We start from the raw sequence: 57,267 nt of genomic DNA on the forward strand, positions 1-57,267 counted from the left end.
GGGAACAGCGCAGTGTGACCGGGCCGGATGGGGCAACGCAGGTCAGCGAAAACAATCCCGTGCGCAAAACCGTGCGCAACTGGGCTCAAAGTGGCGATGCAACGCCGCTCATCATCGGCATGAGCGAAGTCAAGACCAATAACTTTGGCAAGCCGGAATGGAGCAAAACGCTGGATGCAGCGGGTAATACCCTCAGCCAGAAGGATTACACCTACGACGGCCTGGGGCGCTGCATACAGGAAATCGACCGGATGCGGCGCAGCACGCTGTTCAGCTATGACGCTTGGTCGAGGCTTATCAAGACCACCCTGCCCGACCTTACCGTGGTCGAGAAAGATTACGCCGGGCACAGCAGCGATGCCTTGCCGATCAGCATCCGGGTCAAGGCCGCCGGTGCGTCCGTTGCGACCTTGCTCGGGGAGCAAAGCTTTGACGGCCTGGATCGTCAGACCCAAATCAAAGTCGGCCCGCGAACCACACAATATCTCTATATAGGCGGCCAGATGCAGATCGATGAATGCATCACGCCCGGCAATCGCTCGATCAAATACGAGTACCGGCTAGGCCTGACCGATCAACCGGTGCGCACCGTCGTCGACGACGAACAGGCCGATTTCACCTACGACGCCCGCACTGCGTCGATGACCAGCTCGCAAAACGGCCGCAGCCGACGCGAGTTCGACTACGATTTGACTGGCCAGCTTAAAAGCGAGCGCCGGACTGAAGGCGGCCAGACCTGGGAGTCGCTCTACCTCCATTCCGTTGGCGGCCGCCAACTGCATAGACTGGATACCAGTGGGTTAGATACTGGCTATGAATATGACCCGCAAGGCCGGGTCAAGTCGGTGAAACAAGGCCAATTGCAAGCCGACTTCGAGTATTCCAGCCTCGGCCAGCTACACAGGACCATCACCACGGACCTGACTACTGGCCGCACGCTGCAAACCACTTTGACCTACGACGATCAAGGCCAGGAAACCGAAAGAACCCTTGAAATGCAGGGTCACGAAACTCATCGCATCAGCCAGACCTGGCGCGAAGACGGCAAGCTGCTTACCCGGCACCTGCAGGCCGAAGCACGCTCGCTGCTTGATGAACGCTTTGAATACGACACGCGGGGCCGGTTGAATGTGCACACCTGCGACGGAGAACGTGTGCCGCAGGATCGCTACGGCAATCCGATCCGCGAACAACGTTTTGACTTCGATGCACTGGACAACATCATCCAGGTCATCAGCACTTTTGCCGACGGCAGTACCGATCAGGCCACATTTGGTTTTGCGGCGGATGATCCAACGCAGCTGGTCAGCATTCAGCACACTCACGGCGATTATCCCGCCAGTATCAGCCTGGACTACGACGCTGCCGGTAATCTGGTCCATGACGAAAACGCTCAACAGCTGGTTTACGATAGCCAGAGCCGCCTGCTTAGCGTAACCACAGTCGAGGACAGTCTGGCCGGGCAATACCGTTATGACGCCCATAACCATCTGGTCGCCGTGCAAAACGGCCTACAGGCCGAAACGCTGCGTTTTTATCAGGGCGACCGTTTGGCGACGCTGGTGCAGGGCAGCGAAACGGTCAGTTTCCTGTATGACGGCGCGCAACCCCTGGGCCAGCAGACCGTTGGCGATGCTCAACAGACCACGCTGTTCATGAGTGACGCCAAGCAAAGCATTCTCGGCGAAGGCCAGCAGGCCGACCTGCGCACCGCCGTGTACAACGCTTACGGCGAACGCAGCCCGGACAGCGACCTGCGCAGCCTGCTGGGTTTCAACGGCGAAGTGCGGGATGAAATCAGCGGCTGGTATTTGCTGGGACGCGGCTATCGCGCTTACAACCCGACCCTGATGCGCTTCCATAGTCCGGACAGCCTCAGCCCATTTGGCGCCGGCGGGCTCAATCCATATGTCTATTGCCTGGGCGACCCCATCGGGTTGATTGATCCGACCGGGCATATGTCACGCGGTTTGTTCCTTGGGCTGAACATTGCCGGGCTGGTACTGGGAATCATCGGCACAGTCGCCACCGGGGGCTTGATCGCGCCAGCATTGAGCGCCCAGTTCGCGCTGTTTGCAACCGCCCAGGCAGCAGGCGTTGCGGCAGTTGTGACGGGGGGCATTGGTCTCTATACACCGGATCAACAGGCCAAGAAAGTACTGGGCATAACGAGTACAGTGCTGGGGGTCGTGTCGTTGCTGGCCGGGATGACGACGATTGCGACGGGGAGTTCGAAGTGGTTTGGAAAGGGAGCAAATATGGCGGGATCTGATGATTTGATGACTCCCCCCCTCCCTGAAGAGTACTTCACTGATTTTTCTATTCCGAGGGTACATAGCGCCCCCAACTCCTCACCCGTTCATAAATCTGGAGGCCTTATAGCGTCAGACCCGACTGATGCGGCAGTCGATCTAGGGAAAACTTTCTCTACCCGAGCGACACAAACGGATTCTCTTCAACCAAGCATTGAATCCATTACAAGCGGGAAACCGCAGCCGCCTAACGCGCTCCTCGATCAAATTAAAAGTGGGGTTAATTTGAGAAAGACCTCAACTACCTCCTCCAGCCAGCCAGTAGGGCCAAAAGGCGAAATAGCGGCATTATTCTCAGGCATTAAGCCCGAAGAAGGAGCCAAATTTTCCGTGAAGGAATTATTGAAGAAAACTCAAGGAGTCCGCGCACAGCAAAAATCTCTAATCGGTGAGAAACCAAAAGTAACCGGAGCGCAGTCGTTTTTCTAAAAAAAACAAGCTGGTGAGCCCCGCGATTGGCAGGGCTCTCGGGCTCACTCCACCAACAAAACATTCTCCCGTCGAAAATTCAGGTAGCTCTCCCCCTCGTCAAAACTCACTTCAATATCCACCCAGAACTGTTCATTCACTTTCAGTTGCTCCAGAAATGATCGAACCAACACTGCACTGACGCCGCCGCTCTCTTCGCCCGGGGTCAACGGCCGCTCAACGAAGACATCGATAGGCAAATCGACCCCGGACTTGTCGACGCCTTCGGCCCACATGTGCATTTTCTGCCCTGCCTTGACGTACACCCAGGGCGTGATACTGAAATCGGCGCCGGCGGGAACCGATGACAAACTCAGCGTCGGCAGGCCGGTGCCTATAGCCTGGTCGCACTTCAGTTTTGGGAACCTGCCGTCGGCAATGGGCAGGATCGTCAGTGAGTATTTCTCAGAGGTTTCGACCTTGCCTCCCGTTCTGGTGACGGTGTAATACACCTCCACCTGCCTGTCCGTGCCGATATTGCCGGGTATCGCAGTGGACGGTATCGCAAACTTCAAATCGCCCGCCTCGATAGGTGTGCTGGTTTCGTGACTGGCGCTGGCGACAAAACCTGACCAGTAAACCGTGACCACGTCAGTGGGCTGGAGATCGATTTCCTCCGGCACCACCACAACGGCACCGTCCGTGACGAGCAATGGATCAAGCGTGCCGGTCCCGCCCCCGGCAGGTAAGGATTTTTCGACCGAAGGCATGACCAGCGGCACCGGTTGGGCATCGACAGTTAACTCAGCATAATCAGACAACTCGCTAAGGTTGCCGGCGCGGTCCTGCACCCTGTACGTTGCATAACGCTTTCCATCGCCGTGGCCCACGATCATGTCGCCGTCGAATTCGATATCCAGGATCATATCCGCCTGGGTCAAGGTTTTCTCGCTCGCCGATAAGGAGCCCACCGGCAGCGTCTCCCAATACAGGAAAATCGTATCCCCCGGCTTTGGCAGATCGTAGGTCGGCACTGTCGCAGGCAGTTTGTTGCCATGATCTTCAAGGTAGCGAGCCGTGACCCTGTTGCCGATCAGATCGTTCGGAAATATGAGTGGATCTTTGCTGCCGGCTAATACCGGTGGGGTTTTGTCGATGGTGACGGTGATGGGCGGGTCCGAACTATTTTCATTACCACTGGAAAATATGACTGTATAAAATAACCCGTGGGAACCTTCGGTAAGTTCCGCCATGGGAATATGCGCAAATAATTCACTGACATCAATCGGTGTGGAGAACGATTTGCGCACAACCTCTTTGTTATCCCACATTAACAGGACTGTATCAGTCCCCCCTGGTAAGGGGCTACTTCCATCCCATAACGGAAAGGTCACCTCCAGGTCGGCCTGCAATGCATCTTTGGGCAACAGATTGGTATCGCCCCCAGGAATATCGTCCAAGGCTTTGGTGACGAGGGGAGCCAGTAACGGTAGATCCTGTTTTCTTGTGTTATCCATAACAAAATCCTTCTTCATGATCGACACCAAAAAGCCCAAAACCGCTCAGACTGCATTTCAGCGATGTGAAATGCAGCTTGGTCGTTGGTTAACACTTCATGGTTTAGGCGGCGGAACTTCACAGGTGATACCACCAGGACGCACTAAGTCGACGTACTGTTTTGCCGGTAGAGGATCGGCGGGAATGGGAGTTCCTCCCCCCGCTGGCGTAACGGTATAGGTCACGTCCGCATAACCTTGGCCGATAGGCAGAATATGAGCGGCGTAAGGCTCGACCAGGAATGTAAAACCGTTGGCCACTTCTTCCGCACTCAGAGCGCCGTGATCATGGGTGAATCGCGTAGCAGGAATTTCCGTCGTCTCGTCAAACTCATATCCCTGCCACACAGCCACCAAGGTATCGCCAACCTTGAGATCCGTATCGCCAGGCACCCGCACCCTGAAGCCGAATTTTGCCAGTGGATCGTTATAATCTTCAGAATATAAAGACGCACAAGACAAAAACTTATTACCTCCGGCATCCTCGTAAAGATCAGGGAAACTGACCGGATCAAAGCCCACAACCAGCACAGCCACATCAACGGGCGTATTTTTGGAGTGCTGTGGATTATTCCCCGCAGCGCTGTTGATTGTGTAGTACATAGGCAAGGCAGAGTTATTGCCCTGGGCTTCAATGTCAGTCCAAGGGATAGTGAAGCTGATCGTATCGCCAGCCGACTCGCCAACAACAGTGAACTCGTCGACAGGCGTGACTTGAGTCCCCCAAAATAGCTGCAAAATTTGACCTGCCTGGACGGGATCATACAGTTCCACCGTCGCCGGGACATCTTTATCCTTATCCGCAGGCGTCAGCTTGTCCACCCCACCAGAGGCACCGGTGAGATGTACTTCTGGCAGATCGGGATTGACCGGATCGGGCTCATCCGGATTTGGCGGGCCGATCACCGAGAAATCGACAGTGACATCTACGGTCAGCGGTCCACTGGGAGGAAATAGCAGCGATCCGCGTTTGACCTGATAACTTGCCTGAACCGGTTGTTCGCCAGGCCCTCCTGTGTATTCAGTCTTCAGGACGGACCAGGGAACAGGGATATACACGTCGACAGGATCAGATCCAGGATCTCTGGGGCTCAAATCCGTGCCCCCCCAAACTGCCTGAATCGTAGAGCCTTTAGGATTGGTGTACGCCGGTATCTTTATTACGACACCCAGATGGGCGTCGGCCAGATCAACCAAGGGTCCTAATGGGACTTCGGGGTTCTTCAGGTCGTCAGGTAGAGCACCCAGCTGCACATCTACCTGCACAGGTGTGGACACACTGCTCACATTGCCAGCCTTGTCGGTCAGAAAGTACACCGCGAAGGTCGGGCCATTGGGTCTGCTTTCGATGATGGTTTTGGGGATCGGGATTTTCAAGTCAGCAGGCACAGCCACGGGGCCAAAGGCCGGATCCGGGTCGTTGATATTCTCAGGCAGGCCAGGCCCCCAGAATACGACAATATAATCCTCGCCTGTACGGCCGGTGTACTCAGGCAATGTGCACACAAACTCGGTCACACCCCCGCCGAATGTTGCGTCGGTAATGACCGTCGCCGGGACGCCTAGCGCGACCGGGAACGCGAGCGCTGGATCAACGTTGTAATAGGGGGCAGTCCTGTCGATGGTGATTGTAAAAGGGTCAGAATCATTGTTGTTTCCCGTATTGCTTTCGACGAGGTAGTCGATGGTGTACGTACCTTCGTGTGGAATATTGTCCTTTGCAATATTCTGCGCTAACGGAAAATCGCCAGATACAAGAGGGCCGTTATTACGTTTTTTATCGGAAAAAACAACATTACCGCTGGCGTCTTTTATCCGCATAGTGACATCAGCGTAAAAGTTAGCCGGTATCAAGAAATTCCAATACGGGATTTTCACATCCAGATCTGCTCCTAGCTTCGATACGTGCAGCAGGCCTTGGGGTAATCCAGGTAGAACCTCTACTATGACAGGATCCAGCTTTGGATCTTGCGAAGCATCCGGCGCATGCACCGCTGCAACCTTTGAGCGCAGGTATGCGCGACGGCGTTCAATACCGTCTTTGATTTTTTCGAAACTGTTCATTTTTTAACTCCATGCTAATTGATCGACTGGCTCCATAAAAAAGTCCGGCAATCAGAATCCACCTAGAGAACCACATCCGAAAATGCCGTGACTTGCAAGTAACTTAGCGCTTATTCAAACCTGCCGATACTGTCATAACTAACAGGTAGCAACGTGCCATATAATCGATATACATCCCTTAATAGCAAAAAGGAGGCTTTCGCCTCCCTCAAGATTAATTACTAATAATCACCAGCTATAACGCAACCCCACATTGGCCCCCCAAGGTTGTTCAATCTTGTCGCCATTGCTGTACTCGAAATCCGCATGCAGTTGCAGCCGATCCGACATTGACATCGCGACACCGGCACCCAGCTCGCCACGGGAACCGGACAGGTCGTTGTTGAAAACGTTGTTGTTGACCTCGACGTCGTTGTTCTTGGCGAACTCATGCACGTAGGCGGCTCTTACATAGGGCTGCACCACTTTACCTTCGCCCAGATCAAAATTGCGCCCCGCCGTTGTGCCCAGTTTACCCAGCAGTGAACGGGTGCGGTCGCCTTCGGCCTGCATGCCATTGTCCAGATCATAATCCTTGCCCTGGATGACCACGCCCGATAGCTGTGTGTAGGGTTCCACGAAGTAACCGTTATCCAGTTTGATGTGCTTGCCGAACTCCAGGGAAGCACCCACCCCGCTATTGTCGTAGTCGCCCTTGGATTCTGTGCCGTCGCTCAAGCTGACATCGGCTTCGTTACGGAATCGGTTGAACTTCAGCACACCATCGAAGTAATAGCCGCTGTCCTGATCCAGCCAGGTGGTATATGCGCCGAGGTAGTAGCTACTCACTTTGCCGGAAGTGCCGCGATCCAGATCAAGGTCCGACTTGCTGTAGCCGCCCAGCAAACCCACCAGCCACTGGCCATCGCCCACCGGCAGCGGCGCATCGGCACCAAAGGAAATGCCCTGTTGAGTCTGTTGATAACCGACACCTGACGCGGCCTTGGCATCGAACTTGTTGCCGTACGTGCGGATCCAGCCGCCCGGTTGAGCACCGTTGATGCGCAGTTCACCCATGCGGCTGCGCAAGGTCGACAATTCGCCATACCAGACCGTCGGAGCGGTATTGAACAGTGCCAGCACGGCACTGGTGCCTGCGCTGACTTTCCCGGTATTGATCAGGTACCAGTCATTGCCATTTTGCTGGCTGAGCTCGTAGGAATAAGTGCCCATATCCACCGGCCCGTTCAGCAAGGAAAACTTCGCGTCCCCTGCGGCGGTGTGCACCACATGCAGGCTTGAATCGGCAACCGGATCTGCGCCGGTTGCGCCAACCAGCAATGAGTGGTTGCCGGACGCCGTCCCGGTTACATCGAGAAAATCAACCTTGCCCTGTGAGAAATCGGCGTCCATGACGAAGGTGCCGTTACCCGACAGATTCTCCACCGACAACTTATAAAAAGCGTCCGGCGCGCCCATCTTGATCGCGCCGCCATTCATGTTCAGGTTGGCGACACTGGAGTCCTCGACCATCACCCATTGCGCCGCACTGTTTACGGCCAGGCTGTTGACGTTCTCCAGGCGACCGGTAAACACCGACTGATTGTTCAGTGCCACGTTGACGGTACTACCCGCCTCGGCGCTGATATCACCGGTCAACCGACTTTGGTTCAAATCAAGGTCCATAGCGCCACTGTCGCGAACCTGAATATTGCCTGTGAGTGCACTGTTACTCACATTCATCTTTCCCTTGGCACCGTTTACTTCCAGGACAGTGCCGTTGCCTCCAACCAGGGTCGAACCGTTGTTCACGTTGATCTGGGTAAAGTTGGCTTCCCCAATAGGTGCGTTCACAACAATGGCAGATCCGGTTTGTCCCTCTACCCGACTGTTGTCGAGGTCGATGGTCGGCGTTTCACCAAAAAGCCCCTGGCTGACAGTAATGCCATTTTGCGTCCCTTGAATAACTGTACCCTCGGTAGCCCGTACGATACCGCCAAACATATGAAGGCCGACGCCTGTCGGCCCCGTTCCGTTGACCTGACTTCCCACCAATGTGAGATCAGGGTTAGTTCCCGCGCTCGTGCCGGTGCGCAGATCGATACCGAAATCAGTTCCAGTGACTGTACTCCCGGTTATCACGGTCTTGCCGCCCGCGATACGCATTCCGGTTTCGCCGCCGGTGATACTGCTGCCAACTATCGTTGCATTACTGAACAGCAGGGATATGCCTACACCCGAGCCGTTGATGCCGTTAACCGTGGTGCCCGTCAGATTCAGGTTACTTCTGCTGACATCTATGTAGCCGGTACGCGCGCCCGTGGCGTTCAACGTGCCACCCTCCGACACCGCCCAATTATTGGTCATGGTCGACCCGTCGATGTTCCTTGTTTCACCGATGACAGTTTCTTCAAAAGCCGCTTGAGCCTGGCAGCAAACCAGCATCAGCGGTGCATAGGGCAACAATCTCAACGCCTTTGTCAGCGGAGTTAACAGATAACTGTTAGTGAAATTCATTGTGATTTCCATTGAGTAAAATAGGGTAGTCATTCGCACCGGCTGTACGAATGGCGGCGAAGACTAGCAATATAAAACCTATGGTGCTGTAGGACTATTCCTAAGCAATTGTAGTATCTGGCTGATACCTACAGATTGTGATTGCTGCACAAGTCCAATCAGTTCGAAAGAATAAGAGTCGCTTTTATCGCGAACCAGAATAAACATGGATCAATATGCAAGCAGAACCAGTTTAATAAAATAACGGCAACTTCTTGTTTAAAAGCATTCGAAGTAAAAGTGTTTTTTATTATTTCGAAGCGGGTTTCATTCGGGGTTGCTCTGATCGGTGGGTAGCCCTGTGCTTTTCCGCGATTGCAGGCAATATCCCCCCTAGGAGGCTGCGGCGCGCAGGACTACAATCGCCGACCTCACACTGAGACTGACTTGCGCGAATGCCGACCTGCTCGCTCCACCCATTGCCTTATTCAGCAAACCCAGCCAACGACTTCGCCAGAATCCGTCACGCCCCCGGCGCCATCCTGCTGGACAGCGGTCGCCCGAGCGCCGAGCGAGGCAGGTTTGACGTGTTCAGCGCCTGGCCGCTGGAGCAACTGGAAGCGCAACCTCAGGAAAGCGGCGACGGTTTTTTTCAGCGTCTGCGCGACAGCCTTGCGCGACTGGGCCCGGCGCAATTACCGGCGGGCAGTGAATTGCCTTTTGCTGGCGGGCTGCTGGGTTACCTCGGGTATGACTTCGGTCGCCGTCTGGAGCCGCAACCCGAGCATGCGGTCGATGATCTGCAATTGCCCGACGCCCGCCTTGGGCTGTATGCCTGGGCGGTCATCACCGACCATCAGGCGCGGACCACCCAACTGATGTGCCATCCCTCGCTGGCCCCCGCTGAAGAGCAGCGATTGCTGGAATTGTTCAGGCAACCCATCAATCTGGATACAGCGCAATTCCAACTGACGACAGCGTTCAAGGCCAATCTCGACGCTGACGATTACCGCGCCGCTTTCGCGCGCATTCAGGCATATATCCAGGCTGGCGATTGTTATCAGGTCAACTTCGCCCAGCGCTTTCAGGCCACTTGCCAGGGCGACCCGTGGGCGGCGTATTGCGCATTGCGTGCGGCGTGCCCGACGCCGTTTTCCGGGTTTATTGCTTTACCGGATGGCGAGGCGATCCTGAGTTTGTCCCCGGAGCGCTTCGTCAAGGTCAGTGAGCGTCAGGTCGAGACCCGACCTATCAAAGGCACGCGCCCACGCGGTCGTGATGCGGCCGAGGACGAGGCCTATGCCGCAGAGCTGTTGGCGAGCCCCAAGGACCGCGCGGAAAACCTGATGATTGTCGATCTGCTGCGCAACGATCTGGGCCGCAGTTGCCGGATTGGCTCGGTGAAAGTGCCTGAATTGTTCAGCCTGGAAAGCTACCCGAACGTGCATCATCTGGTCAGCAGCGTGACCGGCGAACTGGCGCAGGATCATGACCCGCTGGACTTGATTGCCGGGAGTTTCCCTGGCGGCTCGATCACCGGCGCACCGAAGATTCGCGCCATGCAGATCATCGACGAACTGGAGCCCACGCGGCGTGCCTTGTACTGCGGATCGCTGCTGTACCTGGATGTGCGCGGCGAAATGGACAGCTCCATCGCCATTCGCAGCTTGCTGGTCAAGGACGACAAGGTTTCCTGCTGGGGCGGCGGCGGCATCGTGGCCGACTCCGATTGCGAAGCCGAATATCAGGAATCGATTACCAAGGTGCGCGTGTTGCTGGAGACGCTGGAAGGGCTTTGATACCCCTGAACCGCCTCGGCCTTTTCGGGGACAAGTCCCCTCCTACCTCAAATCTGTTACTCGGTAGGACCGGACTTGTCCAGGAAGGCGGCGGGTCGGCCGAAGAAGATCTTCAGCGTTCACACCGGCCTATTCGGGGACAAGTCCCCTCCTACCTCAAATCCCGATTCGAGGCCTTGATGAATTCCTTTTTCAGGTCTTCAAAGGTGTGCACTGCCGGGAACTGCGGGAATTCGCGGATCACGTTTTCCGGGGCGTGGAACAGAATGCCCGCATCGGCCTCGCCGAGCATCGTGGTGTCGTTGTAGGAGTCCCCGGCAGCGATTACCCGGTAATACAGGGTTTTGAAAGCCAGTACCGATTGACGCTTCGGATCTTTCTGACGCAGTTGATAGCTGACGACCCGGTCGGTCTCGTCGGTAATCAGCCGATGACAGAGCAAGGTCGGGAAGCCCAGCTGACGCATCAGCGGCTGGGAAAATTCATAGAAGGTATCCGACAGAATCACCACCTGAAACCGCTCGCGCAGCCAGTTGACGAACTCGACGGCGCCGTCCAGCGGTTTCAGGGTGCCGATCACTTCCTGAATATCCGACAGTTTCAGGCCGTGCTCGTCAAGAATGCGCAGGCGCTGCTTCATCAGCACGTCGTAGTCGGGAATATCCCGGGTGGTGGCGCGCAACGATTCGATACCGGTTTTTTCAGCAAAGGCGATCCAGATTTCCGGGACCAGCACGCCTTCCAGGTCCAGACAGGCAATTTCCACAGGACACTCCTCGAGGGACATCATCGTCAAAAAGAACCGGCACTTTAGGGGCTGTTGCTGTTTCAGCGCAACATAAGCGCAACAACTGTAAACCGGCCAACTCGGCGAAAGATTTTGTTAACATTCGCGTCATTACGAGCGCCTAAGCGCCAAATTTAGGAAACCGCCTGATGAGCCAACCCTTCGACGTCGTGGGTCTCGCCGCGACTTACGCCAACAAGTCCCCACAGGACATCCTGAAACTGGCTTTTGAGCATTTCGGTGATGATCTGTGGATTTCCTTCAGCGGTGCCGAGGATGTGGTGCTGGTGGACATGGCCTGGAAACTGAACAAGAACGTCAAGGTCTTCAGCCTCGACACTGGCCGCCTGCACCCGGAAACCTATCGTTTCATCGAGCAAGTGCGCGAGCACTACAAGATCGACATCGAGATCATGACCCCGGACCAGCAGAAGCTCGAACCCTTCGTCAAGGAAAAGGGCTTGTTCAGCTTCTATCGCGACGGTCATGGCGAGTGCTGCGGCATCCGCAAGATCGAACCGCTGCGGCGCAAGCTGGCCGGCGTCACCGCCTGGGCCACCGGGCAACGTCGCGACCAGAGCCCCGGCACCCGCAGCCACGTCGCGGCACTGGAAATCGACACGGCTTTTTCGACACCGGAACGCACCCTGTATAAATTCAATCCGCTGGCGCAGATGACCAGCGAGGAAGTCTGGGGCTACATCCGCATGCTGGAGCTGCCGTACAACAGCCTGCACGAACGCGGTTTCATCAGCATCGGTTGCGAACCCTGCACGCGGCCCGTGCTGCCCAATCAGCACGAGCGCGAAGGCCGCTGGTGGTGGGAAGAAGCCACGCAGAAGGAATGTGGCTTGCATTCGGGGAATTTGATCGCGAAGGTTTGAGTGCCACCGATTCCGTTGGAGCGCCGCTCGCTCCAACGGAATCTATGCATCAATGCACCGGCAATTCCACGCCGTCGAACAACTCTTCGAGCTCTTGCTTGTTGTGGCACGCGATCGCCTTGGCCATGACTTCACGGGTCAGGTGCGGGGCGAACTTCTCGATGAAGTCGCACATGAAGCCACGCAGGAAGGTGCCGCGACGGAAGCCGATGCGGGTAATGCTGGCCTCGAACAGGTCACTGGCGTCGAGCATCACCAGATCGCTGTCGAGTTTGGCATCCACGGCCATTTTCGCCACGATGCCGACACCCAGGCCCAGGCGCACGTAAGTCTTGATCACGTCAGCGTCGGCGGCGGTAAACACGACTTTCGGGGTCAGGCCGCGATGGCTGAAAGCCTCGTCGAGCTTGGAACGCCCCGTGAAACCGAACACGTAAGTCACGATCGGGTACTCAGCCAGCACCTCCAGCGTCAGCTTCGGCACCTTGGCCAACGGGTGGCCTTGAGGCACGACGACGCAACGGTTCCAGCGATAGCACGGCATCATCACCAGGTCGCCGAACAATTCCAGTGCTTCGGTGGCAATGGCGAAATCGACAGTGCCATCAGCCGCCATTTCCGCGATCTGCATCGGCGAACCCTGGTGCATGTGCAGCGCCACGTCGGGATATTGCTTGATGAAATTGCTGATCACCGGCGGCAACGCATAACGCGCCTGGGTATGCGTGGTCGCAATCGACAGGGTGCCTTTCTTCTCGTTGGAGAACTCCTGAGCAATCTGCTTGATGCTCTCCACCTTGCGCAGGATTTCGCCGGCGGTGGTGATGATGCGCTCACCGGCGGGGGTGACGCGGGTCAGATGCTTGCCGCTGCGGGCGAACACTTCGACACCCAGTTCGTCTTCCAGCAGACGAATCTGCTTACTGATACCGGGCTGAGAGGTATACAGACTCTGAGCCGTCGCTGAAACGTTGAGGTCGTGGTGCGCCACTTCCCAGATGTAGCGCAATTGTTGAAGCTTCATATGTGTCCCTCAAAGCAGGAAGACGCCCAAGGCATCAGCGACGCTATATAACTGGATTAATGGTAAGAGCAAGACAGCTAGAACTTTTTATCACTTTTAAGCGGCAAAGGCACGCTCGATTTTTTGTCTGAGCCTCATCTCACCGACGCGCGCCCTTGCCGCAGCCCGGCACCATGTAAACCGGAACCTCCGACAGTTGCAGAACCCGGGCTGCCGTGCGGCCAATCGGTGCAGTGGTTTCCGTGCCGTGGCTATGACTGCCCACTACCAGCAGGTCGACTTCAAGCTGTTGCGCCTGCTCCAGAATCACGTTGCATGGATCGCCCTGCACCACGCGCACGGTGCGGATCAAGGCCAGATCCTGATGCCCGTCCCCCAGCTCTTCGCGAAATCCGTCCAGCACCCGCTGCTCGATCCCCTCCAGCACCGTGTTGAGCCCCTGGCGGTGCAGTTCCTTCAGCGCGTCTTCACTCAGATAACTTTGTAGTACAGATTCAGCAAACAACCCCATCGGCTCAACCACATGGATCACATAAAGCTCGGCGTTAAAGGTTCGAGCCAGTGCCAGCGCGTGCTGCATGACGTAGGGCGCATACAGACTCAGGTCAGTGGCATACAGCATCGAACGAATCATATGACCTCCCGAACAGCCAGAATGGCGGAGATGGATTCAGCTTAGCAGCGCGCCAAAAAGTGCGACGGCGATTACCCGTTCACGCGGCAAACGTTCAAATTTTTATTTCGTTGCTGATGCCGTGGGGGACGTGGCCGGTGGCGACCACATCGCGGGCTTTTTCACAGTGGCCGGGTTGATCATCGAAGAACACGTCGGCTGCGAAGGCTTCGAGAAACGCGGATTTTTCCAGGCCGCCAAGGAACAGCGACTCGTCCAGGCGGATGTCCCATTCGCGCAGTGTACGAATCACCCGCTCATGAGCCGGCGCCGAGCGCGCCGTGACCAATGCAGTGCGAATCGGACAGGCTTCCTCGGGAAACTCGCGCTGCAACAGATTGAGCGCCGCCAGGAACGGTTTGAACGGGCCGCCGCGCAATGGCTCGCGGGCCGACTGGCGCTCACTGGCTTGAAAGGCTTCAAGACCGCCCGATTGGTAAACGCGCTCCGATTCGTCAGAAAACAGCACGGCATCGCCATCAAACGCAATGCGCAGTTCGGCGCTGGCGGCACGTCGCGCCCCGCCCGAGAGAATGGTCGCTGCCGCGAAACCGGCATCCAGGGCACTGCGCACATCCTCGGCGTGCGTGGAAAGAAACAGATGGCAGCCGAAGGCTGCCAGATAAGGATAAGGGCTGCGACCGCCGACGAATGCCGCGCGGGAAATGTCCAGGCCGTAATGCTGAATCGAGTTGAACACCCGCAAGCCCGTGTCGGCGCTGTTGCGGGAAACCAGGATGACCTCGACCCGCGCCTTGCTCATGCTCGCATTGAGGCTCAACAGCTTCTGCACCAACAGAAACGCATCGCCGGGCTCAAGGATCTCGTCTTCATGAGCGATCTGATATTTGCGGTACGCCGCGACGCCGTCCGCCATGTAGATCGCGTGACTGTCACGCAGGTCGAACAAGGCGCGGGAGGAAATCGCCAGGACCAGCTTGTTGCCTTGATCGTTTGCCATGAGTCCGCCTTGCAGCCTGATCAGCTGTTTCGTGTATTGATAAAAGCCAGCACCTGATACAGCATGCGCACACGCGGCATGTCACAGCCCGCCTGCGCGGCCGCCGCCAGTGGCACAGCGTAGATAGCCTCAAGTTCGAGGGGACGCCGCTCGTGAAAATCGTGATACATGCTGGGTCGATAGTCCGGCATTTTCTCGGTGACGGCGAACAGATGGTCGGCGAAACCGTCGGGCAACACGTGGCCGCATGCCTGGGCGCCCTGCACCACCTCGGCCATCAGCGCCTGGATCAGCTCGCGACTTTGCGGATCCGTCATCAGCGGCGTGGTGCTGGCTTGCAGCAACGCCGACAACCCGTTGTAGGGGATGTTCCAGACCAGCTTCTGCCAGCGCGCCAGTTGCAGGTTGGGCATGGCATGCGCGTCGAGGCCGGTGGAGCGGAGCAGGTTCGCGCCCTCTTCCACCCACGCAAGTTGGCCGGCCGCATCGTTTGCCGGACCGCTGTGATAACCCAGGCTCACGGCGCCAAACGCCTGATGCGCGACGATGCCGGGTGCCGTGCGGTGCGCGCAGACGAAACATAGGCCGCCCAACAGGTGCAGCGAATCAGGTAGCCGGCTGCGCAGGCTGTCTTCGACACCAAGGCCATTTTGCAGAACCAGCACCTTGGCCCCAGGTGCAGCGGCCTGCGCAATGGCCGGTGCCAGTTCGGCGTTGCTGGTGGCTTTGGCGCCTACCAGCAGCCAATCGCACAGGGGCATGTCTGCGGCGCAGGAATACGCCTGTACCGGATTCAGCGTCAGTTCGCCAAACACCGCGCTGTCCACGCGCAAGCCGTGTTGCGTCACCGCGGCAAATTCACTGCGCAGCAAAAAATGCACATCGAAACCGGCGCGTGCCAGCATCACGCCATAAAAACCGCCGATGGCGCCGGTGCCGATAATTCCGATTCGGGGTCGCGTCACGTCATGGCTCATGCCGATCTCCTTGCTTGTTGATGGCCGGGCTCAGGGCAGTTCATCGGGTTCACGGATCAATCCCAGGTTCAAGGCGGCGCGGATTGCGCTCTCGGTGAGCGGCGCACGCAGCGCGCCGAAAAACTCGCCGTCGCGCACGATGAACAATGCCGGCAGATGAAACACTTCATAGCGCTCTACCGCGCCGCCGTTTTCCTCGGCATCGATCCAGCACAATCGCTGCACCGGTAAACCCAGTCGGGGCAGCTGTTGCCGGGCATAACGGCAGCTTGCACAACCGACGCTGGTGAAGATCAGCAGCGAGATGCCAGGCAATTGCAGCAGTTGTTGGTCGACATCAAAGTCGCTCAGTTCAAGCTGATCCAAGAAAACGCCTCCTGTAAGGCAGCACACTATCCGTTTCCCCGCGGGTGCTTGCAAATATCCTTGTAACGCCCGCAGACCAAAAAACCTGCATTAACAGTGACCATCCAGCCTTTACCAAGGGATAAAGCGGTGTTTGCCCATTGTCGAACAACGGCCTAACGCGCTAAGGTTCCGCTCCCCGCTGCGCTCCAATCATGCTGGCTTCGCCGCACGGGCTACGTTGGCGGCCAGCACCGTGACCTGATGAGAACACGATGGCTGATCTACCGATTGACGACCTCAACGTTTCTTCCAACGAGACTCTGATCACGCCGGATCAGCTCAAGCGCGAAATCCCGTTCTCCGCTGCTGCTCTGCGCACCGTGAGCCAGGGCCGCGAAGTCATCCGCAACATCCTCGACGGCAAGGATCATCGCCTGTTCGTGGTGATCGGGCCGTGCTCAATCCACGACATCAAGGCTGCCCACGAATACGCCGAACGCCTCAAAGCGTTGGCTGCGGAAGTGTCTGACACCTTGTATCTGGTGATGCGCGTCTATTTCGAGAAGCCGCGTACAACCGTCGGCTGGAAAGGTCTGATCAACGATCCGTACCTGGATGACTCGTTCAAGATTCAGGACGGCCTGCACATCGGTCGTCAATTGCTGCTGGATCTGGCTGAAATGGGCCTGCCGACCGCAACCGAAGCGCTGGACCCGATCTCCCCGCAATACCTGCAGGACCTGATCAGCTGGTCGGCCATCGGTGCGCGCACCACCGAATCCCAGACTCACCGGGAAATGGCTTCGGGCCTGTCCTCGGCCGTCGGCTTCAAGAACGGCACCGATGGCGGCCTGACCGTGGCGATCAACGCCTTGCAGTCCGTTTCCAGCCCGCACCGGTTCCTGGGCATCAACCAGGAAGGCGGCGTCTCCATCGTGACCACCAAGGGCAACGCCTACGGTCATGTGGTGCTGCGCGGCGGTAACGGCAAGCCAAACTATGACTCGGTGAGCGTTGCGCTCTGCGAGCAGGCGCTGAACAAGGCCAACATCAAGCCAAACATCATGGTCGATTGCAGCCACGCCAACTCCAATAAGGATCCGGCCTTGCAGCCGCTGGTCATGGAAAACGTCGCCAACCAGATTCTGGAAGGCAACCAATCGATCATCGGCCTGATGGTTGAAAGTCATTTGAACTGGGGTTGTCAGGCAATTCCGAAAGATCTGTCTGAACTGCAATACGGCGTATCCGTGACCGATGCCTGCATCGATTGGGAAAGCACCGAAAAAACCTTGCGCAGCATGCACGCCAAACTCAAGGATGTGCTGCCCAAGCGCGAACGCGCTTAAGCCTGCACGCAGAAACAAAAACGCCGGGCATTTGCTCGGCGTTTTTCATTGCACGGTCAGTCGAAGGCGTAAGTCAGATCTTGGCGGCCTGGCGCTGGTTACGTTCCATGTAACGCTCGACATAGGAACATGACGGAATCACGGTGTATCCCATTCTGTCGGCGTAATCGAGCGCCTGCTCGGTAAGCGCCGCAGCGATACCCCTGCCACGCAGGGCATTGGGTACGAAGGTCCGGTAAATATCCAGAGTCTGCTTACCCAGGTCCATATAGGTCAGGTAGGCACGGTGACCTTCAATATTGATCTCGAACTGGTGACCGTTCTGATCATGGTGGATGGACAACGCCTCGCTCATCACTACTCCTCGCGGGTCTTGGAATTGGACCCCTACCTTACCGATGTTTTTCCGGCGAAGGAACATCTACGCCACCCCGTGCCTGTTTTGGACACCGAGAAGAGCTTTGCTGATCCCAACAAAAGAGCACCTGCAAATAGTAGGCGTCATTGGGGAATATGCTCAAGCGTGTCTACCGCAAAAAATCGCGATTGAACATCTGACGACGCAGATAGTTATGCCGATCCTCACCGAATCTTGTCGATTGAGACGTGCGGGCCAATTGAAAGTCACGTCGGCATGGGTCAGGTACATCAACAATCAGCCGCAGCCGTTAATGGCAAAGGCGCGCGTCATTGACTAACGTTGGGTGTAGGAACGTCGCTTTCGTTGGAGAGCCTGGCGATCCTGCGCGTCACAGCGAGCAGAAAGTGCACCGTCCCAAGACTGAATATTTTCTGGATAAATAGCGTGAGCAGTTTCACCGAACACTTTCAAAGCCAAGAAATTTTGTGCTTCTTGCGCTTGGTCAGTTTACTTACTACAAACAATGGGTAGTATGTACGCCGGTCATTTTCTCACTTTCGAGAGATGACTAAATTGAAAAAAAGTCCTTGAAGGGGAACACGATGAACAACGTTCTGAAATTCTCTGCTCTGGCTCTGGCTGCAGTTCTGGCCACCGGTTGCAGCAGCGTATCCAAAGAAACCGAAGCTCGCCTGACCGCTACCGAAGACGCAGCAGCTCGTTCGCAAGCTCGCGCTGATGAAGCTTATCGCAAAGCTGACGAAGCTTTGGCTGCAGCTCAAAAAGCTCAGCAAACTGCTGACGAAGCCAACGAGCGCGCTCTGCGTATGTTGGACAAGGCTAGCCGCAAGTAATAATCCCTCGGGATTATTGATTAGCCGACCCGGTTCCGGGTCGGCTTTTTTGTGGCCTATGCTTTACGGCGGAGGTGTTGGAAAGGGGCTTTTGTGGGAGAGGACTCGTCCTCGATAGCCAGTCCAGACGATCCGAATCCGCCTTACCTACCTGCGGTGCTGAAACGATAGCCATCGAGGACAAGTCCTCTCCCACAAGTAGACGGCATGACTTCGGATATACGTCTTACTGCAACGGCAGCGGGTTACTCGCAGCCACCGCCGAGCCCGGCACCGCGATCTCTACCGGCATGCCATCTTCAGCGGCCACGACGTCGCGAACCAGATCCCAGTTCATGCGCAGGTTATTGGCCAGGTCTTCGCGCTTGAGCAAGGCGTTGATCACTGCCGTGTGCTTATCGACGATCGATGGATTGCCGCTTTCGTCGAGCGGGGTGTGCGCTTCGAGATACACCTTGCCGCCGCTGATGCCAAATTTGTATGGCTCGCTCATGATCCGCACCGGCGTACCGACGGGGGCCATGCCCGCCAGTTCGAGCACGTTGTTGTTGTACATGCGGAAACAGCCATGGCTGGTGCGCATGCCAATGCCGAATTTCTTGTTGGAGCCGTGAATCAGGTAGCCGGGCAAACCCAGGCCGAACTTGAAGGGCCCCAGGGGATTGTCGGGACCGGCCGGGACCACGCCTGGCAACGGATCGCCATCAGCAGCGTGCTCGGCACGAATCGAAGCCGGCGGCGTCCAGGTCGGATTGGGCGTCTTGGCGATGACCTTGGTCACCGCAATCGGTGATCCCCAACCTTCGCGGCCGATGCCCAGCGGATAGGTATGTACGACGTTCTGGCCTTTGGGATAGTAGTAAAGGCGGTATTCGGCGAGGTTGATGACGATGCCTTCGCGCGGGCCCGGCGGCAGCACGAAGCGGGTCGGCAACACGATCTGTCGGCCTGCGCCCGGCAACCATGGATCGATGCCCGGGTTGGCCGCGATCATCTCCAGATAACCCAGATCGTACCGGGTCCCCAGGTCGGCGAAGGTATCTTCATATTTGGCTGTAACCGTCTGCACCTGGCCGACGATATCTTCGCCAGGCGGTGGCAGTGGAAATTCCAAAGCGGAAACGGAGCCCGCCGCACAGAGTGCAGCAAGCGACAGACAGCGGGTAACGGCTGGAATGCGCGACAACATCCGGGAAATCCTTGGCAACGACGGCGGGTAGAAAGAAGCGAATTGTACACCGCTGCCAAGGCAATCGGGAGGCGGCGTGCTATTACTCGTTGAAGCGCAATTCCGGCCAGATCGGCCGTGTCCCACGCTTCTGCGACTCGACAATGGCACGGCACAATGAGCACAGGCGCTCATCGCGAAATACCGTCCTTTCCACGGCTGACCAGCGCGGCTGAGCTGGCAGCAACGTGCCACACAACGTCCGGTCGATGGTGCCGCCCAGCTCAAGTTGCCGGGCGACCAGATGCACCTTTACTTCCTGGCACGCGAACAGGTCGAGCTGTTCATCAGGCTCGATCAGTTGATAGGCATACAGGGACCAGGCGGGACGGGGCATGGAGGGCTCCAGATCGGGGGGCGCCACCTTAGCCCAAAGCCCCCCGCTAGAAAAGCCTCAAAGCAGCGGTTTTAGCGTCGGCCAGACATTTTCCAGCAACTTGCCCTGGGCTCCGGCAGCCGGATGCAGCCCATCGGCCTGCATCAACTCGGGAATGCCGCCCACGCCTTCGAGGAAAAACGGCACCAGCGGCACCTTCTTCTCTTCTGCAAGGTTGCTGTAGACCGCCTTGAACGCATTGGTATAACGCGGCCCGTAGTTGGGCGGGATCTGCATGCCCAGCAGTAACACCTTGGCGCCCGCCTCCCTGGACTTGTCGATCATCGTTGCAAGATTTTGTTGCAAAGAAGCTGGCTGCTGGCCACGCAGGCCATCATTGCCGCCCAATTCGAGGATCACCAGTTCCGGCTTATGCTCTGCAAGCAGCGCAGGCAGCCGCGCCTGACCTCCGGCACTGGTGTCGCCACTGATGGAGGCATTGACCACTTTGTCGGTGAAACCTTCCTGTTTCATGCGTTGTTCCAGCAACGATACCCATCCCACGCGGGTATCCAGGCCGAAAGCCGCGCTGATACTATCCCCAACGATCAACACCGTGCCCGCCGCCGCTCCTTGTGACAGCAGCAGCAACCCCAGGCCAGCACTTAAAAACCACGCACGCATCGGATTCTCCATGAGTGAAAGTATTCTCAGTGCTCTGAGCCTCAGTAAAGTGGTCCCCAGCACCGAAGGTGACCTGACCATCCTGCACGAACTCTCCCTGGAACTAAACAAGGGCGACAGCCTGGCCATCGTTGGCGCCTCGGGTTCGGGCAAATCCACGCTGCTCGGTTTGCTCGCCGGCCTCGACCTGCCCAGCGCTGGTGCCGTGGTTCTGGCCGGCCGCAACCTCAGCGAGCTGGACGAAGACCAGCGCGCCCGGGTGCGCTCCGAACACGTGGGTTTTGTGTTTCAGTCGTTCCAGTTGCTGGACAGCCTGAATGCGCTGGAAAACGTCATGCTGCCCATGGAGCTCAAAGGCCGCAACGACGCCCGCGAACAGGCCCGCGTACTGCTTGAGCGGGTGGGTCTGGGCAAACGCCTGACTCACACGCCGCGTCAGCTGTCCGGTGGCGAGCAGCAGCGGGTCGCCATTGCCCGCGCTTTCGCCGCCGACCCTGACGTGTTGTTCGCCGATGAGCCGACCGGCAATCTGGACAGCCACACCGGCGAACGGATCAGCGATCTGCTGTTCGAACTGAACAAGGAGCGCGGCACGACCCTGGTTCTGGTTACCCACGACGAGCGCCTGGCCCATCGCTGCCGACGCCTGATCCGACTCGAAGGTGGCCGTCTGGTCGCCCCACTGGAGCCTTGATGGCACGCCTGCCTTTTGTTCGCCTGCTCAACCTCGCTGTCCGCCAACTGCTGCGCGATGCTCGCGCCGGTGAATTGCGGGTGCTGTTCTTTGCCCTGCTGGTGGCCGTTGCCGCCAGCACTACCATCGGTTATTTCGGCGCCCGCCTGAACGGCGCCATGCTGATGCGCGCCACCGAGTTTCTCGGCGCCGACCTGGTGCTCGAAGGATCAAGCCCGGCCAAGCCGCAGCAGATTGAGGCAGGCCAAGCACTCAAGCTCGATCATTCTCAAGTGGTGATTTTTTCCAGCGTGATTGCCACTGATGCCGGCATCCAGCTGTCCAGCGTCAAAGCCGTCGATACTGCTTACCCGCTACGCGGCGAACTGAAGAGCGCGGCCGACCTGTATCAACCCGAGCAAGTCAGCCAGGGCCCCAAACCCGGAGAAGCCTGGGCTGAATCGCGGATGTTTCCCGCCGTTGACCTGAAAATCGGCGACGACATCGATGTTGGTTCCAAAACCCTCAAGCTCACTCGGGTGCTGACCTACGAACCGGACCGAGCCGGCAACTTCTACAGCCTCACGCCGCGAGTGATGATCAATCTGGCGGACTTGCAGGCCACTGGCGTCGTGCAGCCGGGCAGCAGGGTCAGCTTTCGAGAAATGTGGAGCGGCCCGCCTGAAGCCCTCGCGGCCTATCGCAAAGCCATCGAGCCGGGCATGGAGCCGCATCAGGAAATCAAGGACGCGCGTGACGGTAGCCAACAGATCGGCGGCGCACTGGGCAAGGCCGAACGTTATCTGAACATGGCGAGTCTGGTGGCCGTGCTGCTGGCCGGGGTCGCCGTGGCATTGTCGGCATCACGCTTCGCCGTGCGGCGCTTCGATGCCAGCGCGCTGATGCGCTGCCTGGGCCTGTCGCGTAACGAAGCATTGCTGCTGTTCAGTCTGCAACTGGCGATGCTTGGGTTGCTGGCCAGCCTGAGCGGCGCGTTACTGGGTTGGGTCGCGCAACTCGGGTTGTTTGCCCTGCTGCATGACTTGCTGCCTGCCGCTGTTCCGCCCGGTGGTCTGATGCCCGCAGTGGCGGGTATCGGCACCGGACTGGTGGCACTGGCCGGCTTCGCCCTGCCGCCGCTTGCCGCCCTGGGCCGGGTTCCACCCTTGCGCGTGCTGCGCCGGGACATGCTGCCAATCCCCGCCAGTTCCTGGCTGGTGTATGGCGCTGCATTGCTGGCGCTGGGCCTTATCATGTGGCGATTGAGCCTGGATCTGGTGCTGACGTTCGCCCTGCTCGGCGGCGGCGTGATCGCTGCCGTGGTCCTTGGCGGCCTGCTGTTACTGGCTCTGAAAAGCCTGCGTCGTCTGTTGGCGGGCGCTTCGTTGCCGTGGCGCCTTGGCCTGGGCCAGTTGCTGCGCTATCCACTGGCCGCAGCAGGACAATCCCTGGCTTTTGGCCTGATCCTGTTGTCGATGGGCTTGATCGCGTTGTTGCGCGGCGAACTACTCGACACCTGGCAAAACCAGCTGTCCAAGGACGCGCCGAATTACTTTGTGCTCAATGTGCTGCCTGACGACAAGGACCGCTTCAGCCAACAGTTGACGCAGATCTCTTCTCATTCGGCGCCGTTGTACCCCGTCGTGCCAGGCCGCTTGATGAACATCAATGACAAGCCGGTCAGCGATTTTGTCACCAAGGATTCCCGTGGCGAAAACGCCACGCGCCGTGACCTGAACCTGACCTGGGCCGCTGACTTGCCAGAAGGCAACACGGTCACGGCTGGCAATTGGTGGCAGGCACCGGCCGACGCCTCTGCCGCGACAACGCCGGGGGTTTCGGTGGAGTCCAAACTGGCCGAAAGCCTGAGCATCAAGATGGGCGATCGACTGAGTTTCAATGTCGGCGGGCTGACCCGTGACGCTGTGGTCACCAGTTTGCGGGACATCAATTGGGACACGTTCCAGCCCAACTTCTTCATCATCTTCGAACCCGGCACCCTGCAGGATCTGCCCACCACTTACATGACCAGTTTTTACCTGCCGCCGGGCAAGGACAAACAGATCGTCGACCTGTCGCGCACGTTCCCCTCGATCAGCCTGCTGGGCGTCGAAGCATTGCTGGCACAGGTGCGCAGCATCCTCGATCAGGTCACTTTGGCGGTGCAGTTCGTCTTGCTGTTCGTGCTGGCGGCGGGCATTGCGGTGCTGTTCTCGGGCTTGCAGGCAACGCTTGACGAGCGCATCCGCCAGGGCGCGCTGGTGCGGGCACTGGGTGCCGAGCGCAAGTTGCTGGTCAAGGCGCGGCGCATCGAGTTCGGCCTGTTGGGCGCGGTGAGCGGCCTGCTGGCAGCGCTGGGTTGTGAACTGGTGAGCTTCGCCCTGTATCGCTACGCCTTCGATCTGGTCTGGTACCCGCACGCATGGCTGCTCTTGCTGCCGGTGATTGGTGCGCTGCTGGTCGGTGGCGCGGGCGTGTTCGGCACGCGGCGGGCGCTGAATGTCAGCCCGCTGACGGTATTGCGCGAAGGTTGAATACTGCGGCGCTGCTTCGCTGGTCGGCTTGATCAGCGAGGCAGCCATCAGCCCGGATAGGTAATGCTATTGATCCACCACAGCATTTCGCCATTCGGGGTCTGCACCACGGCTTCATCGCCCTCTTCTTTCTTCAGCAGCGCGCGAGCCATCGGTGAGTCGATGGAGATGTAATCATTGCGACCGTAAATCTCGTCGTAACCCACCACGCGGAATTTCTTGATCTCCCCCGCTTCGTTCTCGATCTCGACCCAGGCACCGAAAAATACCCGGCCCTCCTGCTCCGGCGAGTAGGCAACCACACGCACGTCCTCAAGACGCTTGCGCAGATACCTGACTCTGCGATCGATTTCCCGCAGCAGCTTCTTGTTGTATTGGTAGTCGGCGTTTTCACTGCGATCACCCAGCGACGCCGCCCACGTCACCTTGCGCGTGGTGTCCGGCCGCTTTTCCCGCCACAGGTAATCCAGCTCCTGCTTCAGCGCGTCATGCCCTTCCTTGGTAATGATGTTGGTGCTCAAGACGGTTTTCTCACTCTCGAAAATCTCCAACTGGATCGGATCGCGAATCGGCAGCGAGTATAGATCACAGTCATCCTGCGGCAATGCAGTTGTCGCGTGGATCGAGCAGGGGAAAAAAGTGGGCAGACGCACCAACGCCAGCCGTCCCCCCTTTTTTGCCGGGGACGAAATGCGCCCGGTCACAATACCGAGAAGTTGTAGCTCACGATCAAACGTGTCTCATCCACGTCCCGGGCAAACTTCTCGTAGTTGGTCCGGTAGGTTGCATTGCGTAAGCGCAGACTGACATCGCGAAATGTTCCGCCCTGCACCACGTACTTGAGTTCGCTGTCGCGCTCCCACTCTTTGCCCTCCCGCTCGCTGCCCAGTACCTTGATGTGGTCACCGCTCACATACCGGGTCAGGAAACTCAACCCATTGATACCAATGCCCTTGAAATCGTAGTCGTAACGCAATTGCCAGGACCGCTCCTGAGCCGCAGCGAAGTCGTTGACCTGCACGTAGTTCACCAGATACGGATTCGTCCCATCCAGATAAGGCATGGAATTGTCGCCATTCATGCGCTGCCAACCGGCACTGAACGTGTGGCCGCTGATGGCATAAGCGAGCATCCCGCTAAGGGCGCGGTTATCGATGGAACCGGCGCGAGCATCGCCACTGTCATCACTCTTGAGCACACGCAAATCAGCCTTGAGTGACCCAGCGGCCAATGGCTGGGAGGCCAACAGGCCAACGAAATGCTGACGATAGATATCGTCCAGCTGCGCATAGTGATACTGGGCGGTCAGGTGGTCGTTGATTTTGTAGTCGAAGCCGTACATGTCGAAATGGTCGGCGGTGGTATTGCAGGCATAGCGTTTATTCTTGCAATGCACGCGAATGTCTTGGGAGTCGGTGGAGTCCCGGGCAGTGTACTTGTCGAGGCGTGCGGCCATGACGGTCAGATTCCTGATCTCTCTGGACGTCAGCAGTGCACCGTTGAACATCGTTGGCAGCAGGCGGCCGTCGTTGTACTTGAGCAGGGGAACATCCGGCAACAATGCGCCGTATTTCAATACGCTGTCGGCGATGCGTAGCTTGCCGGTGAGCCCCAATTTGGCGTACTGGTCTTTCGAACCACGGGGATTTTCGCCCGTGGAAGGCAGCAAGCCGCTGTTACTGCTGTCGGCACTGGAGTCCAGCTTGATCCCGAACATGCCCAACGCATCGATCCCGAAACCGACGGTGCCTTCTGTGTAGCCCGATTGCAGATTGAGAATGAAACCCTGAGCCGACTCTTCCCGTTTGGAAGCGCCCTGATCGGTGGACGTGTGCCCGTCACGGAAGTCGCGATTGAAGTAAACAGTGCGCGATTCGACTTTTGCTGTCGTGTCGTCGATGAAGCCGCTTGCTTGAACCTGAGCGGAAAAACCGGCGTACAGAAACAGAGCGCCACAGCCGAGTGAACGGCGCGCCATGATGAAAGGAAATGGGGGACGCATGAAAAAAAGCTCCAACAGTGCAGCGTTCGCGCGAAGCGCAATTAGCCAGATAAATAGCCTTCACCCGGACAACGAATTGGCCGGGATGAAGTAGTGACACGAGGTGAGAAAGGATAATGGCAGAAGGCTTTTGGTCCTTACAGGCGACTTTAGTCTGCAAGTGACCGGTGCTTTTGATGGTGCGCGAGCGCTCTATTCCGGCCGTTTACAGCAGGCAATGAGGGTGTGCGCCGTAGATCTGCACGTGCTGCGCAATCGTCAAACGTCACTCAGCAGCGAGTAATCAATCCCTGCCGCGCAATACGCGTCAGGTTCCGAATCATCTCCTCGGCATGTTCGGCATCCGGCGCTTGCAGCACAGCCAGGTCGAATTGATCGTCCTTGAACTCTGCGAGGGATTGCAGGGTGTCGACAAACTGGATCAGGAACGCATGTGGCCCGCCATTGCGCCGTGGCCAGCCATCCAGATAGCGCAGCAATGTCGGCTGATGTGAGCCGCCAAGCAGGATCTTTGGATTTTTACGGGCGAATTGAGTAGCGATGGGGGAGATACGAACAACGGGATGCAGACGGGTCATGATGTTATGTCTCAGCCTCAATAAATCCGCTGGGCAGCGGTGAGAGGCAACACCGAACCAACGCTTTAGCGGTATTTCGAAGTCCTGAGACTTCTATCGGCAAGCATCATGCTCACCTGGCGCCCCGCAAGTAGTTGTTTAAATCGGCGCATGAGCAGCATCGTAGAGAAGCCGTCGGCTAATTGTCAAATGCCATCGTTCGGAGTTTTTCTGCCGGTGTTGTTGATTGGTTGAGTACATATCCATTGCTGCGGTTACAGCGACAACGGATATGCACGCATTCCCCTGCAGGACCGAATTTATCCGCGAGACAGGTGGAATGCGATCCGAAAAGGTCGGGACTCAATCAGTCACCAATAGCCCGATCCACCGACACCTTGCCCGCACCCTCGATCAATACCGCAACAACGCCACCCAACAACGCCAGGGCAAATTCATAACCGTTGTTGGCCATGAACAACCCGTGACTGATATGTACCGAGAAAATCGCCACCACCAGCGTCAGCGCCAGCACTACAGCAGCCGGACGGGCCAGCAGGCCGATCACCAGGCCCAGGCCGCCGAAGAACTCCGCACTCCCTGACAGCAACGCCATGAGATAACCCGGAGTCAGACCCAGGCTGGCCATGTATTGCCCGGTGCCTTCCAGGCCATAACCGCCAAATGCGCCAAACAGCTTCTGGCTGCCGTGAGCGATAAAAATGATCCCGACCAGGATACGCACGATGGTCAGGCCGTAACCGGCACGGGTAGTGAAAACTGCTTTGATCAGAGGGCTCATGCTGTTCATTCCATTAGTGAAGTAATGGCGCCATCATAATCGTATTTACTCATGTGATAAGCGCATAAAACCCATCATACCTATCAGTTACTTCGATTATTTTCTGACGGTCAGTTTTCCGGGTCGGGTGTCTTCCAGTGAATCGCGCTCGCGATCAAATGCCAGATAGTATTTGTTCACACTATTAACGTAGCTCACCACGCCCATTCCAGCCTGTTCCATCGCCACGCGCTCGGTCTGGAAAAACCATTGATCCGGATTCAAGCCGCGCCGCCTGGCCTCGACACGCATACCTTGCACACGCTCCGGGCCAAGGTTGTACGCGGCCAGGGTAAAGGCCATGCGTTCGCGCTCGTTGAACCTGGGGCCGGCAAAAAACTTGCGGCGGATCAACGCGAGGTATTTGGCACCGGCCTGGACATTGTTGTCTGCCGTCTGGATATTGCCGACGCCGACCCGCTGCGCCGCCGACGGCGTAATCTGCAGCAGCCCGGTTGCGCCGCCGCTGCCTCTGGCGCCCGGATCCAGCGCCGACTCCTTGAACGCCAGAGCCGCCAGATTCAGCCAATCCATGCCCTGAGCGTCTGCATGGCGCTGCAACATCGGGCGCAGTTCTTCCAGACGCTGGCGATCCGCGCGGGCCAGCGGGTTGTGGACGCGATACAGATTTTTGTAGGCCTTCTGGAACGCAACGTCCTGATTGGCGGGTGCACGATAGGTCTTGAGGAAACTGTCGATAGTGGCGTGCAACACCGATGCATCCTGGCGCACGTACCAGTTCATGTCGCTGCCGGTGCTCAGGGTCAACGCCCGGTCGACGCGCAGTTTCGGCATGACCCGCACCCAGCGCTCGGCAATCGGTTGCTCCACGACCGTCAGGTGAAAGATCCCCGCCTGGACCATTTCCAGCACATCTTCCACCGCCAGACTCGGGTCGACCCACTCGATCTTCACCGGCGGCAGCTTGCGCAACGCCAGGCGCTGGTTCAATTGATGCACCGCTTCATCGGCGGCGCTGCCCGCAGAAAGACTCAAGGTACGGCCGGACAATTGCTCCACATGCTTGAAAGCACGCTCGCCCTTGACTCCGATCAGCACCAACGGCACCTGGCTGACGATAGGCGCGCTGGCCTCAATGCCCTTCACGCCCGTGGCATCGAGCAATTCACCGGGCGCGACCAGATCGCCCTCGCCGCGTCGCAACGCGCTGAGCAACTGAGTCTTGGCTTTGGGAATGATTTTGAAAGTGATCTGCTGGCCGTCGCGGGAATGACTGTTGAGGTATTTCTCGAACGCCTGGAGTCGGTGATATTCGACGCCGGTTTCCTCGCCCTTCGCATCGCCGGAACTGTTGCGGCTCTGGTTGACCAGCACACGCAAAACCTTGCTGCTGCGGATAGCGGCCAGATCCCGGACCTGGGTTTTGTGTTGCACCAGTTGCGGACCAGCCTGACGCGCGCTCGCCGGGAACGGTGCCAAGGCCATCAGAAAAACGACAGGGACAATCAAGGCTCGGATCATTCACTCTCCAGGGAAATGCCGGTCGAAAAGCACGAAACAACAGGGGAATTGCAGGCACGGGTTAGGCGCGACTGCTCTTGAATCGATCAACCTGACTGAGCAACAGCACTCAACCAGTTGAAATATCTAGGTTTTATTATTAGCCACGAAGCTCTGATATCCTCAGCGGTCTCCGGCTTGAGGTAGCACCATGCAACTCATCGACATCGGCGTCAATCTGACAAATCCCAGCTTCGCCTCGCAACGACAGGCGGTTCTCGATCGCGCCTATGCTGCGGGCGTCTGCCAACTGGTCGTGACCGGCACCAGCATCGAAGGCAGCGAACAGGCTTTGCAGCTCTGCCACGAACTGGATGAGGATGCCCGGCACCTGTTCAGCACTGCGGGAATTCATCCCCATTCAGCGAGCGATTGGACCACCGATACCGAGCAACAGTTGCGTGCCCTGCTCAAAGAAGATCGCGTGCGCGCGGTTGGCGAATGCGGCCTGGATTTCAATCGGGACTTTTCGCCACGCCCGCAGCAGGAAAAAGTCCTGGAGGCGCATCTGGCGCTGGCCGTGGAATTGCAATTGCCGGTATTTCTTCACGAACGCGACGCCAGCCAGCGTCTGCTGGAAATCCTGCGTGACTATCGCGACCGTCTGCCCGCCGCAGTCGTGCACTGTTTTACCGGCGAACAGCGGGCCTTGTTCAGTTATCTGGATCTGGATCTGCACATCGGCATCACCGGCTGGATCTGCGATGAACGGCGTGGCACGCACCTGCATCCGCTGGTCCGCGACATTTCCCGTGGCCGCTTGATGCTGGAAAGCGATGCGCCCTATCTGCTGCCGCGTACCTTGCGACCCAAGCCGAAAAACGGCCGCAACGAGCCGGCCTATCTGCCCGAAGTGTTACGCGAAGTGGCCCTGCATCGGGGTGAAACCGAGGAAGATCTGGCCGCACACAGCAGCCGCTGCGCACGCAGCTTTTTCGACTTGCCCCAGCTTGCGGACGCTCACGTCTAACGTGCGCTTGACCCAAATCAACATATTCTCTGATCATTGGCCCATCATGGTGGCACCTTGCCGCACGTCTACCCACGACTAACCAAAGAAGACCTCTTATGGGCACCTGGCTTAGCAATCTTTCGCTGAAGTACAAGTTCTGGGCCGTGAACGCGGTCGCCTTCATTACCACGCTGTTGCTGGTGATCTATGCCTCGCAACTCGAACAACAGGCACGCGTCGATGGCGCTCGTCAGTCCGCCCAGGCGCAAGCGCGACTGATCGGTTCGTGGCCTGCCGGGCAAGCGGTTCCCGCTGGCAATGAGGTGCTGGTGTTCCCTCAGGGTCAAACGCCGAAGTTCAAGGAGCAGTCATTGCCGCAACTGGCCAGCGGCACTGGCTGGGTCGAGCTGAACCTGCAAACGTCCACCGATGACAACACGCTGATCGGCGCTCAGGTCGTGGCGCGTGCCGACGGCCAGCGCGTTGCGATCCTGGCCTTCGCGCCAAGCGTGACGCAAGTTCTGCAAGCCCGCTTCGTCAACTACGCCGTTGCCGTATTCGTGCTGATGCTGGCCATGCTCTGCGCATCGCAATTACTGATTCGCTTCCTGCTCAGTCAGCTCAACACGCTCAAGGATGTGATGCTGCACGTCGAGAAAAGCGGCGATCTGTCGGCCCGAGTGCCGCTGACTGGCGATGATGAAGTGGGCCAGATGGCCAAGGCGTTCAACGCGATGCAGGCCGGTTATCAGCGCGTGGTCAACATTGTCGCCCAGACCGCTGCACGTCTGGATCAGGGCGCTGCGCATCTGGCGGCGGGCATGAATGACGTGCGCCACGGCATGCTCGGCCAGCAGAGCGAAACCGATCAGGTTGCCACCGCGATCAACGAGATGTCCGCCACCGTTTATCACATTGCCCAACACGCCAGTACCACGCGTGACCAGTCACAGACTGCCGACACCCTGGCCGGCGGCGGCAAGGCCGTGGTCGAGCGCGTTCAATTGTCCATCGCGGGTTTGTCCACCGGCGTGCAGCAAACCGCCGAGATGATCCAGCGCCTGGCCGAAGACAGCCAGAAAATCAACGGCGTGGTCGGCGTGATTCACAGCATTGCCGAACAGACCAACCTGTTGGCGCTCAACGCGGCTATCGAGGCCGCACGGGCCGGTGAAATGGGCCGTGGCTTCGCCGTCGTGGCCGATGAAGTGCGCAACCTGGCCAAGCGGGTGCAGTCCTCCACCGACGAAATCACCACCATGGTTTCCGCGCTGCAGGCCGGAACTCGCGACGCAGTGGATTTCATGCAGGACAGCTCGTTCAAGGCCGACGAGTGTGTGCAACAGGCTCAGGAAGCTGGCGATGCACTCGCCGCTATCGCCGGTGCGGTTGCACAGATGCGCGAGAGCAACACGCAGATCGCCGTCGCCGCGCAGCAGCAAAGTCAGGTTGCCGAAGACATGAATCGCGCCGTGGTCAGCATTCGTGATGTGACGGAACGCACCGTGAACCAGACCGTGGATTCTGCCACCACCAGCGGCGAGCTTGCGACTCTGGCCGGAGAGCTGAGCAAGGCCATCGGTCAACTCAAGCTGTAACGGCAACGGCCCTATTGCACCGATAGTCAGGCTTGATTCGCGGCCTTCACGAGTCAGGCCTACTCTTCAGGTATCGATTTGATGCAGTGAAGAGGACAGCAGTAATGGCCAAGCGATTAACCAATCTCCACATGTGGTCATGGCACGCCGACAATCATCGTCCTCCGGCCAACTTCGTATTGAATGTCATCGCGCGACCGCTGTTTATCGTCGCGGCGCTGCTGATCTTCGACGGCCTGATTTCCTGCAGCTTTTCATCGCTGGCAATTGGCGTGATCGGCTTGATTGCGGGCCTGGGGATTCAGCGGCACGGGCAGTAAGCCCCGCTGGAGCGAGGCTTGCCCGCGAAGGCATTTTGTCAGGCGAAATATTTGCTGCACATGCGCCGACGCCTTCCCGGATAAATCCGGTCCTACAGAATCGCGTCGTTTTCGGGGTTGTGCGTCTCCTACCCAAATACCGTCACCGTCTGCCGACTGATCGCTATCAATTCTCCGGCGGGCGACCAGAGCATTGCGGCCGTGTGGCCGTAGCCGTCGCGGGCGTGTTCGATCACGGCGCGATACGTGCACCAGTCATGGATGCTCAGCTGCGGTAGCGGCTGGACGAATTCGATGGTCCAGGTCAGCGAACTGCCCGGGGCAGGTTTGCTCAAGTGCGGCAGCAGCGCTGGCGGCCAGGTGTCGACCAACGCCAGCAGATGGGCTTCGGTAAGCCGTCCGTCCTCGACTTCGCGAAAGCGTACATAACCGCCGATGGCAGGCGAAGGCGTATTGCTGAATGGCATCCCGCCCAGGCCCCAGCGGATATCCATGAAACGCAGATACTCGGGCATCACGCCGCTGATAAACGGCATCTGTGTGCATTGTTCAAAAGGTTTGAGGCTCGGTGCCGGATCGGCTTGCACGGCAATCACCGACTCGCGCGGCGCACCGAAGCTGCCTTGCATCAGCGTCATGACCTGACCGTTTTGCATGGCGCGGCCCAGCACCTGGCTGACCGCCTTGCCTTCACGCAGGACTTCGACTTCGAACGAAATCGGCACATCCGGCTCCGCAGGCCCGACGAAGGTGATTGCCAGGGAGCGCACTGGCCGGTCTTGCGGGACCTTCGCGCGCATGGCCTCGTATTGCAACGCGGCCATCAAGCCACCAAAACATGCCCTTCCCTGCCCCCATTCGGCCGGAATCGAGACCGACAGCGGGTTATCGTTGACTGCGTTGACCAACCCGGAAAAGTTCATGCACACCACCAGAAAATGAAGGATCTAAAATCTGCAACGATCTTAACCAGCAGTTGATCGGCATGCAGGCTCCATATCCGCCATTTCTGCGGGGTGATTGCAAAAGGTCACTAAACAGTGGTTCAAGACTTGCCGTTGAAGCACGCCTTTGCGAGACGCTTGAGTGATACGTCAGCTTTTTTCTCTGCGCGCACGATGCCCAGATGCCAACCGGCAATGCAGGGTGCCAGATCCCGTTGCTGCCCGGCCTGCGCCAGCCATTGCAGGTGATCGTGCCAGTTACCCAATGTCCCTTGGGCCTCTTTCAGGCGCGCCTGAGTCTTGGCCGATTGATGACTGAGTTGCGGATAAGCTTCAGCGGCATAGCGCACCCGTTTTATCAGCAAACGCAGACGATGTCGGTCATGGGCAGGATCGGCCATGGCTTCGCTGAGCTTTTTCCATTGTTTGTCCATGCGTTTTTCGATGCTCTGGCGCAAACCACGCAACAGTTTCTGGCGCTGCTGAACGCGAATGAAACACGGAAATTGATCGAGCATGCCAAACAACCGGTTGAGCTCCGTCGATTGCGCCACGCGCTGATACGCCTGGCCGACTTGATCGGTACGCCAGCGCGCCGCTTCGTCCATGCCCAGTTCGGCGAGGTGGGCGGCCAGCACCTCCATGTCCCGCAGCGGCGTGGTCAATTGGCCGACCGCTTGGGCCGCCTCTTCCAGCTGCTCGACACCCGACAGCCCGCGCAACGGCCGCAGCAGGCTGCGCAGCCGACGTACCGTGGTGCGCAAATCGTGCAGCGCTTCGCTGTCGGTGGAAGCCGTGAGTCGTGCATGGCAGGCAAGCAGTTTGATGTCGAGGGTTAAAATCTCTGCGACCAGATGGTCGACCATCGATGACATATCTTGATCCTTATTCGGTTACTCAGTGGTGCCCTTGGCGGCCGACAGACGCCAGGGCAAACGACGTCGCAAACGTTTCAAACAGCGCCGTAGCTCAGCGGACGAGGTCGTACGCCCTGCATAGCGCTGCGCCTGAAATTCTTCGCAGAAGGCTTCGATCAGCTCCGCGTGTTCGGGCAGCGACAACCCGGCACGCCGGGCGAATTCCTCAACTCCTTCGCTTGGCATGCGCCGTAATCCGCGCCGCGCCAGCAAACGCTCGAAAGCATTGAACAGACGAAGTTGCGAGTCGCTTTCACGCTGCCATGGCTTGAAAATCCACAGCGCAACCAACGCGAGTGCCAAGCCGGCCGCGCCAATAAACGCCGGAGCTTCCAGGCCGGAGAACCAGCGATTGAACACTTGCAGCTGTTGTTGCCCCTGATAACCAAGGACCCAGCGCTGCCAGCCGTAGTTCAAATTATCCCAACTCAAGCGCAGGCCATTGATCCACGGCACGTTGCGATAGCGCAGCGCCGACATGGGCGAGTCTTCGAGAAACGCCTCGTCGGCGGCCAGCGCCTGCTCCAGCCCTTGTTCGATACGTTGCGGGGCCACCGCAGCGGTCGGATCGACGCTGCGCCAGCCAATGCCCGGTTGCCAGTATTCGACCCAGGCGTGGGCGTCGAACTGGCGCACGGTCAGGTAATTGCCGTCGGGGTTCAGCTCGCCGCCCTGATAACCCGCCACCACCCGCGCCGGAATCCCGGCTGCGCGCAGGACGAAGGTCATGGCCCCGGCGTAATGCGCACAGAAGCCGCGGCGGCTGTCGAACAGGAAACTGTCGATGCTCTCCGGCCCCAACGTCGGCGGCTTGAGGGTGTAATGAAACGACTCACGGCTGAAATAACCGAGCATCGCGTCGACCAGTGCGTCGGGTTTGGGATGGCTGCGCAGCAGGTCACTGGCCCATTGCCGCGCCTGGGGATTGCCCTTGGGCGGAAGTTGCAGGTCCTGGCGCTGGATATTGTCACTGAGTTGCCCATCGCGGGTCGCGTCCGGCCAGGAATTGACGCTATACAGCAATGACTGCTCCACCGGGCGTCGGCGTTGCAGGCGGAAGTCACTCATCTGGCGCACGTCCGGCAGGCTGCTCTCGCCGACGTCCAGGGTCGACAGCCAGGGACGCCCGCTGGGTTCCATGACAATGCTGTAACTCACGGCTTCGCCATGTTTTTGCCATTGCGGCAGCTGTACCGTTTGCGCGCGCCCGGCCTGGGACCAGCGCCGACCGTCGAACTGCTCAAGGGTCAGCGAGCGCCAGTACAACTGATTACGCGCCGGTATCGCGCCGTCGAAACTGGCGCGAAAGACCAGCGCGGCGGATTTGCTCAATTCCGCGATATCCCCCGGTGCCATGCTGTCGGAAAGCCCGGTGAGGGCCTTGTTACTCGGTTGCGGCAACGACCACAGCGGTTCCAGCCGGGGAAAGAACAGAAACAGCACCAGCATCAAGGGCACCGCTTGCAGCAACAATTTGAGCGCCAGCTTGAGGCTGTTGGCGGGGTTGCCCGGCGCATCGGTCTGCTGCAAACCGATCAGCGCGGCCAGCAGCGTGCTGACCGGCAACAGCGTGAAGGCCGCCCACAGCAGGCTGTCTTCAAACAGATAACCCACCACCACGCAGAAAAAGCCGAGAAAGATCAGCACCAGCGCATCACGACGAGTGTGCATTTCCAGCATTTTCAGGATGAACGCGGCAATCAACAGCGCCGCGCCGGCATCCAGTCCGACCAGACTGCCTCGGGCCAGATACACGCCGCCCGCCGTGCCCACCAGCAAGCCCGACTTGACCCAGGTGCCGGGAGGCCGCACACGCATGCGAAAAATCTGCACGCGCCACAGGCTGCACGCCAGCCACAGCCCAAGGATCGACCACGGCACATGGGTAATGAACGGCACGATCACCAAGGCCTGCGCCAGCAGCAACCACATCAGGCTGCCCCGGGGAATCGGCTGACTCAGCGCCGAATCAGCCTTCATGGCCGAGTACCGTAAAGCGCCAGAGCGCGCAGGCAGGCTTCGCGGTGCACTTCGCCGCTGTCCATTGGTGAAAGAAAACCCGGCAGACGCAGGGCAAATGGCTGATGACGCCGGGACAGGATCACCACCCAATAGCACAGCCGCGACAGGCGATCTTCGATATCACCGCCCAGCGCCATGAAATCCAGGCACAGGTCGTGGCCGCTCAAGTCCGTGAAATCCTTGACCAGCAGACCTTGCCCTCGGGACCAGGCCTTCCAGTGCATGCGCCGACGATTGTCGCCAGGCTGATAAGGCCGCAGGCCATGATAATCGTCCACGCCCGGCCGCTGAGTCGCTTCGCCTTCATCGTCGGCGTGGGGCTGAACGCCTTTGAGCAGCGGCATCGCCCCGCCAATCGGCCGGGGAAACACCAACGCGGTCTGTTCCAGGTCAAGCCAGCTCCACGCCCGCAGCAGACTCAAGGGGAATACGCTTTCGACCCGCAGACGCGGCGCGCGCAACCAGCCGCGATTTTCCGCAGGCAACGTCAGCTCGATCTCGACCAGGCCGTCGGCCATGACATCGACCTGCTGCAACTGGCTGGCGTCCCAACCCACGGCAATGGCTTGGCGGCTATGCCCGGCGCTTTCCAGGCGCAAGCGCAAGTGCACGGCCTCACCGACGAACACCGAGCGTGCCACGCCGGCGCTGAGAATCAGCCCGCTGACGTTGCGGTAGGTGTGCAAGATGCCCAGCACACTCATGGACATCAGCAGGAAGGTCAGGCCATACGCCAGACTGTTCTGGTAGTTGATCGCGACCAGCAACATCAAAAACAGCACCAGCGCGAACGTACCCCCGGTGCGTGTGGGCATGATGAAGATGCGCCGGTGATCGAGGGTGACGCGTGGCGCCGGGGGAATTCGCCGGGACAGCCAGCGTTGCCAGATCGGTTTGAGCTGTTCGATCAAAGCACCGGCACCTCGCGCAATAGCCACTGGACCAGCGCCCCGCTGCCATGCCCGGTGGATTCGGATCGCTCGCGCAAACGGTGGCCAACGACCGAGGGCAGCACGGCCTGCACGTCTTCGGGAATCACATAGTCGCGACCGATCAACAGCGCCCAGGCCCGTGCCGCCGACAGAATCGCCAGGCTGGCGCGGGGCGAAAGCCCGTAGGCGAATTGCGGCTGACTGCGCGTGGCATCCACCAGCCGCAACACGTAATCCACCAACGCATCGCTGGCCCTTCCTTGCCGCGCCTGCGCTTGCAACAACGCCAGCTCGGCATGGTTGAGCAAGGGTTGCAGGCGCGGCAGCAAATCCCGGCGCGATTCGCCCATGAGCAGGGCTTTTTCCGCCGATTTGGCGGGATAACCCAGGGAAAGCCGCATGAGGAAGCGATCCAGTTGCGATTCGGGCAAGGCGAAGGTGCCGCCCTGGCTGAACGGGTTCTGGGTCGCGATGACGAAAAACGGATCGGGCAGCAGGCGCGTCGCGCCCTCGATGGTCACCTGCCCTTCTTCCATGGCTTCGAGCAAGGCGCTCTGGCTTTTGGGCGTGGCGCGATTGATTTCGTCAGCCAGCACCAGTTCGGCGAAGATCGGCCCAGGATGAAAGGTGAACTGCCCGCTGTCGCGATCAAATACCGATGTGCCGAGAATGTCGCCCGGGAGCAGGTCCGAGGTGAACTGAATGCGCTGGAAGCTCAAGCCCAACACTTTGGCCAACGTATGGCTGAGCGTGGTCTTGCCCATGCCAGGCAAATCTTCGATCAATAAATGCCCACCGCCGAGCAGGCACGTCATGGCCAGTCGGACTTGCGGTTCCTTGCCTAGCACCACCTCATTGATGGCGTTGAGGCACTCATCGAGTTTCCTGCCCATAGAAAAACACTCTCCAGGCGACTGCCTCTGACCCATTGGCGTGCGAACGACGCAACATATGCAGCCACTTTAAGGTCAGCGTAGGTCGTTTCGCCAGAGCGGGGAGGGAAAAGCTTGGAGATGAGCCGTTTGCAGGCGGTGCGGCGGGGAAAGCCAGGCGTGAAATCCCAATCCGCAGGAGCAAATTTATTCGCGTAGGGCCGACACATCCAACAGAGATTCAGCGCCTGAAACATTGCTTCGCGAATAAATTCGCTCCTGCGGTGAAGGAGCGAATTGAAAAGGCTTATCGCCCGGCGCGGGACTCGCGGATATAGAAGCGCGCTTTTTCGGCTTTGCTGGTACAACCTTCGAAGGCCTCGAATTGCTGCTGGGTCTTGGCACCGGTCAGCAATGACAGGGCTTTGGAATAGCTGACGGTTCCGGCGAAGCCTTCAGCCTTGGCCAGGTCCAATTCGTGCCAGGCCGAGTCCAGTTGCGTGGCGCAGCTGTCGCGGTACCCGGTTTTGCCGGCGCAACCTGTTAAAACCAGAGCTAATAATGGCAGGCAGATCCAGGCTTTCATCGGTGTTACCTCGGGAATAAGAATCGAATGTGCGAGTTGGACGGTCCGGGCGTTTAAAAGTGCCGTAGAGCCGGGCCGCAAGAGTAACTGTTTTTTTGCCTGCAACAATGCTTCCCAGGCCGCCCGTGAAGTCCGATCATGCCTATTTGCGCGTAAGAACCATCCCTTCAGGAGCCCGACATGAAAAAACGCATCGCTTTGGTACTCGGCTCCGGCGGCGCACGCGGCTATGCGCATATCGGCGTCATCGAAGAATTGGAGCGGCGCGGCTACGACATCGCGTGTATCGCGGGCTGTTCCATGGGGGCGGTGGTCGGCGGCATCTACGCGGCGGGCAAGTTGCAGCAGTACCGCGCGTGGATCGAAAGCCTGGATTACCTCGATGTGTTGCGTCTGGTGGACGTCAGTTTTCGCCTCGGCGCCATACGCGGTGAGAAAGTCTTCGGCCAGATCCGGGAAATCGTCGGTGAAATCAATATCGAAGACCTGCGTATCCCTTACACGGCGGTGGCCACTGACCTGACCAATCAGCAGGAAATCTGGTTCCAGGAAGGTTGCCTGCATCAAGCGATGCGCGCGTCGGCGGCTATCCCCAGTTTATTCACGCCGGTCATGCAGGACGGCCGCATGCTGGTGGATGGCGGCTTGCTCAACCCGCTGCCGATTGTCCCCGTGGTGTCCAGCCATTGTGATTTGATCGTCGCGGTGAACCTGAACTCCACCAATCAGGGGCATTACCAGTTACCGGTCATCGAACGGCCGCCAGCGGTGAAGAAGCGTTTCGACAGCCTGATCAGCTCATTGGGTTCGCGCTTGCCGTTTCGCCGCAAGCTGGATACAGCGGGCGGCGATGTCCTGCGCCTGGAGCAGGACAGCCTCAAGTCCCGGGCGGCGACTATTGCCAACCCGTGGCTGGGCGAAGATTCGGCCGATCCGCAAGGGCAACAACCGGCGGCGGCCCCTCAGGGCGAGAGCGCGCCGAAATCCGCTACCGGTTCGGTCATCATCGATAACGTCGGCCCCGCCTCGCTGCTGGATCTGATCAACCAGAGCTTCGAGGTCATGCAGACCTCGCTGGCGCAGTACAAGATCGCCGGTTACCCGCCGGACATCCTGATCAACGTTCCCAAGCGGGTGTGCCGGTTTTTCGAGTTCTACAAAGCCCCGGAACTCATCGCGCTGGGCCGCGAAATTGCCAGCGATACGCTGGATCGGTATGAGGCCGAACGTAAGCGCTGAATAAACTCCGTAGGACCGGCTTTAGCCGGGAGGGCTAAGGTCCTGACGACGGATCTGCTGCGGATGGACTGGCCTCCTCCCGGCTAAAGCCGGTCCTACGGGATGACCTTATTCCAACGGTGTGTGTTGGTTACACCTCCCGCAACCGATACCCAACCCCCGCCTCGGTGACGATAAACCTCGGCGCGGTCGGGTCGTCGGCGAGTTTTTGGCGCAGATGGCCAACAACGATGCGCAGGTAATGGGTGTCTTCGGTATGGGTCGGGCCCCAGATGTCCTTGAGCAATTGCTGCTGGGTGATGACCCTGCCCGGATACCGCGCCAGTTGCGCCAGCACCGCGTATTCCTTGCGGGTCAGGCCCACTTCGACGCCGTCCAGCGATACCCGACGATAAGCCAGGTCCACGGTCAATGGCCCGAACTGCAAGGCGGCACTTTGCGGTTCGCCACTGGGCGCCTGGCGCAGCAAGGCGCGAATGCGGGCGAGAAATTCCTGAATACCGAAGGGTTTGGTCACGTAGTCATTGGCACCGCCATCGAGGGCCTCGACTTTCTGTGCTTCGCTGGCGCGCACCGAGAGCACCAGCACCGGCACGCCGGACCACTCGCGAAACTCGCGCAGCACCTGCTGGCCGTCCATGTCCGGCAAACCGAGATCCAGCACCAGCAAATCCGGTTTGTTCAGCGCCGCCTGGCTCAAACCTTCAATGCCGGTCCCGGCCTCAATGACTTTATAACCCTGTGACACGAGGCTGATCCGCAGGAATTTGCGAATCTGCGGCTCGTCGTCAATCACCAGAATGGTTGCGGTCTGACTCATGAGTGCCTTGGCGGTGCAGTGGGCGAAATGACCGCCAGACTATCAGACGGCGACTCTATTTCAGCTTCCGGTTGCGTTTGTAACGGCAGATGCAAGGTGATGCAGGTGCCCTGGCCTTCAATGCCCGGCCCGACGCTGATCCGCCCGCCATGGGCACCGACCATGCCCTGACAGATCGCCAGGCCAAGCCCCGTGCCCTGCCCGCCGCGATCACCACGAGCCGCGGTGTAGAACATGTCGAAAATTTTCGCCCGCTCATCTTCGGGAATCCCCGGTCCTTCATCGCTGACCGAAAAAAACAGTTCGTTGTCAGTGGCACCGGCTTCCAGCTGCAAGCGGCCATTGACCGGTGAAAAGCGCGCGGCGTTTTCCAGCACATTGACCAGCGCCTGCTCGATCAAAGCCGCATGCACGTAAAGCAGCGGCAGTTCGGCGGGCACCTGGACGCCGACTTGCAGCGATGCCAGCACCACGCGCAGACGATTAAGTGCACTGCCGACGATATCCCCAGCCGAGACCCAGTCCCGCGCCAGTTTCAACGCACCGTGCCCCAGCCGGGTCATGTCCAGCAGATTCTGGATATAGCGATCCAGGCGCTCGGCTTCGTCGCGGGTGCCTTCCAGCAATTCGCGACGATCCTCCAGCGGAATGGCTTCGCCCAGCGACAACAGGCTGTCGATGCTGCCGCGCATGGCCGTAAGTGGCGTGCGCAGGTCATGGGACACCGAGGCCAGCAAAGCGCTGCGCAACTGCTCGGTTTCGCCATGCAGGCGCGCCGCTTCGAGGTCTTCGGCGAGTTGCGCACGGGCCAACGCCTGGGCCAGCGGCTGGCTGAGGGCAGTCAACAAACGACGGCGCTGGGCAGTGAACGGCTGCCCGACCCGAGGACAAACGCCAAGCAACGCCAATGGGCCTTGTTCGCCGGATAACGGCCACCACCACCAGCGACTGGACGGCAAGGTACCGGTGCCGTGGCCTGCGGCCTGATCATGCTGCCAGGCCCAATCTGCCGCCGCGCGCTCCGCTTCGGACAATTGCACCGCAGTGCCGCTCGCCACTTTCCAGCCACCCTCGCCGTCATGTTCGATCAGGCACACGTCCAGCTCGCGCCAGCCATTGAGGTGTTGGCCCGCCGCACTGAGCACGGCTTGCCGATCAGTGGCCGCCGTCAGTTTGCGCGACAGATCCAGCAGCTCACTGGTTTCTTGCTGGGTGTCGCGCAGGGCCTGCAACTGCCGTCGCTGGCGCGCGGCGAGATTGCCGGTCAGGGCCGACATCAACAGGAAGAACAGCAAGGTCAGCACGTCTTCTTCTCGCTGAATGCTCAGGGAAAAGTTCGGCGGGATGAATAAAAAGTCATAGGCCAGAAACGACAAGGCCGCGCAAGCCAATGCCGGCCCGACGCTGCTGCGCACCGCCACCAGCAAAACCGCAGCGAGAAACACCAACGAAATATTCGGCAACGCCAGCACGCCAGACACCGCCCAGGCCAGCGCACTGGCCAGCACCGTGGCGAGCAGCGCCAGGCCGTAATCGAACCAGATGATAGGTCCCGGCGAACGGCTGCGCGGCTGGTCCGGCTGCGGCTCGCTGTCGAGCACACTGACTTCCAGCCCATGGGCTTCGCGCAGCAGCCGCGCCGCCACGCCACCGCCCAGCAACCGGCGCCAGAAGCGCGGCCGCGACTGACCCACGAGAATCAGACTGGCGCGGCGTTCGGCGGCATGTTGAATCAAGGTTTTGGCCACTTCTCCCGCGCGCAGCAGCACCACTTCGCCCCCCAGGCGCTCCGCCAGTTGCTGGGCGTTTTGCAAGCGTGTGCGGGCCTGTTCGTCGAAAGCCCGGCCGTTATCCACATGCACCAGGCTCCAGGGCAGATGCCGTCGTTGCGCCACACGACTGGCGTGGCGCACCAGACGTTCGGCATGCACATCGCCATCAATGCCCACCAACAAACGACCGCGCACTGGCGGCGCGTCGCGGCCCAGTTGCCGATAACCTTGGGCCAGGTCGTCGTCCACTTGCGCGGCAGCGGTCTGCATCGCCAGTTCGCGCAGCGCCGTGAGGTTGGTCTGGGTGAAAAACGCGTCGATGGCGGCCCGCGCCTGCTCCGGTACGTACACCTTGCCGTCGCGCAGCCGCTCCAGCAATTCCCGGGGCGGCAGATCGATCAGCACCAGTTCGTAGGCTTCCTGCAAGACCCAGTCCGGCAGTGTCTCGCGAACCTGCACGCCAGTGATGCCGCGCACCTGATCGTTGAGACTTTCCAGATGCTGAACATTGACGGTGGTGTAGACGTCGATGCCCGCCGCGAGCAGTTCCTGAATGTCCTGCCAGCGTTTGCTGTGACGACTGCCGGGGGCGTTGCTGTGGGCCAGTTCGTCGACCAGCACCAGCTTGGGCCTGGGCTTGAGCGCCAGCACACCGTCGAGGTCCATTTCCTCCAGGGTTACGCCCCGGTATTGCGAGCGCACCAGCGGTTGTTGCACCAACCCGCCGAGCAAAGCTTCGGTTTCCGCGCGGCCGTGGGTTTCCACCACGCCGGCCAGCACCGTTACGCCCTGACGCAACTGGGTATGCGCGGCCTGAAGCATGGCGTAGGTCTTGCCCACGCCCGGCGCGGCGCCCAGGAACACTTTGAGACGACCACGCCCGTCCTTGGGCATATCGGCTAGTAACGCGTCGGCTCGGCCGGAATCACTCATGGTTGTGGTTGCTCATTCATAGCTGGGCATTGCGTTGCGCAGACGGTAACTCATTCAACGCCTGATTCAAGGCCAATACATTGACCACCGGCGGGCCGATCAGCGGCCGATCGGTGCTGGCCTCGATCAAACCCTGCACTTTATCGAGCGGCAACTGCCGGGCAGCGGCCACTCGGGCGGCCTGATAAATCACCGCCGACGGCGGCAGATGCGGATCGAGGCCGCTGCCGGAAGTGGTCAGCAAGGCCAATGGCACCGGGCCCTGACCTGGCACCGACGCTTTGTTGGCGTCTTCGGTGATGCGCGCGGCCAGCGCCGGATTGCTCGGCGAAAGGTTGCTCGCACCACTGGCGACCGTGGCAAACGCCCCGGCCGAGGGGCGTGAATGGAACCACTCATCGCCGCTGAACGACTGCGCGATCAATTGCGAACCGCGCACTTTGCCCGCTGCGTCATAAATCAGGCTGCCATTGGCTTGTTCAGGAAAAGCGACTTGAGCAATCCCGGTGACCACTAATGGATAAGCGACGCCGGTGATGAGCGTCATCAGGGCAAGCATGCTCAGGGCGGGACGGAAGAATGTGGACATGATGAAAATCCTCGGAAGAATGTGAAATCGGTTCGCGGGCAAGCCTCGCCAACAGGTTCAGATCGGGTTCAGACCAGGTTCAGGCCCACCAACACCATGTCGATGGCCTTGATCCCCACAAATGGCACGACGATCCCGCCCAAGCCGTAGATCAGCAGATTACGACGCAGCAATTGCGCGGCGCTGGCGGCTTGCACGCGTACACCGCGCAGAGCCAGCGGGATCAGTACAACGATGATCAGAGCGTTGAAGACGATGGCCGACAGAATCGCGCTTTGCGGGCTGGCCAGTTGCATGATGTTCAGCACGCCCAGTTGCGGATAAATCGACGCGAACAGCGCCGGGAGAATCGCGAAATACTTGGCAATGTCGTTGGCGATGGAGAACGTCGTCAGCGCCCCACGGGTCACCAGCAACTCTTTGCCGATCTGCACCACGTCCAGCAGTTTGGTTGGGTCGCTGTCCAGATCGACCATGTTCGCCGCTTCCCGCGCCGCCTGGGTGCCATCGTTCATCGCCATGCCCACGTCGGCCTGGGCCAGGGCTGGCGCATCGTTGGCGCCGTCGCCGCACATCGCCACCAGACGACCGTCGTTCTGCTCCATGCGGATACGTTCGAGTTTCTTCTCCGGCGTGGCTTCGGCCAGCACGTCGTCGACGCCCGCCTCCGCAGCAATAGCCGCAGCGGTCAGCGGATTGTCGCCGGTGACCATCACGGTGCGAATGCCCAGCTTGCGCAATTCGGCAAAGCGTTCACGAATGCCCGGTTTGACCACGTCCTTGAGGTGAATGGCCCCCAACAGCTTTTTATCCACACACACCAACAGCGGTGTGCCGCCGGTCTTGGCGATCTTGTCGATTTCCCGCGCCAGGGCTGGCGGCAGATCGCTGCGTTGCATGTCGACAAAGGCCAGCAGCGAATCCACCGCGCCTTTGCGATATACCCGAGCCTGATAGTCGACGCCTGATAACCGCGTCTCGGCGCTGAAGGGTACGGCGGTCAATTCGGTGGGCTGCGGCTCCAGCATCGGCTGCAGGTTGCGCAGATATTCGACGATGGATTTGCCTTCCGCCGTATCGTCGGCCAGCGACGCCAGCAATGCGCCTTCGCCGAGTTCCTTGGCAGACACGCCCGGCGCTGCATACAGCGCGGTGCAACGGCGATTGCCGAAGGTGATGGTGCCGGTCTTGTCCAGCAACAGCACATGCACGTCACCCGCTGCTTCCACGGCGCGCCCGGATTTGGCGATGACATTGAGGCGCACCAGTCGGTCCATGCCGGCGATGCCAATGGCCGAGAGCAAGCCGCCAATGGTGGTCGGGATCAACGTGACCAGCAGCGCCACCAGAAACACCAGCGGCAAGCTGCCACCGGCAAAGTGGGCGAATGGCTGCAACGTCACGACCACCAACAGGAAGATCAGCGTCAGGCCGATCAACAGGATATCCAGCGCCACTTCGTTGGGCGTTTTCTGGCGTTTGGCGCCTTCGACCAGGGCGATCATGCGGTCCAGGGTCGACTCGCCGGGGTTGGCGCTGATCCGCACCAGCAGCCAGTCCGAGACCAACCGCGTGTTGCCGGTGACTGCTGAACGATCACCGCCGGACTCGCGAATCACGGGGGCGGATTCCCCGGTAATCGCCGCCTCGTTGACGGCGGCGATGCCTTCGATCACCTCGCCGTCACCGGGAATCATTTCCCCGGCTTCGACCCGCACCACGTCGCCTTTGCGCAAGGCGCTGGCATTGACCACGCTGAACGCGCCCGCCTCGTCACGGCGTCGTGCCTTGAGGCCTTCACTGCCCGCCTTGAGGCTGTCGGCGCGAGCCTTGCCACGACCTTCTGCCAGCGCTTCGGCGAAGTTGGCGAACAACACGGTGAACCACAACCACAGGGCGATTTGCACCGCCACTGAGGTTGGCACCGCCGGATCGGGAATGACGCACAGAATCGTGGTCAGGATCGCGGTGAGTTCCACCACCAGCATCACCGGCGAGCGAACCAGTTGGCGTGGATCGAGTTTGACAAAAGCCTGGATCAGCGCCGGACGCCACAGGGCCGAGAGGCGGGTTTTGCCCGACTCAGCCTTTAACTGCGGCTCAGCGGTTTTTGCAGCTGGAATGTGCATCGTCATGATCGGTTCCTCAGAAGCCCAGGCTCAAGTGTTCGGCAATCGGGCCCAATGCCAGGGTCGGCAGAAAGGTCAGGCCGCCCACCAGCAAAATGGTCACGGTCAGCAAGGTGACAAACAGCGGGCCGTGGGTCGGAAAGCTGTTCAGGCCAAGCGGAGCGGTTTTTTTCATTGCCAGGCTTCCCGCCAGAGCCATCACCGGCAGGATGTAGCCGAAGCGACCGATGAACATCGCCAGGCTGAGCATCAGGTTATGGAACACGGTGTTGGCGCTAAACCCGCCGAACGCCGAACCGTTGTTGGCGGTGGCCGAGGTGTAGGCGTAGAGCAACTGGCTGAAGCCGTGCGGACCAGGATTGCTCACCGACGCCAGCGGGCCGGGCAGACTGGCCGCCACCGCGCCGAGCACCAGCACACCGACCGGCATGACCAGCAGCGTGGCGACCAGCAGCTTGACCTCATGGGCCTGCAACTTTTTGCCCAGATATTCCGGCGTGCGGCCAATCATCAGGCCGGCCAGGAAGACAGCAATCAACACGTTGAGCAGCATGCCGTTGAGGCCCACGCCGACGCCGCCGAAGATCACTTCGCCGACCATCATGTTGGCCAGGGCGACCATGCCGGTCAGCGGGTTGAGGCTGTCATGCATGCCGTTCACTGACCCATTGGACGCCGCCGTGGTGGCGGTCGCCCAGAGAACGGTCGCGGTGGTGCCGAAGCGACTTTCCTTGCCTTCCAGCGGCGCAGTCTGCTCCACGTTCGCGAGGTTCAGCGTCGGGTTCGGCTGATACTCGGCCCACAGCGATACGCCGCCGCCGATCAACAGCAAGGCCAACATGCAGGCGACGATGGCCCGGCTCTGGCGCAGGTCTTTCACGTAATGACCGAAGGTGAACACCAGCGCCGCCGGAATCAGCAGAATCGACACCAGCTCGAACAGGTTGCTCCAGGCGGTCGGGTTCTCGAACGGATGCGCCGAGTTGACGCCGAAGAAGCCGCCGCCGTTGGTGCCCAGTTGCTTGATTGCGATCTGGCTGGCAGCCGGGCCCATGGGCAGGCTTTGATCCGCGCCTTGCAAGGTCAGCGCATCGACGTAGTGAGCAAAACTCTGCGGCACGCCCTGCCAGACCAGAAACAGCGCGAGCACGATGCACAGCGGCACCAGGCCGTAAAGCGTGACGCGGGTCATGTCCGCCCAGAAGTTGCCGAGGTTTTGCGTCGAGCGCCGACTGATGCCGCGACAAAATGCCAGCAACACGGCGATACCCGTCGCGGCACTGACAAAGTTCTGCACGGTCAGGCCGACCATCTGGCTCAAGTAGCTCAACGACGCTTCGCCGCTGTAGCTCTGCCAGTTGGTGTTGGTGACGAAACTCATCGCCGTGTTGAACGCCAGCGACCATTCCATGCCCGGCAATTGTTGCGGGTTGAGTGGCAGCGAGCCCTGCCCTAACAGCATGGCAAACAACAGGACGAAACCGGCCAGGTTGAAGGCCAGCAGCGCGAACAGATAGGTTTTCCAGTTCTGCTCGACCTTGGGATCAATCCCCGACAGGCGATAGCAGATGTTTTCCACCGGGCGCAGCACCGGCGTCAGCCAGGTCCGCTCGCCTTCCACCACCCGATAATAGAAACGCCCAAGCAGCGGCGCGGGCAACAGCACCAGCGCCAGGAAAGCCAGAATCAATAGATAGTCATAACTGTGCATGGCTGCTCCTAAGTCCGGCCTGCGCGTAGCAGCGCAACCAGCAAGTAAATGAACAGCCCTGCCGCCAACAGCAGGGACACCCCATCCAGAACGCTCATCGAAATACTCCGTCGCTGCGGCGATTGCCGCGTGTGAGCCATTGTCGGGACAGAGGGTGTAAAGGAACGAGATCGACGGCTGCGGGACGGCGTAAAGAAGGCGTAAAAATCGGGGGGCGGAGGCGCTGCAAAGCCGTCGGCGCCCGCTGGCTCCAACGGATCTCTGGGTTGCTGCCACCGTGCCACCTGTTACTTCTGACAGGTTCCAGATTCTGCGCAAGGCGTTATCGTGACGGGGTGTGACACATGACAGGGAGTCGACGATGAATCATTCAGCACACAACAGCGCCCATGTGACGAACGTCCATAGGCACCTGGCGACGCCAACAGTGCAATTGACCGTCAAGGAGATGGAAGTCCTGCAATGGGCAGCGATGGGTAAATCCGCGTGGGAGATCTCGCGTATTCAGGACCGGACCGAAGCTGCGGTCAATTTCCACATGTGCAACATTCGCCGTAAATTCGGGGTCAATTCCCTCAGGGCCGCCTTGATCAAGGCCATTGAGCAGAGAGTGATTGTGCTGGAATGACATTCAGACGCGGACCTTTGTACCGATCGCGATACATTTCCGACATTCCCCCGACACCCGATCACCCCACCCTTTCGCCGCGCCTCCCGGCGAAGTAGCATGCGGGGGCGTTGATCTTCAACAGCGGCCAGTGATGGCGGCATCACCAGGCGGCAGTCGCATCATGCAAGCAAGCTCCGACATTCCTGTAGACAACGCCCCGATTGCGGACCAGCGCTGGAACACGCGCGCCTTGATCGTCGACGACGATGTGCCGATCCGCGAACTGCTTTGCGATTACCTGGCGCGCTTCAACATTCAGTGCCGGGGCGTGACCGATGGCAACGAAATGCGCCAGGCGCTGGAGCAGGAAACCTTCGACGTGATCGTGCTCGACCTGATGCTGCCGGGTGAAGATGGCCTGTCGCTGTGTCGCTGGCTGCGCGGCACGTCGGACATTCCGATCCTGATGCTCACCGCTCGTTGCGAACCCACCGACCGGATTATCGGCCTTGAACTGGGCGCCGACGATTACATGGCCAAGCCGTTCGAGCCGCGCGAACTGGTGGCGCGCATTCAGACCGTGCTGCGCCGGGTGCGTGATGATCGCAACGATCAGCGCTCCATCGTGCGCTTCGATGCCTGGCGCCTGAACAGCGTGCTGCGTCAACTGACCGCCGCCGATGGCCTGGTGGTGCCGCTGTCCAACGCCGAGTTCCGCTTGCTGCGAGTCTTTCTGGAACGTCCGCGCCGGGTGCTGAGCCGTGAACAGCTGCTGGATGCGGCACGCGGGCGCTCCATCGAAGCCTTTGATCGCAGCATCGACTTGCTGGTCTCGCGCCTGCGCCAGAAGCTCGGCGACGACCCGAAAAACCCGCAACTGATCAAGACCGTACGCGGCGAAGGCTATCTGTTCGACGCCAGGGACATCGGTTGATTCGCTCCGCAGATACCCTGTTCGCCCGCCTGTTCGGTGGGGCGTTGGTGGCTATTTTTCTGGCGCATCTGCTGGCGTTCATTTGGTTCACGATGTATGGCTTTCCGCCTCCGCCACCGCCTGAGGCAGCCGATGCTCAGCATCAATCCACCGATTTTCAAGGTGAGCGCCCTCCTCCACACACACCGCAACGGAAACCGCCGTTATTTGGCGGGCCTGTGGTGCCGCTGTTTTTTCAAACGATCACCCTGGTGGTTGCCGCCTGGTACGGCGCCAAGGCATTGAGCCGGCCGATCCAGCACCTGAGCGAGGCTGCCGAGCGGCTCAGCGAAAACCTCGACAGCCCGCCGCTGGAACTCAGCGGCCCGCGCGAGGTGCGTCAGGCCGCGCAGACTTTCAACCTGATGCAGGAGCGTATCCGCGATCAGGTAAAACAGCGCGGCCGTATGCTGGCGGCGGTGTCTCATGACCTGCGCACGCCGCTGTCGCGCCTGAAGCTGCGGGTCGAGCAGATCGACGAGCCGAAACTGCACACGCAGATGAGCCAGGACCTCAACGACATGATCGGCATGCTCGACGCCACGCTGACTTACCTCAATGAGCAGCGCAACAGCGAGGATCTGCAGTTGTTTGACTTGCAGGCGCTGATCGAGTCCTTGACCGAAAACGCTCAGGACAATGGCGACGACGTGCAGTGCAACGGCGGCTGCAAACCGCTGAAGATTCAGCCCATGGCGCTGCGTTCCTGCATCAACAATTTGATCGACAATGCCTTGCGCTATGCCGGGCAGGCGCGGGTCGACATTCACGACCAGGAAGATCACGTGACCGTGGCCGTGATTGACAACGGACCAGGCATCGCCGTCGAACACCATGAAGCGGTGTTCGAGCCTTTCTATCGCCTGGAAGGCTCACGCAATCGTAATTCCGGTGGCGTCGGCATGGGCATGACCATTGCCCGGGACGCGGCGCGGCGCATGGGCGGCGACCTGACGCTGGAACAAACGCCCGGCGGCGGCCTGACCGTGCTGCTGGACCTGCCTCGGCGCTGATCCGCGACGTGTGTCCGGCGCGATACAAACCTTACATACCCTCGACAACTCCCGCCTTGAGTCTGCATAAGCCGGTGCACCGCCACCGGCCCAATCCAACCCGATGGGAGTTCGCCCGATGATCAGTGGCGTCAGCAGTAGTTATTCGAGCTATACCAGCACGAGCACAACCTCAAGCGCGAGCAGCAAGAAATTCCAGGAGCAGTTACTGGCCAAGCTCGATACCGACGGCGACGGCAGTATCAGCAAGGATGAAATGAGCACGGCAGTCTCGTCCTCCGACAGTAAAGACGGAATCATGGTCAGCCTGAGCAAGGCGTTCAGCGATCTGGACAGCAATGACGACGACAGCCTGGATGCCGACGAACTGGCGGCGATGGCACCACCGCCGCCGCCGTCCATGCAACCGGACACTGACGTCGCCGAAAGCCTGCTCGGTTCTCTGGACAGTGACGAAGATGGCGCGATCAGCAGCGATGAATTGACCGCCGGCCTGACCAGCGCCGACAGCAGCGCCGACAGCTCCCAGGTGTTCGATGCGCTGGACACCAACGAGGACGGCAGCGTCAGCCTCGACGAACTGACCGCCGCCGTGGATGCCAGCAGTGACGACAGCAGTAACGATGCAGCCGCTCAGGCATTGAGCAAGATGGTTGCGGCCTTGAGCGAGCGTTATGACACTGAAGGCAACAAGCCGGTTGGCAAGTACCTGAACGTCGCGGCGTAAGGGGGATCACGGAAAAAACCCATCCCCGTAGATACCGTCTTGACCCTCATCGCACAACCCGTAGGACCGGCTTTAGCCGGGAGGGCGGAGGGTCTGACGACGCAACTGCTGCGAATGTACCGGACTCCTCCCGGCTAAAGCCGGTCCTACGGGATCTATTCAACTTCGAACAGCGCTTAGCGCTGAACCGTCCGGGCCCCGCGCACCCAATCTGTCAGCAAGCTGTACGCCACCGCCAGCAAGGTCGGGCCGATGAACAGGCCGATGAAACCGAAGGCCAGCAAGCCACCAAAGACGCCCAGCAACACGATCACCAACGGCAAATTGCCGCCACGACTGATCAGGTAGGGCTTGAGCACGTTGTCCACGCCGCTGATGATGAACATGCCCCAAAGGCCGAGGAAAATCGCCATCCCGTATTCGCCATTCCAGGCCAGCCAGGCGGTGGCGGGAATCCAGATCAGCGGCGGCCCCATGGGAATCAGGCTGAACAGGAAGGTCATGATGCCCAGCACCAAGGCGCCCGGCACGCCCGCAATCAGGAAGCCGATCAACGCCAGGACCGCTTGCGCCGCCGCCGTCCCGATCACGCCGTTGACCACGCGCTGTACCGTGCCCGCCACCAGTTCCAGGTAATACTCGGCGCGCTCGCCGATCAGCCGTTCCAGCAGGCTGAGCACGAATGCCGCCAGGCGCGGCCCGTCGCGGTAGAAGAAGAACACGAAGACCAGACTCAAAGTCAGCTCCAGAATCCCGCCGCCAATCTGCGCGCTACGTGCCAGCAACCAGTTGCCCACCTGCCCCAGATAAGGCCGCAGTGTGGTAATCATCGCCGCGCCTTGCTGATCGATGGTGTTCCAGAACGCTACCAGCCGCTCGCCCACGAACGGCACCCCGATCAACCAGGTGGGTGGATCCGGCAGACCGTCGACCTGCACATCCTTGATGAAAGCGGTGGCATCACGCACATGATCGGCCAGATTGAAGCCCAGCCAGACCAGCGGCGCCGCAACCAGCAGCATCCAGCCCAGGGTCAGCACCAGCGCCGCCAGCGACTCGCGGCCTTTGAACCAGCGCGTCAACAGGCGCATCAGCGGCCAGCTGGCAAACGCCAGCACCGCGCCCCAGAACAGCGCCGACCAGAACGGTGCCATCACCCAGACACACGCACTGAGCAACGCCAGGAGCAGGATCTGCACCAACAGGCGATCGTTATTGAGCATGGGTCTATCCAGTAAAAAAAGATCAGAAGCGCAGAGCATAACGGCGAACACTGAACGCGTCAGTGTTCGCCGTGTGCAAAAGTGGATTCAGTGCCGGTTCAGGTGAGTTCGGTCAACGTATGACGTCGATGAACAGGCCAGCCTTGTCGCCGCTGCCCGCTTCGAGCCGCGCCGCGCGTACGCCTTTGGCGATCAATGCCTGACGCCACGCTTCGGCGTCAGCGCCACCAACGGTCACCCGCAACGAGCTGTCCAGATTCAGGCCTCTGGAAACCAGTGTCACCCAAACATCCTGTGGTGCCCCGGCCAGCCGTGGCAGCGCCAGCTTGCCGGTGCTCTTGAGTTGCCGCAGCAGCGTCGCCGAGGTCGGCAACAGGTCACCCAACGGCGCGGCCGAATCGAACTGTTCGACATGCAGATACGCGCGGCGGTTGCCACGGGTGATGCTGTACAAGGCCACTAGCGTGTCGTTCTTCGGCTCTGCCAGACGCAGCAGCAAGTAAGCTTGCTGTTCATCCGCGCCGTAGAGCTTGGAATTGCCGAACACTTCATTTGCCCACAGACTGCTTTCGCCGCAGTCACGCGCCTGGCACCAGAACAGCAGTTCCGCGCCCTGGGCCTGAAGGGCTTCGCGCGCGGCAGTAAAGGCCTCGTCGGAAGTGCGTTCGGTGGGGATTTGATAGGTCACGCCGGTGACATTGCCACGGGCGCTGACCTGCCCGTCAAAACGCAGCTGACCGCTGATCTTGCGGATCGAGCCCATGGGATAGATGCGTTCAAGTTCCGCAGCCGGACGGTAATCGACGATTTCGGCGTCGGTCAGGCGCGGCACGATATCCAGATCGCGACTGCCCGGAACGTCGGCCGCCCAAACGCTCAGACTAAAGGCTGAAGCACACAAAGTGAGTCCAAGAGCACTGGTAAAACCCATGGCTGCTCTCATCGAGGCAAGGTTAATTGAAGGAAACGGGCAGGTTTGCCAGACAAGCGATCAGGTGAGGCGGTGCGGACATCCATTGATTCAACTCCTGTTTCAACCCGCCCAGCCTCGGCAGTTGCCAGGCGCAAGTCAAGGAGCGGTAAAGAAGCGATTGAAACAGTCTGCGACAAGAACCGCGCCGGCCTCGTCATTCAAGTGCAAATGATGGCCGCCTGGCAGGCTCGTCACCTGGAATGGCAGTGACGTCAGCAGCGTCTGATTTTGCGCCAGCATCCCCTCTTGCGCCACGATCAGTTGCGTCGGGCAGCGGATTGCGGCGACGAACGCCAGCGCTTGCTCACGGGTGATGCGCACCGCCGAAGGCAAGGTCAGCCGATTGTCGCTGCGCCAGGTGTAGCCACCCGGTACCGGCATCAAGGCGCGCTGGGCCAACAGCTCGGCGGCCTCCTGACTGACGGCTACCGCGCCTTTCATGCGAGCGCGAATCGCGTGGTCCTGATCGGGATAGACCGGCTTGCGCTTGGCGCTCAGGTTTAATTGCGCATGCAAGGATTTACCCAGCTGTTCCGGGGCATTCTCGACCTCGCCAGTGGGTGGGATCAAACCATCGATGAGCGCCAGCCGGGTAACACGCTCGGGCAGCGCGGCGGCGAGAAGTACCGAAATAATCGCCCCCAATGAATGCCCCAGCAGCGAAAACTGTTGCCAACCGAGCTGTTCGGCAACCTGCAAGACATCATGGGCATAGTCCGGCAACGAGTAGCCCGCGCCTTGCGGGCGATGTTCGGAATGGCCATGACCGGCCAGATCCAGGGCGACGATGCGCAAGCCTTCAAGCCTGGGCGCCAGACGGGCAAAACTGTTGGCATTGTCCAGCCAGCCATGCAGGGCGATGACCGGCTGGCCGTCTTCGGGCCCGAACAAATTTGCGGCCAGTTCAATGTGCGGCAAGCTCAGGCGGACTTCTTCGACCGGACGGCTCATGCGCTGACCTGCACAGTGTCGAGCGCAGCCCAGCGGGCAAACAACGTCTTGAGCAGTTGCGCGGTGGCCTCGGGCTGTTCCAGCGGAAACATATGTCCACCGGGCATCGACAGATATTCACCTTGGGGCAAGCGCCGCACCGAACGCGCATGGTGACGCATCACCACCCGACTGTGCTCGCCACGGACCATCGCCAGGGGCACCTTGAGCTGACGCGAACCATCGGGCCGGGTATGCGGCACGCTGCGATAGATGCTGATTTCCGTGGCGGGGTCAAAGCGCAAGCGCAGTTGTTCGCCGTCGGCCTGTAGCCCGTGGCGTAAATAGGCGTCAAAACACTCGGGATCGAAGCGCCGGAACAGGGTCTTGCCGGCGAAATAAAGGCGCGCGGCGTCAAGGTCGGCAAAGGCTTCGCGACGTCCCAGCGTGCGGCCAGCCGGGGTAATGCGGTCGATGAAACCAAAGCGTTTGGCGGCACGGATCATCCACTGATCGGCCAGGGTCAGCACCGGCGAATCGAGCATGACCACCCCGCGATACAGCTCCGGACAGCGCAGCGCGGCATGAAAATGCAGCACACCACCCAAGGAATGGCCCACGCCCCAGACCGGCTCGGGTTGTTCGCGCAGGTGATGGATCAATTCGTCGACCAGATTCAGCCAGTTGTCATCAACCGGGAAACGCGGGTCATGGGCATGCTGCTCCAGATGGCTCACGAGGTAATCCGGCGCCAGCGCCGTAAACAACTTGCCGTAAGTGGCCGACGGAAAACCGTTGGCGTGAGCGAAGAACACCTGTTGCGACATGCCGGCATATCCAGTGAGCAAACCAGTGACGATTGTGCGCAGTGGCTGTGCCTTCGGCAACGACTGGAAGTGCCATCGACGATGGCACTCCGGTCATGCACCGGCAAAAAAGCGGCTTAGCGGCCTGGCGGCTCCTGTCCCAGCGGCACCACGGCAATGGTCAGACGCGAAATACAGCTGGTCTTGCCTTCATCGCCGGTCAGGCGAATGTCCCACACGTGGGTGGTGCGGCCGATATGGACCGGGCGCGCGACAGCGGTGACCCGACCGCTGCGCAGGCCGCGCAGGTGGTTGGCGTTGACTTCAATGCCAACGCAAAAGTATTTGCTGGTGTCGATGCACAGGTAGCTGGCCGTCGAGCCGACCGATTCCGCCAACACCACCGACGCCCCGCCATGCAGCAGGCCGTAAGGTTGGTGCGTGCGATGATCGACCACCATGCTGGCGGTCAGCGAATCGTCGGTAAATGACTCGAAACGGATGTCCAGCCATTCGAGGATGGTGTTCTTGTTCAGGGCATTGAGTTGTTCGATGTTCGGTTGATCGCGCCACAGACCCATGTTCAATCCTTTTTATTGGGCGCTCGTGGAAGCTGAGCGCCAGACGCCAACTATCTTTCACCTCCACCCGCCTGCGCAAGCGCTGATGCTTTTTCAGGCAGGCGTGGACCCGGGTTTTCCTTGAGCCGCCCGGTCAGGCGCACATAGCCTTGCTCGTCCAGCTCGCCCCTGTCTCCCGTGCGCAGGAAACCTTCGGTGAATGCCTCGACGGTTTTCAGCGGTTGCTTGAAGTAACCAAGCATCGTCGCGCCACTGCGCACCAGCAGCTCGCCCTCCTCCGCCAGCCGCACCTCGACCTGCGGACACGGCTGGCCGATCCAGCCGCTCTTGTGCTGGCCTGGTCGGCAGATATGCGAGTAGCCGCAGTTTTCGGTCAGGCCGTACGCTTCGAGGACCTCCACCCCAAGCCGTTGATACCAATGCCGCAGGTCTTCCGACAGCGGCGCAGCGCCCGACACGGCAACCCGCAACGCGTCCAGCCCAAGGCTCTTGCGCATCTTGCGCGCGAACAGCCTGCCGAATAGCGGCACACTTAACAGCACCTCCAGACGCGCGGCGGGAGTCTTGCTGTGTGCGCTCGCCTGGATTTTGCTCCAGATCCCTGGCACGCCAAACAGCGCCGTGGGCCGCGCGCGCTTCAGATCGACGAAAAAGGTGTCCTGGTCCTCGGCAAAAAATACTGTTGGCCCGGCATAGATCGACGCCAGTTCCACGAACATTCGCTCGGCCACACAGCACAGCGGCAGACAAGACAGCAACCGGTCCTTTTCGCCCAGCCCGAAAATCCCGCTGCCATGGGTGATCGCAAAGGCCAGGGTGCCGAAGCTGTGCATGACGCCCTTGGGCCGTCCGGTGCTGCCAGAGGTGTAGATAATGGTCGCCAACTGATCGTAGCGCCCGATGGGGTTGTCCTGGATCGGTGACCAGGCCTGCAACTCATCCCAACGAAAATCAAATGAACCTTCAGGGCAGAGCGGCAACGCGACGGTTGGCAACCCGGCGCTGATACCGCAACTGATGCCTGGCCAGTCGTCCAGTCTGCCGACGAAGACCATCGCCGCCTCCGAGTGCTCCAGCACCTGAGCGACCGCTCCGGCGCTGAGGTAAGGATTCAACGGCACCGAGACATGCCCGGCCATCCAGATCGCCAGGTCGGCAATGATCCAGTGTGCGCAGTTTCTGGAAAGAATCGCGATGACGCTGCCCTGTGGCAAGCCTTGCCGACGTAACCAGTGCGCCGCGCGGCGGGCCTGATTGCCGACCTCGGACCAGCTCAGCTTCTGGACCTGCCCCCCTGCCAGCGGCTGGACCAGAAAACACTTGTCCGGATGACGATCCTCACGATCATAGAAGCGGCTCAACGGCAGACTGATGGCGGTCGTCATGGCTCATGTTCCTTATTGTTATTGGGCAAGCGTAGTCGACCGGGTATTTACCCGGTGCTTGCGCAGCAATAAAACAGAGGAACGGTGCGGGGGCTGTTGGAGGTTCTATGTTTGGGGGGCAACCCACAGACGCCGCAGATGTGTCGGGTTTAATTGTGAGGTGACGGACCTAACGCATGCTCGACTGTAGACCCGTTGGAGCGAGGCTTGCCCGCGAAGAACGATAACGCGGTGAATCAGGCCCACCAAGGCGTCTGGTTCGCGGGCAAGCCCCGCTCCAACGGGCTCAACGGGCGCCAACGGGTTCAAACGTGTCGAACGCTGTCCAGTTCCATGGCCCCGGCCAGCGGGAAAACACCCGACAGCTCTGCCAGGCTTGCGGTACTCATGGGCTGGGGTTGCTGGGTGCTGCCGTGCACAGCCAGGCCAATCAGCGCCCCCACCAGCGGTTGATGGCTGACGAGCAGGACATCCTCGTTCGCACACGCGTCCAGATGCTTCAACACCTGGCGCGGATCATTG

General features: G+C 59.7%; 51 protein-coding genes and 1 pseudogene (1 of these 52 only partly in view). 15 read left to right on the forward strand and 37 right to left on the reverse strand.

What is annotated here, in order from left to right; translation table 11 throughout:
• Positions 1-2,741: RHS repeat domain-containing protein (locus tag CFII64_RS02860; protein ID WP_020289256.1), on the forward strand; the 2,741-nt coding region annotated here is incomplete at its 5' end.
• 44 nt (positions 2,742-2,785) lie between these two features.
• Here CFII64_RS02860 and CFII64_RS02865 read toward each other — a convergent pair.
• The 3 genes from CFII64_RS02865 to CFII64_RS02875 form a co-directional block, all read right to left on the reverse strand.
• Complete coding sequence (locus CFII64_RS02865; RefSeq protein ID WP_156883143.1) at positions 2,786-4,255, reverse strand: hypothetical protein; 1,470 nt, start codon at positions 4,253-4,255, stop codon at positions 2,786-2,788.
• 78 nt (positions 4,256-4,333) lie between these two features.
• Positions 4,334-6,340, reverse strand: a complete 2,007-nt coding sequence (locus CFII64_RS02870; protein ID WP_020289258.1) for a hypothetical protein — start codon at positions 6,338-6,340, stop codon at positions 4,334-4,336.
• Between the two features lie 228 nt (positions 6,341-6,568).
• Entirely contained in the window at positions 6,569-8,836 is a 2,268-nt protein-coding gene (locus tag CFII64_RS02875; protein WP_020289259.1) for an autotransporter outer membrane beta-barrel domain-containing protein, read from the reverse strand.
• 434 nt (positions 8,837-9,270) lie between these two features.
• Here CFII64_RS02875 and pabB point away from each other — a divergent pair, with 434 nt between their 5' ends.
• Entirely contained in the window at positions 9,271-10,614 is a 1,344-nt protein-coding gene (gene pabB / locus CFII64_RS02880; RefSeq protein WP_020289260.1) for an aminodeoxychorismate synthase component I, read from the forward strand.
• Positions 10,615-10,765: 151 nt separating this feature from the next.
• Here the strand turns inward: pabB and thrH are convergent, their stop codons facing one another.
• Positions 10,766-11,380 (reverse strand): bifunctional phosphoserine phosphatase/homoserine phosphotransferase ThrH, encoded by a 615-nt coding sequence (gene thrH / locus CFII64_RS02885; protein ID WP_020289261.1) that lies wholly within the window; start codon positions 11,378-11,380, stop codon positions 10,766-10,768.
• A 170-nt stretch (positions 11,381-11,550) separates the two neighbouring features.
• On the opposite strand from thrH, the gene CFII64_RS02890 reads away from it, so the two are divergent.
• Positions 11,551-12,285 (forward strand): phosphoadenylyl-sulfate reductase, encoded by a 735-nt coding sequence (locus CFII64_RS02890; RefSeq protein ID WP_020289262.1) that lies wholly within the window; start codon positions 11,551-11,553, stop codon positions 12,283-12,285.
• A gap of 49 nt (positions 12,286-12,334) precedes the next feature.
• Here CFII64_RS02890 and cysB read toward each other — a convergent pair whose 3' ends face one another.
• The 5 genes from cysB to CFII64_RS02915 all read right to left on the reverse strand — a co-directional run bounded on the left by cysB (position 12,335) and on the right by CFII64_RS02915 (position 16,286).
• Entirely contained in the window at positions 12,335-13,309 is a 975-nt protein-coding gene (cysB, locus tag CFII64_RS02895; RefSeq protein WP_020289263.1) for an HTH-type transcriptional regulator CysB, read from the reverse strand.
• 139 nt (positions 13,310-13,448) lie between these two features.
• Entirely contained in the window at positions 13,449-13,943 is a 495-nt protein-coding gene (locus CFII64_RS02900; RefSeq protein WP_020289264.1) for a universal stress protein, read from the reverse strand.
• 94 nt (positions 13,944-14,037) lie between these two features.
• Positions 14,038-14,943 carry a 5'-nucleotidase gene (locus CFII64_RS02905; protein WP_020289265.1) on the reverse strand — a complete coding sequence of 302 codons (906 nt, stop codon included), beginning with the start codon at positions 14,941-14,943 and terminating at the stop codon, positions 14,038-14,040.
• 20 nt (positions 14,944-14,963) lie between these two features.
• The gene (locus CFII64_RS02910; RefSeq protein WP_020289266.1) at positions 14,964-15,920 is read right to left on the reverse strand and encodes a putative 2-dehydropantoate 2-reductase; all 957 of its coding nucleotides are present in this window, start codon (positions 15,918-15,920) and stop codon (positions 14,964-14,966) included.
• 30 nt (positions 15,921-15,950) lie between these two features.
• Positions 15,951-16,286: a co-chaperone YbbN gene (locus tag CFII64_RS02915; protein ID WP_020289267.1), complete on the reverse strand. Its 336-nt coding sequence runs from the start codon at positions 16,284-16,286 to the stop codon at positions 15,951-15,953.
• A 254-nt stretch (positions 16,287-16,540) separates the two neighbouring features.
• Here CFII64_RS02915 and CFII64_RS02920 point away from each other — a divergent pair, with 254 nt between their 5' ends.
• Positions 16,541-17,617, forward strand: coding sequence for a 3-deoxy-7-phosphoheptulonate synthase (locus CFII64_RS02920; protein WP_020289268.1), 1,077 nt, complete (start codon positions 16,541-16,543; stop codon positions 17,615-17,617).
• Between the two features lie 73 nt (positions 17,618-17,690).
• Here the strand turns inward: CFII64_RS02920 and CFII64_RS02925 are convergent, their stop codons facing one another.
• The gene (locus tag CFII64_RS02925) at positions 17,691-17,972 is read right to left on the reverse strand and encodes a GNAT family N-acetyltransferase (RefSeq protein WP_020289269.1); all 282 of its coding nucleotides are present in this window, start codon (positions 17,970-17,972) and stop codon (positions 17,691-17,693) included.
• Positions 17,973-18,580: 608 nt separating this feature from the next.
• On the opposite strand from CFII64_RS02925, the gene oprI reads away from it, so the two are divergent.
• On the forward strand, positions 18,581-18,832 hold the full coding sequence (gene oprI / locus CFII64_RS02935; RefSeq protein ID WP_002553018.1) for an outer membrane lipoprotei OprI: 252 nt from the start codon (positions 18,581-18,583) through the stop codon (positions 18,830-18,832).
• Between the two features lie 226 nt (positions 18,833-19,058).
• Here the strand turns inward: oprI and CFII64_RS02940 are convergent, their stop codons facing one another.
• The 3 genes from CFII64_RS02940 to CFII64_RS02950 all read right to left on the reverse strand — a co-directional run bounded on the left by CFII64_RS02940 (position 19,059) and on the right by CFII64_RS02950 (position 21,060).
• A complete protein-coding gene (locus tag CFII64_RS02940; RefSeq protein WP_020289271.1) occupies positions 19,059-20,021 on the reverse strand; it encodes a L,D-transpeptidase family protein in 963 nt (320 codons plus the stop codon).
• 82 nt (positions 20,022-20,103) lie between these two features.
• Entirely contained in the window at positions 20,104-20,397 is a 294-nt protein-coding gene (locus tag CFII64_RS02945; RefSeq protein ID WP_020289272.1) for a hypothetical protein, read from the reverse strand.
• Between the two features lie 57 nt (positions 20,398-20,454).
• Complete coding sequence (locus CFII64_RS02950; RefSeq protein WP_020289273.1) at positions 20,455-21,060, reverse strand: arylesterase; 606 nt, start codon at positions 21,058-21,060, stop codon at positions 20,455-20,457.
• Between the two features lie 10 nt (positions 21,061-21,070).
• On the opposite strand from CFII64_RS02950, the gene CFII64_RS02955 reads away from it, so the two are divergent.
• Entirely contained in the window at positions 21,071-21,754 is a 684-nt protein-coding gene (locus CFII64_RS02955) for an ABC transporter ATP-binding protein (RefSeq protein WP_020289274.1), read from the forward strand.
• A complete protein-coding gene (locus tag CFII64_RS02960) occupies positions 21,754-24,267 on the forward strand; it encodes an ABC transporter permease (RefSeq protein WP_020289275.1) in 2,514 nt (837 codons plus the stop codon). Before CFII64_RS02955 ends, CFII64_RS02960 begins: the two co-directional genes overlap by 1 nt.
• A gap of 47 nt (positions 24,268-24,314) precedes the next feature.
• Here the strand turns inward: CFII64_RS02960 and greB are convergent, their stop codons facing one another.
• The 5 genes from greB to CFII64_RS02985 all read right to left on the reverse strand — a co-directional run bounded on the left by greB (position 24,315) and on the right by CFII64_RS02985 (position 29,149).
• On the reverse strand, positions 24,315-24,788 hold the full coding sequence (gene greB, locus CFII64_RS02965) for a transcription elongation factor GreB (RefSeq protein ID WP_020289276.1): 474 nt from the start codon (positions 24,786-24,788) through the stop codon (positions 24,315-24,317).
• Positions 24,789-24,967: 179 nt separating this feature from the next.
• Entirely contained in the window at positions 24,968-26,269 is a 1,302-nt protein-coding gene (locus CFII64_RS02970; RefSeq protein ID WP_020289277.1) for an OprD family porin, read from the reverse strand.
• 269 nt (positions 26,270-26,538) lie between these two features.
• Positions 26,539-26,847: a hypothetical protein gene (locus CFII64_RS02975; RefSeq protein ID WP_020289279.1), complete on the reverse strand. Its 309-nt coding sequence runs from the start codon at positions 26,845-26,847 to the stop codon at positions 26,539-26,541.
• Between the two features lie 346 nt (positions 26,848-27,193).
• A complete protein-coding gene (locus tag CFII64_RS02980; RefSeq protein ID WP_020289280.1) occupies positions 27,194-27,628 on the reverse strand; it encodes a DoxX family protein in 435 nt (144 codons plus the stop codon).
• A 96-nt stretch (positions 27,629-27,724) separates the two neighbouring features.
• A complete protein-coding gene (locus CFII64_RS02985) occupies positions 27,725-29,149 on the reverse strand; it encodes a transglycosylase SLT domain-containing protein (protein WP_020289281.1) in 1,425 nt (474 codons plus the stop codon).
• Positions 29,150-29,339: 190 nt separating this feature from the next.
• On the opposite strand from CFII64_RS02985, the gene CFII64_RS02990 reads away from it, so the two are divergent.
• From CFII64_RS02990 to CFII64_RS03000, 3 genes are all read left to right on the forward strand, one after another.
• Positions 29,340-30,158 (forward strand): TatD family hydrolase, encoded by an 819-nt coding sequence (locus CFII64_RS02990; protein ID WP_020289282.1) that lies wholly within the window; start codon positions 29,340-29,342, stop codon positions 30,156-30,158.
• A gap of 98 nt (positions 30,159-30,256) precedes the next feature.
• Complete coding sequence (locus CFII64_RS02995) at positions 30,257-31,738, forward strand: methyl-accepting chemotaxis protein (protein WP_020289283.1); 1,482 nt, start codon at positions 30,257-30,259, stop codon at positions 31,736-31,738.
• 104 nt (positions 31,739-31,842) lie between these two features.
• Complete coding sequence (locus CFII64_RS03000) at positions 31,843-32,058, forward strand: hypothetical protein (protein ID WP_020289284.1); 216 nt, start codon at positions 31,843-31,845, stop codon at positions 32,056-32,058.
• Between the two features lie 128 nt (positions 32,059-32,186).
• Here the strand turns inward: CFII64_RS03000 and CFII64_RS03005 are convergent, their stop codons facing one another.
• From CFII64_RS03005 to CFII64_RS03030, 6 genes are all read right to left on the reverse strand, one after another.
• Positions 32,187-32,981: an acyl-CoA thioesterase II gene (locus tag CFII64_RS03005; protein ID WP_020289285.1), complete on the reverse strand. Its 795-nt coding sequence runs from the start codon at positions 32,979-32,981 to the stop codon at positions 32,187-32,189.
• A gap of 122 nt (positions 32,982-33,103) precedes the next feature.
• Complete coding sequence (locus CFII64_RS03010) at positions 33,104-33,877, reverse strand: CHAD domain-containing protein (protein WP_020289286.1); 774 nt, start codon at positions 33,875-33,877, stop codon at positions 33,104-33,106.
• An 18-nt stretch (positions 33,878-33,895) separates the two neighbouring features.
• Positions 33,896-35,899, reverse strand: coding sequence for a DUF3488 and transglutaminase-like domain-containing protein (locus CFII64_RS03015; protein ID WP_020289287.1), 2,004 nt, complete (start codon positions 35,897-35,899; stop codon positions 33,896-33,898).
• Positions 35,896-36,879 carry a DUF58 domain-containing protein gene (locus CFII64_RS03020; protein ID WP_156883144.1) on the reverse strand — a complete coding sequence of 328 codons (984 nt, stop codon included), beginning with the start codon at positions 36,877-36,879 and terminating at the stop codon, positions 35,896-35,898. The genes CFII64_RS03015 and CFII64_RS03020 overlap by 4 nt, the downstream gene beginning before the upstream one ends.
• Entirely contained in the window at positions 36,849-37,766 is a 918-nt protein-coding gene (locus tag CFII64_RS03025; protein ID WP_020289289.1) for a MoxR family ATPase, read from the reverse strand. Before CFII64_RS03025 ends, CFII64_RS03020 begins: the two co-directional genes overlap by 31 nt.
• A 286-nt stretch (positions 37,767-38,052) precedes the next feature.
• Positions 38,053-38,331 (reverse strand): hypothetical protein, encoded by a 279-nt coding sequence (locus CFII64_RS03030; RefSeq protein WP_020289290.1) that lies wholly within the window; start codon positions 38,329-38,331, stop codon positions 38,053-38,055.
• 180 nt (positions 38,332-38,511) lie between these two features.
• On the opposite strand from CFII64_RS03030, the gene CFII64_RS03035 reads away from it, so the two are divergent.
• On the forward strand, positions 38,512-39,570 hold the full coding sequence (locus CFII64_RS03035; protein ID WP_020289291.1) for a patatin-like phospholipase family protein: 1,059 nt from the start codon (positions 38,512-38,514) through the stop codon (positions 39,568-39,570).
• A gap of 130 nt (positions 39,571-39,700) precedes the next feature.
• Here CFII64_RS03035 and CFII64_RS03040 read toward each other — a convergent pair whose 3' ends face one another.
• The 6 genes from CFII64_RS03040 to kdpF all read right to left on the reverse strand — a co-directional run bounded on the left by CFII64_RS03040 (position 39,701) and on the right by kdpF (position 47,622).
• Positions 39,701-40,390, reverse strand: a complete 690-nt coding sequence (locus CFII64_RS03040) for a response regulator (RefSeq protein WP_020289292.1) — start codon at positions 40,388-40,390, stop codon at positions 39,701-39,703.
• Complete coding sequence (locus CFII64_RS03045) at positions 40,387-43,095, reverse strand: sensor histidine kinase KdpD (RefSeq protein WP_020289293.1); 2,709 nt, start codon at positions 43,093-43,095, stop codon at positions 40,387-40,389. Before CFII64_RS03045 ends, CFII64_RS03040 begins: the two co-directional genes overlap by 4 nt.
• 16 nt (positions 43,096-43,111) lie before the next feature.
• Complete coding sequence (gene kdpC, locus CFII64_RS03050; RefSeq protein ID WP_020289294.1) at positions 43,112-43,684, reverse strand: potassium-transporting ATPase subunit KdpC; 573 nt, start codon at positions 43,682-43,684, stop codon at positions 43,112-43,114.
• Between the two features lie 68 nt (positions 43,685-43,752).
• Complete coding sequence (gene kdpB / locus CFII64_RS03055) at positions 43,753-45,813, reverse strand: potassium-transporting ATPase subunit KdpB (protein WP_371106417.1); 2,061 nt, start codon at positions 45,811-45,813, stop codon at positions 43,753-43,755.
• A gap of 16 nt (positions 45,814-45,829) precedes the next feature.
• Positions 45,830-47,524, reverse strand: coding sequence for a potassium-transporting ATPase subunit KdpA (gene kdpA, locus CFII64_RS03060; protein WP_020289296.1), 1,695 nt, complete (start codon positions 47,522-47,524; stop codon positions 45,830-45,832).
• A gap of 8 nt (positions 47,525-47,532) precedes the next feature.
• The gene (gene kdpF, locus CFII64_RS03065; RefSeq protein WP_044901127.1) at positions 47,533-47,622 is read right to left on the reverse strand and encodes a K(+)-transporting ATPase subunit F; all 90 of its coding nucleotides are present in this window, start codon (positions 47,620-47,622) and stop codon (positions 47,533-47,535) included.
• 263 nt (positions 47,623-47,885) lie between these two features.
• Between kdpF and CFII64_RS03070 the strand changes: the two genes are divergently transcribed.
• The 4 genes from CFII64_RS03070 to xopAW all read left to right on the forward strand — a co-directional run bounded on the left by CFII64_RS03070 (position 47,886) and on the right by xopAW (position 50,847).
• Complete coding sequence (locus CFII64_RS03070; protein ID WP_020289297.1) at positions 47,886-48,152, forward strand: helix-turn-helix domain-containing protein; 267 nt, start codon at positions 47,886-47,888, stop codon at positions 48,150-48,152.
• Between the two features lie 163 nt (positions 48,153-48,315).
• Positions 48,316-49,068 (forward strand): response regulator, encoded by a 753-nt coding sequence (locus CFII64_RS03075; RefSeq protein WP_044901133.1) that lies wholly within the window; start codon positions 48,316-48,318, stop codon positions 49,066-49,068.
• Positions 49,065-50,120: a HAMP domain-containing sensor histidine kinase gene (locus CFII64_RS03080; protein WP_020289299.1), complete on the forward strand. Its 1,056-nt coding sequence runs from the start codon at positions 49,065-49,067 to the stop codon at positions 50,118-50,120. The genes CFII64_RS03075 and CFII64_RS03080 overlap by 4 nt, the downstream gene beginning before the upstream one ends.
• Positions 50,121-50,238: 118 nt before the next feature.
• Complete coding sequence (gene xopAW / locus CFII64_RS03085; protein WP_020289300.1) at positions 50,239-50,847, forward strand: XopAW family type III secretion system calcium-binding effector; 609 nt, start codon at positions 50,239-50,241, stop codon at positions 50,845-50,847.
• A gap of 176 nt (positions 50,848-51,023) precedes the next feature.
• Here the strand turns inward: xopAW and CFII64_RS03090 are convergent, their stop codons facing one another.
• The 7 genes and pseudogenes from CFII64_RS03090 to sixA form a co-directional block, all read right to left on the reverse strand.
• Positions 51,024-52,070, reverse strand: a complete 1,047-nt coding sequence (locus CFII64_RS03090) for an AI-2E family transporter (protein ID WP_020289301.1) — start codon at positions 52,068-52,070, stop codon at positions 51,024-51,026.
• 112 nt (positions 52,071-52,182) lie between these two features.
• Positions 52,183-53,001: a DUF4892 domain-containing protein gene (locus CFII64_RS03095; protein WP_020289302.1), complete on the reverse strand. Its 819-nt coding sequence runs from the start codon at positions 52,999-53,001 to the stop codon at positions 52,183-52,185.
• Positions 53,002-53,139: 138 nt separating this feature from the next.
• Positions 53,140-53,994: an alpha/beta hydrolase gene (locus CFII64_RS03100; protein WP_020289303.1), complete on the reverse strand. Its 855-nt coding sequence runs from the start codon at positions 53,992-53,994 to the stop codon at positions 53,140-53,142.
• A complete protein-coding gene (locus CFII64_RS03105) occupies positions 53,991-54,800 on the reverse strand; it encodes an alpha/beta fold hydrolase (protein ID WP_020289304.1) in 810 nt (269 codons plus the stop codon). The genes CFII64_RS03100 and CFII64_RS03105 overlap by 4 nt, the downstream gene beginning before the upstream one ends.
• Before the next feature lie 116 nt (positions 54,801-54,916).
• Positions 54,917-55,360: a hotdog fold thioesterase gene (locus tag CFII64_RS03110; protein WP_020289305.1), complete on the reverse strand. Its 444-nt coding sequence runs from the start codon at positions 55,358-55,360 to the stop codon at positions 54,917-54,919.
• Positions 55,361-55,476: 116 nt separating this feature from the next.
• Positions 55,477-56,745 (reverse strand): annotated as a pseudogene (locus CFII64_RS03115) (AMP-binding protein); the annotation flags it as partial.
• A gap of 305 nt (positions 56,746-57,050) precedes the next feature.
• A protein-coding gene (gene sixA, locus CFII64_RS03120) for a phosphohistidine phosphatase SixA (RefSeq protein WP_020289307.1) crosses the window boundary here: on the reverse strand, positions 57,051-57,267 show its 3' portion. The gene runs 239 nt beyond the window's last position; only the last 217 of its 456 coding nucleotides appear in the window; the start codon falls outside the window, past its right edge; its stop codon occupies positions 57,051-57,053.

Source organism: Pseudomonas sp. CFII64 (genome assembly GCF_000416235.1).
Lineage (GTDB): Bacteria > Pseudomonadota > Gammaproteobacteria > Pseudomonadales > Pseudomonadaceae > Aquipseudomonas.

What these genes read in the sequence shown, in the direction of transcription:
- CFII64_RS03090 (WP_020289301.1), bottom strand. Translation starts at nt 52,070, where the DNA reads ATGCTCAATAACGATCGCCTGTTGGTGCAGATCCTGCTCCTGGCGTTG.
- CFII64_RS02940 (WP_020289271.1), bottom strand. Translation starts at nt 20,021, where the DNA reads ATGTTGTCGCGCATTCCAGCCGTTACCCGCTGTCTGTCGCTTGCTGCA.
- CFII64_RS02950 (WP_020289273.1), bottom strand. Translation starts at nt 21,060, where the DNA reads ATGCGTGCGTGGTTTTTAAGTGCTGGCCTGGGGTTGCTGCTGCTGTCA.
- CFII64_RS02870 (WP_020289258.1), bottom strand. Translation starts at nt 6,340, where the DNA reads ATGAACAGTTTCGAAAAAATCAAAGACGGTATTGAACGCCGTCGCGCA.
- CFII64_RS02960 (WP_020289275.1), top strand. Translation starts at nt 21,754, where the DNA reads ATGGCACGCCTGCCTTTTGTTCGCCTGCTCAACCTCGCTGTCCGCCAA.
- CFII64_RS03000 (WP_020289284.1), top strand. Translation starts at nt 31,843, where the DNA reads ATGGCCAAGCGATTAACCAATCTCCACATGTGGTCATGGCACGCCGAC.
- CFII64_RS03010 (WP_020289286.1), bottom strand. Translation starts at nt 33,877, where the DNA reads ATGTCATCGATGGTCGACCATCTGGTCGCAGAGATTTTAACCCTCGAC.
- CFII64_RS02910 (WP_020289266.1), bottom strand. Translation starts at nt 15,920, where the DNA reads ATGAGCCATGACGTGACGCGACCCCGAATCGGAATTATCGGCACCGGC.
- CFII64_RS02980 (WP_020289280.1), bottom strand. Translation starts at nt 27,628, where the DNA reads ATGAGCCCTCTGATCAAAGCAGTTTTCACTACCCGTGCCGGTTACGGC.
- CFII64_RS02925 (WP_020289269.1), bottom strand. Translation starts at nt 17,972, where the DNA reads ATGAGCGAGGCGTTGTCCATCCACCATGATCAGAACGGTCACCAGTTC.
- CFII64_RS03095 (WP_020289302.1), bottom strand. Translation starts at nt 53,001, where the DNA reads ATGGGTTTTACCAGTGCTCTTGGACTCACTTTGTGTGCTTCAGCCTTT.
- CFII64_RS02970 (WP_020289277.1), bottom strand. Translation starts at nt 26,269, where the DNA reads ATGCGTCCCCCATTTCCTTTCATCATGGCGCGCCGTTCACTCGGCTGT.
- cysB (WP_020289263.1), bottom strand. Translation starts at nt 13,309, where the DNA reads ATGAAGCTTCAACAATTGCGCTACATCTGGGAAGTGGCGCACCACGAC.
- kdpB (WP_371106417.1), bottom strand. Translation starts at nt 45,813, where the DNA reads ATGCACATTCCAGCTGCAAAAACCGCTGAGCCGCAGTTAAAGGCTGAG.
- CFII64_RS02865 (WP_156883143.1), bottom strand. Translation starts at nt 4,255, where the DNA reads ATGAAGAAGGATTTTGTTATGGATAACACAAGAAAACAGGATCTACCG.
- pabB (WP_020289260.1), top strand. Translation starts at nt 9,271, where the DNA reads ATGCCGACCTGCTCGCTCCACCCATTGCCTTATTCAGCAAACCCAGCC.
- oprI (WP_002553018.1), top strand. Translation starts at nt 18,581, where the DNA reads ATGAACAACGTTCTGAAATTCTCTGCTCTGGCTCTGGCTGCAGTTCTG.
- CFII64_RS03015 (WP_020289287.1), bottom strand. Translation starts at nt 35,899, where the DNA reads ATGAAGGCTGATTCGGCGCTGAGTCAGCCGATTCCCCGGGGCAGCCTG.
- CFII64_RS02875 (WP_020289259.1), bottom strand. Translation starts at nt 8,836, where the DNA reads ATGAATTTCACTAACAGTTATCTGTTAACTCCGCTGACAAAGGCGTTG.
- CFII64_RS02975 (WP_020289279.1), bottom strand. Translation starts at nt 26,847, where the DNA reads ATGACCCGTCTGCATCCCGTTGTTCGTATCTCCCCCATCGCTACTCAA.
- kdpF (WP_044901127.1), bottom strand. Translation starts at nt 47,622, where the DNA reads ATGAGCGTTCTGGATGGGGTGTCCCTGCTGTTGGCGGCAGGGCTGTTC.
- CFII64_RS03110 (WP_020289305.1), bottom strand. Translation starts at nt 55,360, where the DNA reads ATGGGTCTGTGGCGCGATCAACCGAACATCGAACAACTCAATGCCCTG.
- CFII64_RS02890 (WP_020289262.1), top strand. Translation starts at nt 11,551, where the DNA reads ATGAGCCAACCCTTCGACGTCGTGGGTCTCGCCGCGACTTACGCCAAC.
- CFII64_RS02945 (WP_020289272.1), bottom strand. Translation starts at nt 20,397, where the DNA reads ATGCCCCGTCCCGCCTGGTCCCTGTATGCCTATCAACTGATCGAGCCT.
- CFII64_RS02955 (WP_020289274.1), top strand. Translation starts at nt 21,071, where the DNA reads ATGAGTGAAAGTATTCTCAGTGCTCTGAGCCTCAGTAAAGTGGTCCCC.
- CFII64_RS02990 (WP_020289282.1), top strand. Translation starts at nt 29,340, where the DNA reads ATGCAACTCATCGACATCGGCGTCAATCTGACAAATCCCAGCTTCGCC.
- CFII64_RS03070 (WP_020289297.1), top strand. Translation starts at nt 47,886, where the DNA reads ATGAATCATTCAGCACACAACAGCGCCCATGTGACGAACGTCCATAGG.
- CFII64_RS03025 (WP_020289289.1), bottom strand. Translation starts at nt 37,766, where the DNA reads ATGGGCAGGAAACTCGATGAGTGCCTCAACGCCATCAATGAGGTGGTG.
- CFII64_RS03045 (WP_020289293.1), bottom strand. Translation starts at nt 43,095, where the DNA reads ATGAGTGATTCCGGCCGAGCCGACGCGTTACTAGCCGATATGCCCAAG.
- CFII64_RS02995 (WP_020289283.1), top strand. Translation starts at nt 30,257, where the DNA reads ATGGGCACCTGGCTTAGCAATCTTTCGCTGAAGTACAAGTTCTGGGCC.
- CFII64_RS03035 (WP_020289291.1), top strand. Translation starts at nt 38,512, where the DNA reads ATGAAAAAACGCATCGCTTTGGTACTCGGCTCCGGCGGCGCACGCGGC.
- CFII64_RS02900 (WP_020289264.1), bottom strand. Translation starts at nt 13,943, where the DNA reads ATGATTCGTTCGATGCTGTATGCCACTGACCTGAGTCTGTATGCGCCC.
- xopAW (WP_020289300.1), top strand. Translation starts at nt 50,239, where the DNA reads ATGATCAGTGGCGTCAGCAGTAGTTATTCGAGCTATACCAGCACGAGC.
- CFII64_RS02985 (WP_020289281.1), bottom strand. Translation starts at nt 29,149, where the DNA reads ATGATCCGAGCCTTGATTGTCCCTGTCGTTTTTCTGATGGCCTTGGCA.
- kdpA (WP_020289296.1), bottom strand. Translation starts at nt 47,524, where the DNA reads ATGCACAGTTATGACTATCTATTGATTCTGGCTTTCCTGGCGCTGGTG.
- CFII64_RS03030 (WP_020289290.1), bottom strand. Translation starts at nt 38,331, where the DNA reads ATGAAAGCCTGGATCTGCCTGCCATTATTAGCTCTGGTTTTAACAGGT.
- CFII64_RS02905 (WP_020289265.1), bottom strand. Translation starts at nt 14,943, where the DNA reads ATGGCAAACGATCAAGGCAACAAGCTGGTCCTGGCGATTTCCTCCCGC.
- CFII64_RS03005 (WP_020289285.1), bottom strand. Translation starts at nt 32,981, where the DNA reads ATGAACTTTTCCGGGTTGGTCAACGCAGTCAACGATAACCCGCTGTCG.
- CFII64_RS03100 (WP_020289303.1), bottom strand. Translation starts at nt 53,994, where the DNA reads ATGAGCCGTCCGGTCGAAGAAGTCCGCCTGAGCTTGCCGCACATTGAA.
- CFII64_RS03105 (WP_020289304.1), bottom strand. Translation starts at nt 54,800, where the DNA reads ATGTCGCAACAGGTGTTCTTCGCTCACGCCAACGGTTTTCCGTCGGCC.
- CFII64_RS02920 (WP_020289268.1), top strand. Translation starts at nt 16,541, where the DNA reads ATGGCTGATCTACCGATTGACGACCTCAACGTTTCTTCCAACGAGACT.
- kdpC (WP_020289294.1), bottom strand. Translation starts at nt 43,684, where the DNA reads ATGTCCACATTCTTCCGTCCCGCCCTGAGCATGCTTGCCCTGATGACG.
- CFII64_RS03075 (WP_044901133.1), top strand. Translation starts at nt 48,316, where the DNA reads ATGCAAGCAAGCTCCGACATTCCTGTAGACAACGCCCCGATTGCGGAC.
- CFII64_RS03040 (WP_020289292.1), bottom strand. Translation starts at nt 40,390, where the DNA reads ATGAGTCAGACCGCAACCATTCTGGTGATTGACGACGAGCCGCAGATT.